This is a genomic window from Alcaligenes sp. PF14, from assembly GCF_037150615.1.
Classification (GTDB): Bacteria; Pseudomonadota; Gammaproteobacteria; order Burkholderiales; family Burkholderiaceae_B; genus Alcaligenes; species Alcaligenes phenolicus.
Genome location: NZ_JBAGRS010000007.1, coordinates 230,687 through 287,399 on the forward strand (window position 1 = coordinate 230,687; position 56,713 = coordinate 287,399).

51 protein-coding genes and 1 tRNA gene (2 of these 52 cut by a window edge) are annotated in these 56,713 nt (G+C 56.5%); 24 read left to right on the top strand and 28 right to left on the bottom strand.

Annotated elements, in window-relative coordinates; all coding sequences use genetic code 11:
- The 7 genes from WFM49_RS15980 to WFM49_RS16010 all read right to left on the bottom strand — a co-directional run.
- Window positions 1–98, bottom strand: partial view of an alpha/beta hydrolase gene (locus WFM49_RS15980; protein WP_250756092.1) — the 5' end (the start) only. 637 nt of this gene lie to the left of the window's left edge; only the first 98 of its 735 coding nucleotides appear in the window; the start codon lies at window positions 96–98; its stop codon lies off the left edge, out of view.
- Between the two features lie 12 nt (window positions 99–110).
- Entirely contained in the window at window positions 111–851 is a 741-nt protein-coding gene (locus WFM49_RS15985; RefSeq protein WP_009460732.1) for an ABC transporter ATP-binding protein, read from the bottom strand.
- Window positions 835–1,596, bottom strand: coding sequence for an ABC transporter ATP-binding protein (locus tag WFM49_RS15990; RefSeq protein WP_009460734.1), 762 nt, complete (start codon window positions 1,594–1,596; stop codon window positions 835–837). The genes WFM49_RS15985 and WFM49_RS15990 overlap by 17 nt, the downstream gene beginning before the upstream one ends.
- Complete coding sequence (locus WFM49_RS15995) at window positions 1,593–2,453, bottom strand: branched-chain amino acid ABC transporter permease (protein WP_009460736.1); 861 nt, start codon at window positions 2,451–2,453, stop codon at window positions 1,593–1,595. Before WFM49_RS15995 ends, WFM49_RS15990 begins: the two co-directional genes overlap by 4 nt.
- Window positions 2,454–2,609: 156 nt before the next feature.
- Window positions 2,610–3,491, bottom strand: a complete 882-nt coding sequence (locus WFM49_RS16000) for a branched-chain amino acid ABC transporter permease (protein WP_336974265.1) — start codon at window positions 3,489–3,491, stop codon at window positions 2,610–2,612.
- Between the two features lie 10 nt (window positions 3,492–3,501).
- Window positions 3,502–4,743, bottom strand: a complete 1,242-nt coding sequence (locus WFM49_RS16005) for an ABC transporter substrate-binding protein (RefSeq protein WP_031233034.1) — start codon at window positions 4,741–4,743, stop codon at window positions 3,502–3,504.
- 40 nt (window positions 4,744–4,783) lie between these two features.
- A complete protein-coding gene (locus WFM49_RS16010) occupies window positions 4,784–5,362 on the bottom strand; it encodes a cupin 2 protein (RefSeq protein ID WP_009460742.1) in 579 nt (192 codons plus the stop codon).
- A 142-nt stretch (window positions 5,363–5,504) separates the two neighbouring features.
- Between WFM49_RS16010 and WFM49_RS16015 the strand changes: the two genes are divergently transcribed.
- Window positions 5,505–6,110, top strand: a complete 606-nt coding sequence (locus tag WFM49_RS16015) for a TetR/AcrR family transcriptional regulator (protein ID WP_022983581.1) — start codon at window positions 5,505–5,507, stop codon at window positions 6,108–6,110.
- A gap of 41 nt (window positions 6,111–6,151) precedes the next feature.
- Here WFM49_RS16015 and WFM49_RS16020 read toward each other — a convergent pair whose 3' ends face one another.
- Window positions 6,152–7,066, bottom strand: coding sequence for a LysR family transcriptional regulator (locus WFM49_RS16020; RefSeq protein WP_336974269.1), 915 nt, complete (start codon window positions 7,064–7,066; stop codon window positions 6,152–6,154).
- Window positions 7,067–7,241: 175 nt separating this feature from the next.
- Between WFM49_RS16020 and WFM49_RS16025 the strand changes: the two genes are divergently transcribed.
- The 3 genes from WFM49_RS16025 (at window position 7,242) to WFM49_RS16035 (ending at window position 12,865) form a co-directional block, all read left to right on the top strand.
- Window positions 7,242–8,342 (top strand): alkene reductase, encoded by a 1,101-nt coding sequence (locus tag WFM49_RS16025; RefSeq protein ID WP_250756090.1) that lies wholly within the window; start codon window positions 7,242–7,244, stop codon window positions 8,340–8,342.
- A 31-nt stretch (window positions 8,343–8,373) separates the two neighbouring features.
- Window positions 8,374–9,396 (top strand): zinc-binding alcohol dehydrogenase family protein, encoded by a 1,023-nt coding sequence (locus tag WFM49_RS16030; protein ID WP_250756089.1) that lies wholly within the window; start codon window positions 8,374–8,376, stop codon window positions 9,394–9,396.
- Window positions 9,397–9,577: 181 nt separating this feature from the next.
- On the top strand, window positions 9,578–12,865 hold the full coding sequence (locus tag WFM49_RS16035; protein ID WP_336974273.1) for an autotransporter outer membrane beta-barrel domain-containing protein: 3,288 nt from the start codon (window positions 9,578–9,580) through the stop codon (window positions 12,863–12,865).
- A gap of 117 nt (window positions 12,866–12,982) precedes the next feature.
- Here the strand turns inward: WFM49_RS16035 and WFM49_RS16040 are convergent, their stop codons facing one another.
- Entirely contained in the window at window positions 12,983–13,510 is a 528-nt protein-coding gene (locus tag WFM49_RS16040) for a DUF2478 domain-containing protein (protein ID WP_336974275.1), read from the bottom strand.
- Window positions 13,511–13,795: 285 nt separating this feature from the next.
- On the opposite strand from WFM49_RS16040, the gene WFM49_RS16045 reads away from it, so the two are divergent.
- Entirely contained in the window at window positions 13,796–14,545 is a 750-nt protein-coding gene (locus WFM49_RS16045; RefSeq protein WP_250756086.1) for an IclR family transcriptional regulator, read from the top strand.
- Window positions 14,546–14,662: 117 nt separating this feature from the next.
- Here the strand turns inward: WFM49_RS16045 and WFM49_RS16050 are convergent, their stop codons facing one another.
- From WFM49_RS16050 to acuI, 3 genes are read right to left on the bottom strand one after another with little or no spacing between them, the layout of a single operon-like run.
- Window positions 14,663–15,415, bottom strand: a complete 753-nt coding sequence (locus WFM49_RS16050) for an enoyl-CoA hydratase/isomerase family protein (RefSeq protein WP_336974278.1) — start codon at window positions 15,413–15,415, stop codon at window positions 14,663–14,665.
- Complete coding sequence (locus WFM49_RS16055; protein WP_336974280.1) at window positions 15,412–16,563, bottom strand: CaiB/BaiF CoA transferase family protein; 1,152 nt, start codon at window positions 16,561–16,563, stop codon at window positions 15,412–15,414. Before WFM49_RS16055 ends, WFM49_RS16050 begins: the two co-directional genes overlap by 4 nt.
- Window positions 16,564–16,608: 45 nt before the next feature.
- Window positions 16,609–17,595, bottom strand: coding sequence for an acrylyl-CoA reductase (NADPH) (acuI, locus tag WFM49_RS16060; protein ID WP_336974283.1), 987 nt, complete (start codon window positions 17,593–17,595; stop codon window positions 16,609–16,611).
- A 341-nt stretch (window positions 17,596–17,936) separates the two neighbouring features.
- Here acuI and WFM49_RS16065 point away from each other — a divergent pair, with 341 nt between their 5' ends.
- Genes WFM49_RS16065 through WFM49_RS16080 form a run of 4 tightly spaced genes read left to right on the top strand, consistent with a single transcriptional unit; the run spans window position 17,937 to window position 22,490 of the window.
- Complete coding sequence (locus tag WFM49_RS16065) at window positions 17,937–18,935, top strand: Bug family tripartite tricarboxylate transporter substrate binding protein (protein WP_137430679.1); 999 nt, start codon at window positions 17,937–17,939, stop codon at window positions 18,933–18,935.
- A gap of 34 nt (window positions 18,936–18,969) precedes the next feature.
- Entirely contained in the window at window positions 18,970–21,072 is a 2,103-nt protein-coding gene (locus WFM49_RS16070; RefSeq protein ID WP_336974286.1) for an acetate--CoA ligase family protein, read from the top strand.
- A gap of 43 nt (window positions 21,073–21,115) precedes the next feature.
- A complete protein-coding gene (locus WFM49_RS16075) occupies window positions 21,116–21,868 on the top strand; it encodes an enoyl-CoA hydratase/isomerase family protein (protein ID WP_009460771.1) in 753 nt (250 codons plus the stop codon).
- 55 nt (window positions 21,869–21,923) lie between these two features.
- A complete protein-coding gene (locus WFM49_RS16080; RefSeq protein ID WP_060186695.1) occupies window positions 21,924–22,490 on the top strand; it encodes a cysteine dioxygenase in 567 nt (188 codons plus the stop codon).
- A 1-nt stretch (window position 22,491) separates the two neighbouring features.
- Here the strand turns inward: WFM49_RS16080 and WFM49_RS16085 are convergent, their stop codons facing one another.
- The 5 genes from WFM49_RS16085 to WFM49_RS16105 all read right to left on the bottom strand — a co-directional run bounded on the left by WFM49_RS16085 (window position 22,492) and on the right by WFM49_RS16105 (window position 26,695).
- The gene (locus WFM49_RS16085; RefSeq protein ID WP_083054568.1) at window positions 22,492–23,253 is read right to left on the bottom strand and encodes an alpha/beta hydrolase family protein; all 762 of its coding nucleotides are present in this window, start codon (window positions 23,251–23,253) and stop codon (window positions 22,492–22,494) included.
- Entirely contained in the window at window positions 23,250–24,374 is a 1,125-nt protein-coding gene (locus WFM49_RS16090; RefSeq protein ID WP_009460777.1) for a DUF3182 family protein, read from the bottom strand. Before WFM49_RS16090 ends, WFM49_RS16085 begins: the two co-directional genes overlap by 4 nt.
- Window positions 24,375–24,419: 45 nt before the next feature.
- Window positions 24,420–25,214 carry a trehalose-phosphatase gene (otsB, locus tag WFM49_RS16095; protein ID WP_060186696.1) on the bottom strand — a complete coding sequence of 265 codons (795 nt, stop codon included), beginning with the start codon at window positions 25,212–25,214 and terminating at the stop codon, window positions 24,420–24,422.
- A gap of 1 nt (window position 25,215) precedes the next feature.
- Window positions 25,216–26,187, bottom strand: a complete 972-nt coding sequence (locus WFM49_RS16100; RefSeq protein WP_022983321.1) for an SDR family oxidoreductase — start codon at window positions 26,185–26,187, stop codon at window positions 25,216–25,218.
- A gap of 85 nt (window positions 26,188–26,272) precedes the next feature.
- On the bottom strand, window positions 26,273–26,695 hold the full coding sequence (locus WFM49_RS16105; RefSeq protein ID WP_035273453.1) for a KGG domain-containing protein: 423 nt from the start codon (window positions 26,693–26,695) through the stop codon (window positions 26,273–26,275).
- A gap of 137 nt (window positions 26,696–26,832) precedes the next feature.
- Between WFM49_RS16105 and WFM49_RS16110 the strand changes: the two genes are divergently transcribed.
- The gene (locus WFM49_RS16110; RefSeq protein ID WP_250756082.1) at window positions 26,833–27,894 is read left to right on the top strand and encodes a mechanosensitive ion channel family protein; all 1,062 of its coding nucleotides are present in this window, start codon (window positions 26,833–26,835) and stop codon (window positions 27,892–27,894) included.
- Here the strand turns inward: WFM49_RS16110 and WFM49_RS16115 are convergent.
- Both WFM49_RS16115 and rpoN read right to left on the bottom strand, forming a co-directional pair.
- A complete protein-coding gene (locus WFM49_RS16115; RefSeq protein ID WP_336974294.1) occupies window positions 27,839–29,239 on the bottom strand; it encodes an alpha,alpha-trehalose-phosphate synthase (UDP-forming) in 1,401 nt (466 codons plus the stop codon). The genes WFM49_RS16110 and WFM49_RS16115 overlap by 56 nt on opposite strands.
- Before the next feature lie 63 nt (window positions 29,240–29,302).
- Window positions 29,303–30,673 carry an RNA polymerase factor sigma-54 gene (gene rpoN / locus WFM49_RS16120; RefSeq protein ID WP_022983319.1) on the bottom strand — a complete coding sequence of 457 codons (1,371 nt, stop codon included), beginning with the start codon at window positions 30,671–30,673 and terminating at the stop codon, window positions 29,303–29,305.
- Between the two features lie 235 nt (window positions 30,674–30,908).
- Between rpoN and WFM49_RS16125 the strand changes: the two genes are divergently transcribed.
- On the top strand, window positions 30,909–31,445 hold the full coding sequence (locus tag WFM49_RS16125) for a DUF4142 domain-containing protein (RefSeq protein ID WP_336974296.1): 537 nt from the start codon (window positions 30,909–30,911) through the stop codon (window positions 31,443–31,445).
- 40 nt (window positions 31,446–31,485) lie between these two features.
- Here the strand turns inward: WFM49_RS16125 and WFM49_RS16130 are convergent, their stop codons facing one another.
- Window positions 31,486–32,514 carry a sigma-54 interaction domain-containing protein gene (locus WFM49_RS16130; protein ID WP_250756079.1) on the bottom strand — a complete coding sequence of 343 codons (1,029 nt, stop codon included), beginning with the start codon at window positions 32,512–32,514 and terminating at the stop codon, window positions 31,486–31,488.
- Window positions 32,515–32,867: 353 nt separating this feature from the next.
- Window positions 32,868–33,344, bottom strand: coding sequence for a YbaK/EbsC family protein (locus WFM49_RS16135; protein WP_009460799.1), 477 nt, complete (start codon window positions 33,342–33,344; stop codon window positions 32,868–32,870).
- A gap of 117 nt (window positions 33,345–33,461) precedes the next feature.
- On the opposite strand from WFM49_RS16135, the gene WFM49_RS16140 reads away from it, so the two are divergent.
- Complete coding sequence (locus tag WFM49_RS16140) at window positions 33,462–33,881, top strand: DUF411 domain-containing protein (RefSeq protein ID WP_009460801.1); 420 nt, start codon at window positions 33,462–33,464, stop codon at window positions 33,879–33,881.
- Window positions 33,882–34,048: 167 nt separating this feature from the next.
- Window positions 34,049–34,381: a DUF4168 domain-containing protein gene (locus WFM49_RS16145; protein WP_324588106.1), complete on the top strand. Its 333-nt coding sequence runs from the start codon at window positions 34,049–34,051 to the stop codon at window positions 34,379–34,381.
- Between the two features lie 300 nt (window positions 34,382–34,681).
- On the opposite strand, the gene WFM49_RS16150 is transcribed toward WFM49_RS16145, so the two are convergent.
- Entirely contained in the window at window positions 34,682–35,635 is a 954-nt protein-coding gene (locus WFM49_RS16150; protein ID WP_336974300.1) for a DUF3829 domain-containing protein, read from the bottom strand.
- A gap of 212 nt (window positions 35,636–35,847) precedes the next feature.
- Window positions 35,848–36,951 (bottom strand): metal-dependent hydrolase, encoded by a 1,104-nt coding sequence (locus WFM49_RS16155; protein WP_250756078.1) that lies wholly within the window; start codon window positions 36,949–36,951, stop codon window positions 35,848–35,850.
- 212 nt (window positions 36,952–37,163) lie between these two features.
- On the opposite strand from WFM49_RS16155, the gene trhO reads away from it, so the two are divergent.
- Both trhO and WFM49_RS16165 read left to right on the top strand, forming a co-directional pair.
- Entirely contained in the window at window positions 37,164–38,171 is a 1,008-nt protein-coding gene (trhO, locus tag WFM49_RS16160; RefSeq protein ID WP_022983316.1) for an oxygen-dependent tRNA uridine(34) hydroxylase TrhO, read from the top strand.
- A gap of 148 nt (window positions 38,172–38,319) precedes the next feature.
- The gene (locus WFM49_RS16165; protein WP_009460811.1) at window positions 38,320–39,003 is read left to right on the top strand and encodes a glutathione S-transferase; all 684 of its coding nucleotides are present in this window, start codon (window positions 38,320–38,322) and stop codon (window positions 39,001–39,003) included.
- A 119-nt stretch (window positions 39,004–39,122) separates the two neighbouring features.
- Here WFM49_RS16165 and WFM49_RS16170 read toward each other — a convergent pair whose 3' ends face one another.
- On the bottom strand, window positions 39,123–40,514 hold the full coding sequence (locus tag WFM49_RS16170) for a dicarboxylate/amino acid:cation symporter (RefSeq protein WP_009460813.1): 1,392 nt from the start codon (window positions 40,512–40,514) through the stop codon (window positions 39,123–39,125).
- A gap of 268 nt (window positions 40,515–40,782) precedes the next feature.
- Here WFM49_RS16170 and WFM49_RS16175 point away from each other — a divergent pair, with 268 nt between their 5' ends.
- Window positions 40,783–42,639, top strand: a complete 1,857-nt coding sequence (locus WFM49_RS16175) for a sensor histidine kinase (protein WP_336974304.1) — start codon at window positions 40,783–40,785, stop codon at window positions 42,637–42,639.
- Window positions 42,640–42,641: 2 nt separating this feature from the next.
- The gene (locus WFM49_RS16180; protein WP_336974306.1) at window positions 42,642–43,982 is read left to right on the top strand and encodes a sigma-54-dependent transcriptional regulator; all 1,341 of its coding nucleotides are present in this window, start codon (window positions 42,642–42,644) and stop codon (window positions 43,980–43,982) included.
- Between the two features lie 166 nt (window positions 43,983–44,148).
- Here WFM49_RS16180 and fabI read toward each other — a convergent pair whose 3' ends face one another.
- Genes fabI through gloB form a run of 3 tightly spaced genes read right to left on the bottom strand, consistent with a single transcriptional unit; the run spans window position 44,149 to window position 47,197 of the window.
- Entirely contained in the window at window positions 44,149–44,934 is a 786-nt protein-coding gene (gene fabI, locus WFM49_RS16185; RefSeq protein WP_009460819.1) for an enoyl-ACP reductase FabI, read from the bottom strand.
- Window positions 44,935–44,967: 33 nt separating this feature from the next.
- The gene (locus WFM49_RS16190; protein ID WP_031232537.1) at window positions 44,968–46,377 is read right to left on the bottom strand and encodes a transglycosylase SLT domain-containing protein; all 1,410 of its coding nucleotides are present in this window, start codon (window positions 46,375–46,377) and stop codon (window positions 44,968–44,970) included.
- A 10-nt stretch (window positions 46,378–46,387) separates the two neighbouring features.
- The gene (gene gloB / locus WFM49_RS16195; RefSeq protein WP_031232534.1) at window positions 46,388–47,197 is read right to left on the bottom strand and encodes a hydroxyacylglutathione hydrolase; all 810 of its coding nucleotides are present in this window, start codon (window positions 47,195–47,197) and stop codon (window positions 46,388–46,390) included.
- 23 nt (window positions 47,198–47,220) lie between these two features.
- Here gloB and WFM49_RS16200 point away from each other — a divergent pair, with 23 nt between their 5' ends.
- The 6 genes from WFM49_RS16200 (at window position 47,221) to WFM49_RS16225 (ending at window position 53,636) form a co-directional block, all read left to right on the top strand.
- The gene (locus WFM49_RS16200; protein WP_009460825.1) at window positions 47,221–47,982 is read left to right on the top strand and encodes a class I SAM-dependent methyltransferase; all 762 of its coding nucleotides are present in this window, start codon (window positions 47,221–47,223) and stop codon (window positions 47,980–47,982) included.
- Window positions 47,979–48,422 (top strand): ribonuclease HI, encoded by a 444-nt coding sequence (gene rnhA / locus WFM49_RS16205; RefSeq protein WP_022983314.1) that lies wholly within the window; start codon window positions 47,979–47,981, stop codon window positions 48,420–48,422. Before WFM49_RS16200 ends, rnhA begins: the two co-directional genes overlap by 4 nt.
- A gap of 99 nt (window positions 48,423–48,521) precedes the next feature.
- Entirely contained in the window at window positions 48,522–49,568 is a 1,047-nt protein-coding gene (locus tag WFM49_RS16210) for an efflux RND transporter periplasmic adaptor subunit (RefSeq protein WP_009460829.1), read from the top strand.
- Window positions 49,569–49,577: 9 nt separating this feature from the next.
- Window positions 49,578–52,655 carry an efflux RND transporter permease subunit gene (locus WFM49_RS16215; RefSeq protein WP_336974310.1) on the top strand — a complete coding sequence of 1,026 codons (3,078 nt, stop codon included), beginning with the start codon at window positions 49,578–49,580 and terminating at the stop codon, window positions 52,653–52,655.
- An 86-nt stretch (window positions 52,656–52,741) separates the two neighbouring features.
- Window positions 52,742–53,467 carry a DNA polymerase III subunit epsilon gene (gene dnaQ / locus WFM49_RS16220; protein ID WP_009460833.1) on the top strand — a complete coding sequence of 242 codons (726 nt, stop codon included), beginning with the start codon at window positions 52,742–52,744 and terminating at the stop codon, window positions 53,465–53,467.
- A gap of 94 nt (window positions 53,468–53,561) precedes the next feature.
- A tRNA-Val gene (locus WFM49_RS16225) sits at window positions 53,562–53,636 on the top strand.
- Between the two features lie 183 nt (window positions 53,637–53,819).
- Here the strand turns inward: WFM49_RS16225 and WFM49_RS16230 are convergent.
- Window positions 53,820–55,133, bottom strand: coding sequence for a short-chain fatty acid transporter (locus WFM49_RS16230; protein ID WP_009460835.1), 1,314 nt, complete (start codon window positions 55,131–55,133; stop codon window positions 53,820–53,822).
- A gap of 363 nt (window positions 55,134–55,496) precedes the next feature.
- On the opposite strand from WFM49_RS16230, the gene WFM49_RS16235 reads away from it, so the two are divergent.
- Window positions 55,497–56,713, top strand: partial view of a TonB-dependent receptor plug domain-containing protein gene (locus WFM49_RS16235; protein WP_336974312.1) — the 5' portion only. Its footprint extends 829 nt past the window's final position; 1,217 of the gene's 2,046 nt are visible here — the first part of the coding sequence; its start codon is at window positions 55,497–55,499; its stop codon lies off the right edge, out of view.

The following is a 56,713-nucleotide window of genomic DNA, read 5'->3' on the forward strand; positions in this document are numbered from 1 at the left end:
GTGAAAACCCGGTGGCCATGTTGCTCTAGCAAGGTCTGTAGGCCGCCCCAGCTCCAGCCTCCGTGCCAAGCTCCATGTAGTAAAACAATATTGGACATGACAGACTCTTTTTAAACTGCGCAGTAGCGGTCCTGCATTTCTTGATCGATTAGTAGTTCGGCAGCACTGGCACGGTGCACAACAGTGCCATTGTCGATAATCACCGCACGGTCTGCGATCTCCAGAGCGAGAGCCACATTTTGTTCGACTAAAACCAACGTTTTTCCTTGCTGGCGCAGCTCGGTAAATAGCGCAAACATTTCATCGACCAGTTTGGGCATAATCCCTTCAGAGGGCTCATCAAGCAAAATGAGCTTCGGATTGCTCATCAGGGCACGTGCAATCGCTAGCATTTGCTGTTCCCCACCAGACATGGTGCTGGCTGCTTGCTTGAAGCGTTCTTTCAGGCGGGGGAAGGTTTGTGCAATTTCCTCAATACGCTCTGTCAGCTTGTACTGGCCGGGTGTCGCTGCCAGACCTAACTGCAGGTTTTCCAGGACCGTAAGTCCCGGGACGATCCTGCGTTCCTCAGGGACGTAGCCCAGACCGTAGCGGAAGCGTTGATGGGCGGGCCGGGCAAGTATTTCTTGTCCTCCGTACAAGACTGATCCTTGGACTTTCGGTACCAGGCCCATTATTGCCTTCAAGGTAGTGGTTTTGCCGGCGCCATTTCGACCAAGAATAGCTAACAGTTCACCTTCTTTAACGGAGAGGTCGATACCTTGAAGAATATGGCTGGGCCCATACCAGGCTTGGAGGCCGGTAATGTGCAGCAGCGTGTCTTGCGGTGGGCTACTAGTGGTGGGCGGCATGTTTTTCCCCTAAATAAACACGTTTGACCTCGGCATTGTTCATGATGTCGGTGGGAGGGCCCTCGGCCAGTAGGGCACCATGATGGAGGACAAGAATCCGATCACTTATATCCATGACCATCTTCATTTTGTGCTCGACTAGTGCAATGGTGCGTTGTTGGCGCAATGCCTGGATCAATTCGATAATTTGTACTGTCTCTTGTGGTCCCATGCCGGCCGTTGGTTCGTCCATTAAAAGCAGCTCTGGATCGCTGGCCAGAGCCATGGCAATCTCTAGTGCACGCTGCTCTCCATGAGATAGGGAACTAGCCAGTAAACCGGCCTTATGATCCAGTCTGACCATGGCTAGCAGTTCTGTGATGCGCTCTTGGGCCTGGGGGCGCTCATCACGTACGGTCCAGAAATTCAGGGTGGTTTTAGGAGTTTCCAAGGCTAGAAAAATATTTTCCGCCAAAGTGCTTTCCAGAAAGAGGCTCGTGATTTGATGAGACTTGGCAATACCTATATTGACAAACCGGTGCCGGGGGGTAGACCGGGTGTCTTGGCCCTTAAACAAAAGTTGACCAGTATCGGGTTTGATGGTGCCGCTCAACATGTTGAATAATGTGCTTTTCCCGGCCCCGTTGGGGCCGATAATTGAAAGCAGCTCTCCGCGTCGGATGTTAAAGCTGATGTCTCTATTGGCGACATAGCCACTGTAAGTTTTGCTCAAACCTTGGGCGGAAAGAATAATGTCGTGTGTCATGGCTTTGGCTCCGCAGGACGGCTCTGTCGTATTGCTTGAACGCCACCCCAAATACCTTTTGAGAAAAACAGTACCAGCAGCATGAACAAAATACCGCTGATCATTTGCCAGTAGTCAGTCAAGTCAGAAAGAAGGTTTTCAGCGCCTAGAAAGACAACCGCTCCTACCACCGGGCCGACAAAAGTGGCCATGCCCCCTAGTAGCACCATCATCACTACTTGCCCGGACAGGTGGACCGAGAGCGTCTCCAGGGGGACTGTTCCTATGTGATAGGCATATAGAGCTCCTGCTAAACCGGACAGCAAGCCGGAGATTGCAAAGGTGATCTGCCGAACACGTAGAACAGGCACACCGCAAGCTGCTGCACGCTGCTCATTTTGACGGATCATGGACAAGGAGCGACCCAGGGGGGTGTAGAGCAAGGCACGCAGCAGACTCAAAGCGCCCGCTACAATTGCAAAAATCAGGTAGTACTTGCTGAGTGGGTCGGAACTGGACAGTTGTAAGAATCCCCAGTCTATTTCCAAGGGGGGCACGCCTCGCAAGCCGTTGTCCCCTCCGGTCCAGTTTGGATTGCGGTAAGCGAAGAAGTACGCACATTGCGCCAATGCCAATGTGATCATGGCAAAGTAGATTCCACGCACCCGTAAGGATAAAAAAGCAAAGAGCAGGCCGATCCCCAAACCCACCAAGGCGCCAGACAGCAAAGATAGTTCCCAAGGGAGTTGGCCGTGGACAGCCGCGATGCCAGCCGCATAAGCTCCACCTCCAAACAAGGCTGCGTGTCCTAGCGATAGCATGCCGCCATAACCGAAGACTAAATTGTATGCACTGGCAAAGAGTGCAAAAATCAGCATGGAGGTAGCCAGGGATTGATGGGGAACCAGCCAGGGAAGCAGGCCCAGGAACGCCAGTGTTCCAAGCAGGTCCAGCCAGCGTCCGGATCGGTGGATGCGAGCAGCCGGTCTTGTGTCGCGGTGTGCTCTTGTAAGAATTGATGTTTGCATAATTTTTTAGCCTAAAGCCCCACGGCGCCCCAGAAGGCCTTGGGGACGCGCCAGTAACATGAGAGTCATCAGCACATAGATGGAGAGTTCTTGGAACTCGGGGGCGAACAGGGTCACAAAACTGACAACCATGCCGATCAGCAGGCCGGCCAGTACAGCGCCAGATAAGGACCCCATCCCCCCTACGACCGTTACAACGAAGGCATCAACCAGAATGGCCGAACCCATATCCGGATGGACGCCCCGCATGGGTGCAGCCAGAATTCCTGATAGGGCGGCCAGTCCTGACCCCAGGGCAAAGGCCATAAGCCAGACTCGCGAAATGTCGATGCCCAGAATGCGGATTATGGTCCCGTCTTGGGCTCCAGCGCGGATAATCAGTCCCCAACGTGTGCGCTCCAGCAGCAGCCACAACAGCAATACGAGTCCCAGACAGAGCGCGATTAGAAAGAGCCGATACCCCGGCAAGAGGCCAAACCCAAGATCAACCACCTCGCTTAGGGCCTCAGGAGTAGCAATATGGACACCCTCTCGGCCAAAAATCATGCGCACCGCATCGACGATGACGTATGCTGCCCCAAAAGTAAGCAGGAGGGGATAATCGATACCTTTGCCGTACAAGCGCCGAATCAGAAAGCGCTCAAAAAGTCCTCCAATGGCAGCCCCACCCAGAGCGGCTACAAGGAGGGCTGCAGTAAAGCTTTGCGTGTACTCCAGCGTGACAAAGCCCAGGTAGGCGCCCAGCATGTAAAAGGCTCCATGTGAGAAGTTCACCACGTTAAGCAGGCCGAAAATCAGTGTTAGTCCTACCGCTAGCAGAACATAGATGGAGCCGAGCGCCAGTCCAGCTGCAGCTTGTTGGAAAATCAGGTCTATTGTCCATTCCATAGCGCTGCCCCTATGCGGTAAAGCCCAGGCTTTCACAAGACATCAAACGATTTTCCGCCGCCTCTTCGGTTGCCAGAATCTCAAATAAATCATCGTCAGTCTTGGCTTGTTCGGGAGCTTTGGACTGCACGATAAAAACAGATTGCACTGATTGATGGTCGCAACGACGGTAAAACTGGGGACCTTTGTAGTAGTCGTACTGCATTGAGCTGAGCGTGTGAACAAGTGCGTCAGGTTCAATCGACTGAGCCTGGATTGCGGCTTTCAAGGGAGACAGGACGCTGGCATAACCCAAGGCCGCGTAATCAGATGGATTGGCACCATCCGAAATTGCACGAAATCCAGCGTTAAATTTGGCCGCGCTAGGCACCGAGTCTTCAATTCCCCAGTAGTAGCCGATGCAGCCTAAAACGTCTTCATAGACCTTATGTCCGTCCACTTGCCTGGCGGTATGCACCATAAGGGGAACAGCCAGTTTCATTTTGCGTTTCAGGCCAAACTCCCGGGCTTGCTTTAAAGCGACTTGTTGGTCTCTACCGAAATTATTGATGACCAGCAGGTCCGGTTTGAGCGCCAGAATGCGCGGGAACAATGTGGAGTAATCATTGACGCCTAAAGGGTGACGAATATCGTCGATGATTTCTGCCCCTTGCTGTTCTGCTGCGAGCCTGAAACCTGCGGCCATTTCTTGCCCATAGATATATTCGGCAGTCAGCATGACGATACGCTTGGCACCTTGTGGCACCACGTAGCGAGCCAGTGCGCCTGCAGTGGCCGTTGGTGTTAGCCCTTCATGAAACAGGTACTTGCTCCATTCAGTCGCCTGGTTTATCGAATCGGAATTGGCTATAGGGGTGTACGGTACACCTTTGGCCTTGATGACACTGTTGACCGAGAAGGCAGCTGGGCCAAAAGGACCTGCAATGAAATTAACCTTTTCCGTTTCGATCAGTTCCAGTGCGCGTGTTGCACCCTCGCCGGCATTCAGCCTGCAATCGCGTACCAGCAGTTCAGCCATGCGCCCCCCCAGGCCGCCAGCTTCATTGAATTGCTGGATAGCTAATTGGGCACCCAGCACTTCCAGGCGAGCGTCGGCGCCATAAGGGCCTGTAAGTGGAGCGATGAAACCGACCTTTATAGGTGAGTTGGCTTGTGCCCGTGCCCAGCTAGGCACGGATAAAGCCGTGAGTGAGGCCGCCGAAAACTGGAGTAATCGACGACGCTTTGGGGAGCAGAGAGCGTTCTTATCCATGAGAGGGATCCTTGAGAGCATGGGCCAGGCAACTGGAGGACTACTGAGTATTGGGTTGGTAGGGGGCAAACCGCTGTACCGCGTTTTCGGTGTACTCGACCTTAGGCTGTGTTCCGGCAATGACGTAAAGCAGCAGGGACTCTGCCTCGGGGTCGCCCTCGGTGATATTTTCAAATCCGCGGGCAATGCCGGCTGGCATGGAAATCACGTCGTAGGGGCCCAGATCTACATGCTCTTGCTCAGAGCCCTCGTTAAAGAAAAATCGCCAACGGCCTGTTAAAGGCATAAAAGTCTCGTTGGTGTCATGCACATGGGCAAAGGCACCGCAACCTGGCTTGGCACTGGCAAAGCCCAGATTAAATCCCTCATTGATTGCAATGGCTGCAGCCGCAGAGGCGGCGGAGCCGACAGGAGAAAGCCCACCCTCTTCAGGTGGAGCAAAGCCTATGACGTTCATCAGGGTTCGGACCCCCAATGGGTGATTCATATCGGGCAGTCCTGTGCTGGCACCACGCAGATCTGCGAATCTAGCGACACGGGTCAGCATCTCCTGGCGAGAGGCAACTCTGCAGGGGATGATGCGGTTGGAATTAGTGGGGTTTTGATTGTGCTCAATCATTGTCTCTTTCCTTAAAGTTTATCAAACGATAAAAAAGATTATCGTGCGATAATTTAAGTTCCGCAATTTAATTTAAATGAGGGGTTTCCCTAGCATGGCTGAGCACTTACCGCCTTCAGATACACCCAGAAAAGAGGCTGATATGCCACGGAAGCATTTGTCTGGGGTAGACCGACGAGATCAAATGGTGGAGCAGGCCATCGAGCTTTTTGCTCAAAAGGGATTTGCCTTGACGACCAGAGAGTTGGCTCGTGAGCTGCACATCACGCAACCACTGTTGTATCGATACTTTCCTAGCAAGCAGGAGCTGATTGAGCAAGTGTATGAGCGGGTGTTCTTAAGTCGCTGGAATCCGCTTTGGGAGGTCTGGCTGGCTGATCGAAGTCGTCCATTCCGGGATCGTTTGGTGCAGTACTTTGTGGACTACACCCAGGCAATATTAACTAGCGAATGGGTACGGATTTTTCTGTATGCGGGCTTGCAGGATCCGTCTTTGAACCAACGTTATCTGCAAATGCTTCATGAACGGATTTTCAGAATTCTGAGCCAGGAGTTGCATTACGACTTGGGGCGGGAGCAGGCCTTGACATCAGATCAGGCGATGCTGGAGAACGAGGCTTGGTGGGGGCTACACAGTAGTTTCTTTTATATGGGGGTACGCAAATGGGTGTATCAGCTTGAGGTGCCTGATGAACTGGATGCCGTGATTGCGTACCGTGTGGATGCTTTTTTGGACGGACTAAGGTAAAGATTTATGCGGCTAAGCCCAGTCTGTTTCAATAACCACCCTCAATAAGAGGGTGCCTGCCCCCATGCCTTGATTCGCTGGACTATAAATTGGTGCAGCTCGCGCAATAGCGGTGTGATCTGCTGGCGGCCAGCAGCCAGCAGGTAAAGGGGCGAGGCTTCAAAGCCCCAGTCTTGGCAAAGTGGAAGCAAGTGCCCTTTGGCAAGATCGTTCGCTACGTCGAAGTAGGCTTTATAGGCAATGCCTTTGCCCAATAAAGCCCAGCGCCTGACAACATCCCCATCGTTAGACACATTTACGGCTCTTACAGCTACAGTCATTGTCGGCTCACCGCCTCGTTCAAAACGCCAACGATCGTGTACGTCCTCACCTAGCATAAAACACAGGCAGTCATGGTTTTTGAGCTCATCAGGGGTCTTGGGGGTACCGTGACGACTTAGGTAAGAGGGGGCTGCACACAGCACGCGCCGATGCTGGGGGGCGATAGGCAGAGCCACCAAATTGGAGTCTGCCGGATGACCATAGCGAAAGGCTGCATCAATGGGTTCGCTGTATACATTAGCCAGCCGATCGGACAGATGCAGGCGTATGTCCACGCCCGGATTGGCATCCTGAAATTCATTTAACCAAGGCAACAGCACATTGCGCCCCAGATCGGACGGGGCGGCCAGCTTCAATTGGCCCCGGGAGCCTGGGCGGCCACTGGACAATTGCAGGCTGGCTTGCTGCAAGGCGGACAGGGCGGGACGACATTGAGCCAGAAACACTTCGCCTTCAGAGGTCAGCCGCAAATGGCGCGTGGAGCGCAGAAAAAGCTGTACACCCACTTCTGATTCGAGGCGTTTGATTGCCGCACTGGCGGCTGCCGGTGTTATGCCCAAACCTCGTGCCGTGGCGGACAGACTGGCGTTGTCAGCGGTGCGAACAAAAATTTCCAGATCTTGCAGTGCTTTCATAACGTGCCTCGCTGGGCTGGGTTTTTATGCTGAAAAGCTAATTAATGGAATTAATTATGACGCTATTTTCAACGTATTTTTGAATATCGTTTCAAGCAAAAGCCTGTTTTTCTAAAGATCCTGAAAAGGCACACTGTGATCCACATTTTCATTTTCTTGATGAGGCATACAAATCATGGGTCTAGCAACATCTACTTTGTTTTCGGCATTGAAAGTGGGCAGCTTGCAGTTGCCTAACCGTATCGTGATGGCTCCCATGACACGTAGCCGCACTGATCAGCCAGGAGATATTCCGAATGCGCTGATGGCCCAGTATTACGCTCAGCGTGCCAGTGCAGGCTTGTTAATTAGCGAAGCGACGCAGATTTCGCGACAAGGGCAAGGCTACAGCTTTACTCCCGGCATCTACACCCAGCAGCAGGTGCAGGGCTGGCGCTTGGTAACAGATGCTGTGCACCAAGCAGGTGGCCGGATTGTCTTGCAACTGTGGCATGTGGGTCGGATGTCTCATGCCAGCTTTCATGCAGATGGTCAGACTGTGGCCCCTTCCGCCTTGTCTCCCCAGGCTCAGGTTTGGGTAGTGGGGGAGGACGGGGTGGGGCGGATGCTGGATTGCCCCGTACCGCGCGCCCTGAGCGAGCAAGAGATTGCAGCTGTGATTAAGGACTACCGCCAGGCGGCCGCCAAGGCCATGCAAGCGGGATTTGATGGCGTGGAAATCCATGGTGCCAATGGCTACCTGATTGATCAGTTCCTGCGCACCACATCCAATCACCGTGAAGATGCGTATGGGGGCAGTGTGGAGAACCGTATTCGTTTTGCCACAGAGGTGGTCGAAGCAGTAGCGGCAGAGATAGGAGCAGAGCGCACGGGTATCCGTCTGGCCCCCTTTATTACGCAGCGAGCCATGAACTGCCCCGAAATCATTCCAACGATCTTGCAGTTGGCCAAGGGATTGGACGGCAAGGGTCTGGCCTACATTCACTTGTCAGAGGCTGATTGGGATGATGCCCCTGAGATTCCTGATGATTTTCGCCATGCCTTGCGTGCCCACTTTTCGGGTCGAATTATGGTTGCGGGCAAATATGACGCACACAGAGCCGAGAAGATTGTAAAGAGTGGCCTGGCTGATCTGGTGGCGTTTGGTCGCCCCTTTATCGCCAATCCGGATTTGCCTGCACGCTTGCGTGATCAGCTTCCCTTGGCAAGCTTCGATCCACAAACCTTGTTTGGGGGTGGCGCACACGGGTATACCGATTATCCGAGCATGGCCTAAGACAGGTCATTGATTTTTATAAGGAAAAAAGATGAAAGCGATTGCGTATAAAGCGCCCCAAGCGATAGAGCTGCCTGAGTCCCTGATGGATATTGAGTTGCCCGACCCGGTGGCCACAGGCCGCGACTTGCTGGTCCAGGTAAAAGCGGTGTCCGTCAACCCGGTCGATACCAAGGTGCGACAGCGTGGTGGGCCGGATGCCGGGCAGCAGTACAAGGTGTTGGGCTGGGATGCCAGTGGCATTGTGAAGGCGGTTGGCCCTGAGGTCCGCTTGTTCAAACCGGGTGATCGCGTCTGGTATGCCGGTTCGATTGCGCGTCCGGGCACGAACAGCCAACTGCATCTGGTCGATGAGCGCATCGTGGCGCATGCACCCAAATCGCTGGATTTTGCCGCAGCAGCCGCTTTGCCCCTGACCACCATCACTGCCTGGGAAATGCTGTTTGACCGTCTGGGGATCGCACCTGGCAAGGCTCCCAGCGGCAAGAGCCTGCTGATTGTAGGGGCGTCCGGTGGAGTGGGCTCCATCATGACGCAACTGGCATCCCGCCTGACTTCCTTGACCGTGATTGGCACCGCTTCCCGCCCCGAAACCCAGGCCTGGGTGCGTGAACTGGGTGCCCACCATGTGATTGATCACAGCAAGCCCTTGACTGACGAGCTGGAGCGTATCGGCTACCCGCAAGTGGACTATGTCGTCAGTCTGACGCATACCGATCAGCACTTTGAGCAGATTGTTCAGGCCATCGCCCCGCAAGGAAAGTTTGGCCTGATTGATGATCCCGCCAGTCTGGATGTCAGCCAGCTCAAGCGCAAATCTGTGTCCTTGCATTGGGAGTTCATGTTTACCCGCTCCTTGTTTGGCACGGACGACATGCTGGCCCAGCATCGCTTGTTGAGCGAAGTCGCTGACCTGATTGATGCCGGTCTGATCCGCACAACCTTGACCGAGCGTTTTGGCAGTATCAATGCCAGCAATCTGAAAAAAGCCCATGCCTTGCTGGAGTCGGGTAAAGCACGTGGCAAGCTGGTGCTGGAGGGGTGGGACGCGTAAACCGCTTATTGTGTTTTGAGCCACCAACCCGCGTTGCCATATGGCCACAGCGGGTTTTTGGTGGTTTGAATTAAACGGTTTCCAGGCTTTATTTGCATTAATGTGCTTGCTCGGAGGTTGTCCCTGGGGCGTTTACTACATGGGACGTCTTGTGTATTGCCCACGCCTGGAGCCCAAGCTCATGTCCGCGATTTTGAAAACCCTGTTCAGTGCTGGTGTCTTGCTAGCGGCTTCGGCCAGCGCCCACGCCTACCAGACTGAAATTATCTACAACAAGAAAGGGGAAGCGGCCTTTGAACTGCGGGTCTTTGGCCCTCAGGATGGTCCTTATGGCAATATTGGGCCGTCGGCCTTTGATGTGGACGAAAACGGCCGCCGCAAGATTCGTGCGGCGCTGGAGCGCTGGGCTGAAATCCTGATTCTGCCGCCGAATTACCGTCCCGGCGTTGTCCATCTGGGCACCTTCGCGGCGCCCGGTGCCTCTGCCAGCAGCGATCCCTGGTTGATGGCGGGTGATCCGGTGGCGGTTTCCATGCTGCAGGCCGCTCTGTTCAATGCCTTGTCGCCAGAGGACTACGACAGCCCCCATGGGATTATCAATATCGGGCTGATGCCCTTTGATACGGCCCCGGTCAATCCCAGCCAATTACCCTTGACGGGTCAGGCGGACTATAACGGGGTCATTTTTCACGAGTTGGCGCATGCCCTGGGTTTGGGGAATGTGGTTGCCGACAGGAATGGGCCTGGCACAGGTACACCGCAGTTTGCTCCTTTCCTGAATCGGTGGGCGGCGGGTTTGCGGGATGACAATGGCAATCCGGCCCGCCCTGAGCAGAACATTCTGTGTACGCCTTGCAGTCATCCCTATGATGCGCAGGCCTTCGATCTGCGCAAGGATCAGGGCTACTTTACCGGCCAGCATGTGCAGGAGGTGTTGGGTGATGCCATGCCCGGCGTCCCGGTCAGCATTCTGACTTTTCATGACAATCCTGCTGCCGGTATAGACACGGATTACATGAGTCACAGCGAGTTGCGCAACAGCCTGATGAGCCATCAACGTTACCGCAATTACACCAACTTCATGGAAGCTGAAATCGCGGTGATGCAGGATCTGGGCTTGCAGATCGACCGGCGTAATTTCTATGGTTATTCGGTTTACGGGGATGACGTCACTCTGGTCAATCAGAATGGTTTCTTTGCGCGTAATGCCGAGGGTACAGCGTATCTGCCGGGGCAGTACAACACCGCGACTCAGGGCCTGGGCCTGCACATTTATGGCCAGCGCAATACGATTACCCAAGCGGCGGATTTGCTTGGCGCCGGCCCTGGCGGTATAGGCGTGCGGGTGGACGGTAGTGAAAACACACTGATTATTCCGGCCTCCACACGTATCCATGCCCAGGGCTGGGTTGGTCGTGGTCTGCAGTTCAGCTATGGTCGTAATCACACGATCGTGCAGCAGGGCGAAGTGCGTGCGCAGGGTGAGGACGGGGTGGCGGCCTTGTTTGATTTTGGCAATAACGCCAGGGGCAATCAGGATGGTTATCATGGTTCATGGCAATGGTTCTCGCCGTTGGAGAACAAGCCGCTTGGCTATGTGCCCCAGATTTTGCAGGGCGCCCTTATCAAGGATTACCATTTAGCCGGTCTCTTGTCGGGCAAGAAAGCCGCTATCCAGATTTCCAGCAATGCACAGGTTGAGAATATCAACATCATGCAAGGTGCCCGGATTCAGGGCGATATCCTGTCTGACTATTCCACTCGTCAAAGCAACGGCGAGCTGTTTGTCACCCATTTGAATTTTGGGCAGAAGGCAGATGAGCAAGGGCGTGCCACGCTAGAGGCCGATCCTGATTTCCGCCTGCGTTATGACGGCAATATTCAGGGCGCGGACAACTTGGCCGTGGTGATTGCAGGGGGCGAAAGCTCGCTCAATGGCCAGCATCAACTGCATGGTCTGCGTGTGGATGCAGGCGCTACGCTGAGCGGCAATAGCAGCTACGCCATCAATCCGGAAGGTAATTTCAGTAACCACGGCACCTTGAGCCCGGGTAACTCCTTTGGTCAGATGACGATTCAAGGCGATTTCGTTCAGGCTCCTGAAGGCCGGGTATTGATCGAAGCCGACACGCGTCAGCATGACCGGATTGAAGTGCAAGGTCTGGCTCAACTGGCTGGTGAATTGAAGCTGCAATTGCAGCCTGACTGGTATGCCGATGGCTGGTCCTTGAGCCAGAACACGGTCTTTCAGGCCACACAGACCCAGGGTGGTTTTGATCTGCTGACTGCCAGCCTGAATTCGCCCAGCCTGAGCGTGCACGTGAATAACGCTGGCTGGTCGGTCAGCCGTCAGGCAACGGCTTATTCGCCCTACGCAGGCAATCCGAATGCGGGTGCCGTGGGCCGCAGTCTGGAGCAGGCTTCCACTGACAATCAGCGTCCCTTGGCCTCTGTCTACCAGGCTTTGGACTTCTCCGCAGCGGATGGCAGCGAGATTGGTGACGCACTCAATCAGTTAAGTGCTGGTGCTTATGGGGCTCAATTGGCGGCCAGCTTGCGTCGCGAGCAGTTGGTGTCCGAGCAACTGCGTCAGCGCCCTGGCCTGGGCAAGGATGGCTGGCAGACTTTCATCCAGCCTTTTGGTGGCCGTTATCACTGGCAGTTAAGCAGCAATGATGTAGACCACCGCAGCCAGACTTATGGTGTCGTGTTCGGTGCGGAACATCGCGCTGCAGGCAGCGATTGGAGTTGGGGTGCCCATGCGACTGCCAATGAGCAAAGCTTGAATATAGATGCCCCTTATCAGGCCAAGAGCACGCTGACGGGGTTGGGTGCCGGTGTGCATGCCTTGTACCGTGCGGATGCTCGTGAGGGCTGGAAAGGCTTGGCGCAAGTCCGTATGGGCCTGGAGCAGGGTAAATTGAACCGACGCATTGCGTTTTCTGATTATCAGGCCAATCCCAAATCTGACTGGACGGGCCATACCTTCGCTGCAGGCGTGCAGACGGCCTATCACTGGCCCTTGGGTGAAGCAGGCAGCATAGGTCCAGTGCTGGCCCTGGATTACCTGCGTTACAGTCGCCCCGGTTTAGGTGAAGAGGGTGATGCAGGTAGCCGCTTGCAGCTGGATTCGACCCGCGCCCAGTCCTTGCAAGCGTCGCTGGGCTTGGCTGTTAGCCAGGCTTGGGAATTGAAACAGGGCCGTCGTTTGAAGGCTGAGGTTTCGGCTTCGTGGGAGCAGGCTTTGCTGGGCCGCAAGCAGACGCAGTACGCACAGTTTGAGGCCTCGCCACAGACGGGCTTTGATGGTCGCTATGCACGGGTAGACAATCATGCGTTGGCCTTGCGCGCAGGATTGACGCTGCAAAGCTCCGAGCGCTTGCGTCTGGGGGTATCGGCGGGGACCCGTTTGCTGGGCAATAGCCGGGCAGATATTTCGGGGAGTGTGTCGCTGAACTGGGCGTTCTAGGCTGGATTAGCCGGGGTTTTGAAGGGCTATCTGTTAGCCATGACTATTTGCTAGGGAACTGCCGGATTGATTCTGGCAGCTCCGTAAATTGGATCACGCTAGCCCCGTTGAAGGCCTTCAGGCGGCCTGGCGGCTGTTCTCGAACCAGTCCCACAGTGCCTGACGCTCCGGCTCCAGTTCCACCGCCAGGCCACCTGTAAACTCACGCCATGCAGGCAGGTAGGTGTGGGCCACAACAGTCAGCACCGGGTAGCCCTGGTCGATCAAGGCCAGGATCTCGTTGTTGAAGCCCTGGCCGTCCGCTTCCATGATTCCAAAGCGATTCACAATCACCAGATCAGCCGGGCTTTCCAGCGCCTGCCGCAGTACTTCGCTGGCTTCCAGCAAGGCACCAATGTCCAGGCAACAGGCGGTGGATTCCGACCCCAGGTTCTGGGTAATGGGATACAGCGTGCCCTTGTCCAGATCCTGTACCGTGCGCAGGCTATGGTCTTCCTTCTGAATTTCCGGACCTTGCACCAGACCACAGACGCGATAGTTCTTCGCGCGCAATTCCTGCACGAATTCCAGTAGCAAGGCGTCGGCACTGCCTTTGCCTGCGTGCACGATGGCCGCAAGGGCAAGAGGCGGGGAATTGGTGTCCATCGGGATGTGGCTCCGGGCAGTAGAAAGAGAAGGCAAGGCTCTTTGTACACGCATTTGGCCTGGGCTGGAAAGCGGAAAAACCTCTGTGCTGCTGGCCGGTGTTTGGCCTTGGTGGGTAGCAGGCTTGTTGTTTAAGGTTCAAGTCTCGAAGCCTTTCTGCTTGAACAGCGGATGGAACTGTTGCGAAAGCCGCTTGCTGCTTTGCTATACGGGCTTGTCTGGCTATGGCGTGGTTCTGTTCCATGAGACAATTCATGCACTTTTAGTGACTGATGGGATATTCGATTGGACAAGACTTTTGTTAAGGGCCTGGTGCTCCTGGAAGCCCTGGCCAAGCACGAACGCGGTTCGGGTGTCACCGAACTGGCCAATCAATTGATGCTCAATAAAAGCAATGTGCATCGCCTGTTGCAGGCCCTGGTTCACCAGGGCTTTGCACGCAAGAATGAAGATACGGGTCGCTACGAGCTGACCATGAAGCTCTGGGAGCTGGGCTCGGGCCTGGCCAACCGTCTGGATGTGCGGGTGGAAGCCTTGTCTTTCATGAAAGAGCTGGCCGAGCAAACCCAGGAGACGGTGCATTTGTCGTTGCTGGACGGAGTCGAGGTGCTGTATATCGAAAAGATAGACAGCCCGCAGCCCGTGCGCGCCTACACCACGGTGGGTGGTCGCTCGCCTGCGCAATGTGTGGCTACCGGCAAGGCCATGCTGGCATGGGCCAGTGAAGACACCTTGAATCTGGTCAAGAACCGCCTCAAGCCTTATACGCCTCGCAGTCTGGTCAAGTTTGGTGATTTGCGCCGAGAGTTGGAGCAGGTGCGTGAACAGGGCTATGCCATTAACCGTGGCGAATGGCGTGAGCAGGTCGTGGGGGCGGCTGCGCCTATTTACGATAGTCGTGGAATGGTGGTGGCGGCTTTGGGTATTTCCGGGCCTGCGGAACGTCTGGAGGAAGCCCGGCTGGTTCAGGCCGGTAAAACCTTGATGACGGCAGCGGCACAGATCTCGCGCCGTTTGGGCTATAGCGGCCGTTAAGCTGCTACAGCCCCCGTCAGCTTGTCCGGGCTGCAAGAAGCCGCCCGGATGCCAATTGCCCCCAAAATCTGGATGCGTCTCCAGTTTTTGGGGGCAGTTCCATTCAGGAATGAAAGTTCAAGATTTTGCGGCTTGCCGGAAGGCCGCAATTCTTTGTTTGAGGCCGGGTGCGGAAGCAGAGCGTACCAAGGCTGTCATATCCCGATCAGCTTGTTGTGGGCAGCCCGTTAACTGATGCAGATAGGTGCGACTGGTGGCGTCCAGCAAGCCCGCAGTCTGTTGAGCCTGCTCGATGACAGCAGGCCATGCATCGGGCTCTTGTATGCCGTTAATAAAACCCAGCTGCTCCGCTTTGGCAGCATCAAAAACCTGGCTTCCTGCCAGAAGTTGATGAGCCTGCTGGCCGCCGATCAGGGCAGCCAGCCTGCCTGTTCCCAGTGCCAGACCAAACTGCAATCCGGGCATGCGAAAGCGGGCATCGGCACTGGCGATACGTTGACGACAAACAGCAATCAAATCCACCCCGGCGCCGAAGTTCTGCCCATGCGCCAGGGCCAGGGTGGCGCAAGGCGTATGGGCCAGCATTTGCAGCAGGGTTTCGATGCGGATAAAGCGCAGTACCAGGTCCCCTTCGCTTTGTTGCTCGTAGTCGCTGAAGTCAAAACCGGCACTGAAATTGCGGCCTTCACCGCGCAATATCAGCAGATCCGCCTGGGCCTTTTCTGCGGCCTGCACGGCCGCGATCAAGGCTTCGACCAGATCGGCCGACAAGGCATTGCGCTTGTCAGGCCGGTTCAGCGTCAGTGTCCAGACTTTGCCCGCGCAGTCCACGTTCAGGTCGGGACTGCTGCTGCAATACGGCTCTGTCATGGGGTAACTCCGTGCAAGATGCTGTCGTTATGTTCGCCCAATGCCGGGGGGGCCATACGGACGGGCAAGCCCACTCCATTGATACGCAGGGGCGAGACAAAGGTGCGCGTCTCGGTGTCTGTGCCCGGCAGGCGAATGTTTTGCACCCACTCCATGTGCTCGACCTGCGGGTCTCGCAGCACGTCGGAATAGCGGTTGATGGGACTGCAGGGTACGCCTTGGGCACGGAATTGCGTCAGCCAATGTTCGGAGTCGTGCTGCGCAAAAATAGCTTCCAGCAGTTCACGCAAGGCGTCTTGATGTTTGGCGCGCAGGGTGGTGCTGGTGAAACGCTCGTCCTCGGTCAGGTCCGGGCGTTCTACAACCTGACAGACGGAGCGCCACAGCGCATCGTTGCCCGCTGCCATGGCGAAGTAACCGCCTTTGCACTGGAACGCCTGGTAGGGGGCATTACGGGGGTGGGCGGAACCCAGCTTGTCCGGGTCGCGACCACTGCCGAAATACTCTGAGGTTTGCAGTGCGGCGATGGCCAAGGTGGTCCCCAACATGGGCACATCGATATGTGCGCCCTGACCGGTGGCGCGGGCTTGAGGCAAGGCGGCACTGATGGCAAACGCCGCATACAAACCGGCCGCAAAGTCCGCCAGTGGAACTCCGCATTTAACGGGGGCGCCACCTGCTTCGCCCGTCACGCTCATCACGCCGCTCATGGCCTGAATCGTCAGGTCAAAACCGCCTTCTTGCGAGCGGGGGCCGCTTTGTCCATAGGCGGAAATTGAGCAATACAGCAGTCTGGGATTAATAGCTTTCAGACTTTCGTAGTCCAGTCCCAAACGCTGCATGACGCCGGGCCGGTTGTTCTCCAGCAAGACGTCGGCATCCAGCACCAGTTGGCGTGCCTTGGCTACATCTTCAGGGTTCTTCAAGTCCAGCGTGACCGAGCGCTTATTGCGGTTCAGCGAAGCGAAGTTCTCGCTATACCCTTGGTTGATGGGCGGCCAGCTTCGCAAGGTGTCACCGCCTTTGGGGTGTTCGATCTTGATGACGTCAGCCCCCATATCGGCCAACAACATACCGCAGTACGGGCCAGCGGCCACATTGCAAAATTCCAGTATCCGAACCCCGTTCAGGGGCAATGTCGTATCCATGAATCAGCTCCAGAGCATGATAGGTAGATGGGGGCCGACAGGGCCTTATGCGTTCACATCAACCACGATGCGGCCGCGTACCTTGCCTTCCAGTAACTGGCCGGCCTGATCAATGGCTTGGGAAAGTGTGATGGTGCTGGCGCCGATGCGCTCCAGGGCTTCGATAGACAAATGCTTGGCCAGCAAGTCCCAGGCCGCCAGTCGCTCGGGTTTGGGGCAATGGACGCTGTCCACCCCAATCAATTGCACACCACGCAGAATGAAGGGGGCCACGGAAGCGGGGAAATCCATGCCTTGGGCCAGACCGCAAGCGGCGACTGCACCCAGGTATTGTGTGCCTGCGCAGACATTGGCCAGGGTATGGCTGCCTACGCTGTCGATGGCTCCGGCCCAGCGCTCCTTGCCCAGTGGTTTGCCCGGTTCGCTCAAGGTGTTGCGGTCCACAATCTCGCTGGCGCCCAGCGCCTTCAGATAGCTTTCTTCCTGAGGTCGGCCTGTGCTGGCCATGACGGTGTAGCCCAGGGCATGCAGCAGGGCCACGCTGACACTGCCCACGCCACCCGCGGCACCTGTCACCAGAATCGGGCCCTTGTCAGGCGTGACGCCTTGGCGCTGCAAGGCACGCACGCTCAGTGCAGCGGTATAGCCGGCGGTGCCTATCATCATGGCTTGCTTGGTGGAGAAAGCGTCGGGCAGGGGAATCAGCCAATCGCCTTTCACGCGTGCTTGCTGTGCCAGACCGCCCCAATGGACCTCACCCAAGCCCCAGCCGTTAAGCACCACTTTCTGGCCGGACTTGAAATTCGGGTCGCTGCTGTCGGTCACTGTGCCAGCAAAGTCGATGCCGGGCACCATGGGGAACTGGCGCACTACGGGGGATTTACCCGTCATGGCCAGGCCGTCTTTGAAATTCAGGGTGGAGTAGTCGATGCGGACGGTAACCTGGCCTTCGGGCAGGGCGGACTCGTCCAGGGATTGCAGGCTGGCTTTGTATTGGCCGTCGGTTTTGTCGATGACGATGGCAGAGAACATGAGTGAATTCCTTCGATCAGTTAAGGGTTTGTGTTCTGATATTTGGAACAGCGTTCTTCAAATTGACATGGAAAAGCAGTGTTTTCATTTTATCCAGAAGCTCGTTGCGGTCAAGCCCAATGCGACCAGATGATCGAACTGGGGAAATCCCGAAGGGGTTTAATAGTTGACACCTGAAATCAAATATCCCACTATTTGAACCGTTGTCCTAAGTTGCTTGTGTTGTTGCTGTCTGTTGTATTCAAGCCGTTCTCACGGCATTTTTAATATCAAAAACAAGAACAGCGTTCTATATATTGGAACAAAAAGAGAGGAAAACTCTCACACAGGAGGCAAGGATCATGTTCAGTTCTTTTTTTTCGCGCACAGGGTTTCTACGCACAGTGCTGGTCTCGGGACTGGCGGCAGTCAGCAGCTTTTCTGCTCCGGCTGCCATCGCGGCCGATACCTATCCCAGCCGTGAAGTGACCTTTGTGGTTCCCTATCCCCCAGGTGGTAACAGCGACAATCTGGCGCGTCTGTTTGCCGACCGTCTGCGCGTCAAGCTTGGTGTTCCCATCGTGATTGAAAACCGGCCCGGCGGCACCACCTCGCTGGGCACGTCTATTGTGGGTCGCGCCAAACCCGATGGCTACACCTTGTTGCTGGCCACCAGCACCGCCTTTACCGTGCTGCCCTATATACGAGACGTGCCTTATGACCCGATCAAGGGCTTTGATTTTGTAGGCAGTCTGGCCGGTTACCTTCCCATCATGACGGTGCGCAATGATTTGCCCGTCTCCAATTTGAAAGAGTTTGTCGAGCTGGCCCGCAAGGAGCCCGGCACCTTGACCTATGGTTCGGCAGGTATAGCGTCTGGCGGTCATTTGGCGGGAGAGATTCTGGAAAAAGCCGAGAAACTGGACTTGCTGCATGTGCCGTTCAAAGGCTCGGCAGACACCATGACGGCCTTGATGGGCAATCACATCGATTTCTTTATTGATGGAGTCGGGCTGGAGCTGGTGAAGAGCGGCAAGGCCAAAGCCCTGGTGACCTATGCCAGCGTGCGTCATCCCGAATTGCCGGATGTGCCCACACCGAAAGAAGCCGGTTTTGATCTGGCCCTGCCTTTTGAAGGGTTCTGGGGGCTGGCGGTGCCGGCTGGCACCCCTGACGATGTCATGAAGAAGCTGGCCAAGGCTACCGAAGAAATTCTGGCCGAGCCGCAGACTCAAGAGCGTTTCCACCGCATCAGTGTCAGTGCCAGCTGGAAAGACGGCGATGCGTATGCCAAGGATCTGGAGCAGAGTCGGGCTTATTACAGCGAGCTGCTCAAGACCATCAAGATGAGCGATGACTAAACGCTCACAGAACCACCAACAGGAGACAAACGTGATGGAAACCGTCACTTGCGCCAGCACGCTGGACGCTTTGCTGGACCCGGCATCCATAGCTTTGGTCGGCGCCTCGGAAGATCAGTCCAAGTTTGGCGGCCGACTGTTCCGTATGCTGCTCAAGCACGGTTATGGCGGCAAGGTCCTGCCTATCAATCCCAGCCGCAGCAGTTTGTTTGGTTTGCCCGCTGTGCCCGGTCTGGCTGCACTGGATAGCGCTCCGGATCTGGCCGTGTTTACGGTGGGGGCCGATACCGTTCTGGAACAGGCGCAGATTGCGGCCCAAATGGGGGTACGCGGTTTGCTGGTGATCTCCGCAGGCTTTGCTGATGCAGGCGAGCGCGGGCTGGAGCGCGAGCAGGCCTTGCTGCGTATCTGTCGTGACTCGGGCATGCGACTGATCGGCCCCAATTGCCTGGGCATGATCAGCCCCAGCCGCAGTCTGGTGCTGTGCTCTTCGCCGGTGCTGGACAGAGACAGCCTGCCGGAACGGCCTATTGGTTTTGTCAGCCAAAGCGGTGCCTTGATGACTACCTATTTTGATCGGGCCTGGGCGATGGGCGGTGGCTTTACCTACGGTTTTTCGGTGGGTAATCAGGCTGACCTGGATCTGTGCGACTTTGTGGATTTCCTGATTGATGATCCCAAGACGCAAGTGATCTGTACTTATATAGAGGGCATTAAAGATACCCAGGCTTTGCGTCGCACAGCTCGTCGGGCGCAGGCGGCGGGCAAGCCCTGGCTGGCCGTCAAGGCAGGGCGCTCCAGTGCGGGCAAGGCGGCCGCCTTTTCGCATACCGCCAGCGTAGCGGGCGACCATGATGTGTTTGCCAGTGTCTGTCGCGATGAAGGCATCAGCCTGATGGACGATATGGGGGCCATGCTCTTGCTGGCAAACAGCATGGTGCGCTTTACCTGCAACAAGATCTCCAAAGTCGCGATTGTGACGCCTTCGGGTGGCGGTGGGGCCTTGGCTGCAGATGCTTTGGCAGAGCATGGCGTGGAACTGTCCAGTTTTTCCGCTACTACCAAGCAGGCTCTGGCTGCCCACTACCCGGCAGGGCAGGCGGATAACCCGGTTGATCTGGGAGCGCGTCTGACGCAGGACTCCACCGAAGTGGCCCGCGCTACTTTGGATGCCTTGATGCAGGATCAGCAAAGTGACGCGGTATTGATCACGGCTTCCATGTGTCCGCAGGAGTGGATGGCGGCCCTGATTGAAAAAATCATCCATCCCGAACCGCACTGGGCCAAGCCCGTCATGGTGGCGTTTGATGCGGGCGTAACGTCCGAGCCTTTGCGGCAGAAGCTGGCCCAGCATGGCCATGCGTATGCCAGCTCCAGCCTGGAAGCAGCGCTGGCCTTGTCCGCCTGGAAACGTCACGGTCAGTTTGTGCCGCGCCAGCAAGCCTTGCGTCCCAGTGCCTGCCAAGCGCCCACGGTCATGCCGCGCGGTGTTTTGAATGAAGATCAGTCCAAACGTCTGCTGGCGCATTACGGCCTGCCCGTGAATCTGGGCCAGGTGTGCGAGGACGTGGAACAGGCCGTGGTGCAGGCCGAGCAGATTGGCTATCCGGTGGTGATGAAGATTGTTTCCCCCGATATCGTCCATAAAACCGAGGCGGGTGGGGTGGCGCTGGATGTGGCCGACGACGCCAGCTTGCGACGCGATTTTGCCCGGCTCTACGCCAATGCCAAAGCCTATAAAGCAGATGCCCGTCTGGAAGGCGTGCTGGTACAGGCCATGGCCAAGGGGGATGTGGAGCTGCTGATCGGCGCCCGTCAGGATGCGCAGTTTGGCCCGGTCGTGGTGTTTGGTGCAGGCGGCATTCTGGTGGAAATGCTGTCGGACCGGGTGATTGCCGCGGCCCCTTTAACCCTGGCTGATGCAGATCGACTTTTATCTACCTTGATGATCGACAAGCTGCTGAAGGGGTACCGGGGACGCATGCTGGATCGTGACGGTGTGCTCGATGCGATTATGCGTGTCAGCTTCCTGGCCCACGACTTGCGCGACACCAACTTTGAATTGGACATCAACCCCTTGATCGTGGCGGCTACCCGCTGTCACGCCGTCGATGCCCGCCTGTCCATAGGCGAATAAAACCAAAACCTATTCTTTGAAAAATACCCAGGAGGAGTAAACCATGTCGGATTATCAGTGCATTCTTGTAGAAAACCATGATGACGGTGTTTCCATCTTCACGATCAACCGTTCTGATCGCCGCAATGCCTTGAGCGCTACCGTGGTCAAGGAACTGCAGCAGGCATTTCTGGCCTTTGACGAAGACCCCACACGCCGCGTAGCCGTGCTGACCGGGGCAGGCAATGATGCTTTTTCTGCCGGGGCGGATATTAATGAGTGGCCCGAGTTGTGGCGCGCCATTCCCACGGTAGGCTTTGAAACCGACAAGCCCATTATTGCGGCCGTCAGCGGTTGGTGCGTGGGGGGAGCCCTGGTGATGGCCATGATGACGGACTTGCTGGTAGCGTCCGAGAGTGCCAAGTTTTCTTACCCCGAAGCCAAGCTGGGCTTTACCGGCGGCATCATCTCGGGCCTGGCCTCGCGCATTCCGCATCATGCCGCCATGGAAGTGATCTTGTTGTGCCGCACGCTGGAAGCCCGCCGTGCTTACGATCTGGGTTTTGCCAATGAAGTAGTGCCGGTAGGCGAGCAAGTCCAGGCTGCTGTGCGTATGGCGCAGGACTTGGCCAAGATGTCGCCGCGTGTTTTGCAAACCTTGAAGCGCTTTATCAATAATGAAGTGCTGACGCGCGGCCCGTCCGAGCAGATGGCGCGCACCATGCGGCAACTGAAAGCGATCGAGGATAGTTATGATGCCAAGGAAGGGATGAACGCCTTCAAAGAAAAGCGTGCCCCGGTGTATCTGAATAAATAAGAACTGATTCACGAATTGGGCCGCAAGGCCCAGTCAACTATGGAGACATCCCCTTATGCACCCCCGTTTTGAGCGTTTTATTCAAGGGATGAATGAATTGACCGGCCGCCCGGCTGTCGCCGAGGCGGATATCCTGCGTGATGGCCGTGTCCTGCTGGGCGAACTGGTGGCCCAGGACGATTGGCTGGCCCCGGAGTACACCCAGCCCCATCCCCAGTTTTATCAGCAGTACTTGCTGTATTGCTGTCCGCAGGAACGCTTTTCCGTGGTCAGCTTTGTGTGGGGTCCCGGCCAGAAAACCCCTATCCACGACCATACCGTGTGGGGCTTGATTGGTATGTTGCGTGGCGCGGAACGCTCCCGGCCTTTTGACCGTGATCCCGATACCGGCCATATGACAGAACAAGACACACAGACTCTGGAACCAGGCGTGGTGGAAGTGGTGTCACCCACGGTGGGTGATATACACGAGGTTTCCAATATGTATGACGACCAGGTATCCATCAGCATTCACGTTTATGGTGCGGATATCGGCAAGGTACGCCGTCACGTCTTTGACCCGCAGACTGGGCAGGCCAAGGAGTTTGTCTCCGGCTATGCCAACCGTCCGGCTGTCGCGTGAGTCAAGTGGTGTTGTTGGGCAGGTGCCCAATACGGGCGCCAATAATCATTTCCTGAATCCAGCGGTAAAGCAGCACGGAGTAATCACGCTGGGCGACTTTCTCGTCCAGTGCGTGGTTGCTGCCTTCCAGCACTCGATGTGTCAGGGAATGAGCCTGACTGAAGGCTTGGCGATACGTTAGCAAGGTCTGGCGGGGAATCAGCTCATCGTATTCCGCTTCAAACAGCAAAACATCTCCCGTGAATTTGGAGCAGGCCTGCAAGGCGCGGTTCTCTTGCGGAGAATGAGTATGCAGACGGTAGTCCTGCAGCAACTCTCGATTGAGCTGATCCTTTGGAGACAGCCAGTCGTCGTCCGGGTACAAGGCAGGAGCCAGCAAGCTGAGCCAGCGTACCGATCGAAATTCACTTAACAGGCAGGCCAGATAGGCGCCATAACTGTGCCCCACAATGGCGATGGAGCTGGAGTCCACCATAGGGTGGCTGCTCAAGGTGTCAAAGGCCGCGCAGATGTCCTGAAAGTTCTGTTCTCGGGTGACGTTCTCGCGCTCGTGCTGATTGGCATTGTGCCCGGCAAGATCAAAGGTCAGACAAATACAGCCCATACCGGCAATGGTGTGGGCGCGTTTCAGGTCAAAGTGCTGGCTGCCGCCCCAACCGTGCACGAACAAAATGCCAGGGACAGGGGATTGGGGGACTAGCAGGCGTGCATCCAGGTGCTGATGGGGCACTTTGATGGTGGTGTTGAAAATTTCCGTACTCATGATGGCAGTGGGCCGCCGAAGCGGGCAAGATAAGCCTCGTCTTCTTGGTCGAGGCTGTAAAGATGAGGGGAGTTTTTCACCAGGCTGGCATCGTCCAGATAGCGCTCGCGTGTCCATGCGTGGGTATGTTGGAGCTCAGGGTGGCGTTGCAGGGTGCGGATGGCCAGAATCTCTGCAATGGACGCTCCGCCGAAACGCCAGGAATGTTCCAGTACGGCTGCCTTGTAGTGGCCACGCGCATTTTTACCGACGATGAGGTCATAGTTGCGACGTGAGGCATACAGTTCAGGAAAGGCCTGCCTGATGTTTTTTTCGTAGCTTATGGTCAGCTCAAGCAGATGCTCAATGCGCTTCATGCCCGAGAGCTGCAGCAACTGCTGAAACCCGCCGCGAACCAGTAGCAAGCTGGAGCCGCCATATACGGACTCGTGCTGCAGGTTGGTGGTCTGGTGTTGCTGGCCGATATAGGAAAAAAGATGCTCGCCCACCTGGGTCTGGCCGATGCTGAAGGTCTCGCCATCGAGCAGGTTCTCCTCCAGTACCAGACCCTGTTCCAGTTGACTCTGCCACGGCGGCAGGTTCAAGAGCTCTTCCAGCTCTTGACGGCTGTAGATCACCTTCTGGCCTTTGCCTGCATTAGCACTGGCCAGTTTGGCCCGTATGCCGGTCTGGCCTGCTTCATCCAGAAGGCTCATTGTGCGTAGCGCGTCGTTTCTTGAAAAGACGCTGTAGCCTGGCAAGACCGTGTGCCGTAACGCCAGGCCCAGCTCATTGTTCCAGCCTTCCGGGCGGTCCATATCGTCCTGGGGAAGGGGATGGGCGACGGTTTTATGGGCCAGAAAGTCATATGGCACTACACCCCCATACAGTTGGGAGGCCTGTTCGATACCCAGTTGTCGCGCCTGCTCCAGGCTCAAGGTCTGCAGGGGGAGGTAGTAAGTGTTTCCGGAGCTGGGCTTTAGCTGGTCTTCATAGTCAATATGGACTCGAGGCAGATCCAGGAATTGCGCCAGTTCCCTGGCCATGAATTCCAGACTTTGGAGCGCGCCCTTGTTGCAGCCCTTGCTGGGCAGGCTGATTTGCAAGGAGGTCTTGGGCGTAGAGGTAAGTATCTTGCTCATGGGGCCATCCTTTTAAGTAAAGAGAGTGCGGCCAGTGTCAGCGAGTCATGGCGCAACCGTTTTGGCGCCTGAGGGCGTTCGCTGTGCCAGCTCGGAGAAAAAGCGCGTCTCCAGCAGACTGGTTTGCAAAAGTGTCAGCAGGTCAGAGGGGTGTGGCAAGGAAAGCTGGGCCGCGCTGGCTGGCTCCTGAGGACCGATGCGTATGCTCAGCCCGCCTTTCTGGTTCACAAACTCAAAGGCGGCCTCATCGGTCAAGTCGTCGCCAATCATGACGGGCTTGCGGTCGGCGAACGCGGGCAGGCGTTGGGCCCGGGCCAGGGCTTGGCCTTTGTCAAAGCCGCTCATGCGCAGTTCGATGACACAATGTCCACGGATCAGATCAAAGCCGGGATATTCCGAGCACAGCACGTGCAGTTCGGTGGCCAAGGCCTCGCCAACTTCAGGGCGTTGCCGAAAGTGCACAGCCACACCGTGCGATTTGCGCTCCATCCAAACCAGTGAGTAGGGGTGGATCAGGGCGGCGACAGAGCGGGACAGGCTGTGGTGCTCAGCCGGGTTGATCGGGATGTTCCAGCATTCCTGACCCTCGGCGTCATACATGGCTGCGCCGTGGCTGCTGATCATGGCAAGCGGAAGCTTGGTGCAGGCGATATGCAGGCTGTCATAGTCGCGGCCTGAAACCAGTGCCACCGCGCCGTCGCAGGCAGCGTGCAGATTCAGCAGCAGACCGGCGGTGGACGGGGGAAGAAATACCTGGTCAGGCCGCGCAGCCAAGGGGACCAGGGTACCGTCCAGATCCAGAAACAAGGCGGTCTGATCCAAATGCAGAGCGTTATTCATATCAGCTTCCTGGGTAACCCGTGATGGGGAGCACGGTGCCGGTGATGTAGCTGGCGGTGATTGGGCTGGCCAGGTAGACATAGGCAGGCGCCAGTTCTTCCGGCTGGGCGGGGCGGCCAAAGACCGTATCGGCACCAAACTCGGGGATTTTTTCGGCCGGGGAGTCGGCGGGGTTCAAGGGGGTCCAGACGGGTCCGGGAGCGACCGCGTTTACACGTATACCTTTGGGCGCCAGGTTGGCCGCCAGGGAGTACGTGAAGGCAATAATGGCGCCCTTGGTGCTGGAGTAGTCCAGCAGATGAGCGGCCCCGCGCAAGGCTGTGACCGAGCTGGTATTGACGATGGCATCGCCCGCGTGAAGGTGCGGCAGGCAGGCCTGGGCCATGTAGATATAGCCATAGATATTGGTGTGGAAGGTTTCATTGAGTCGCTCCGGGGTCAGGTCCAGCAAGGATTGGGCATGTTCCTGAAAGCCGGCATTGTTGACCAGAATATTCAGGTGACCGAAGCGGTCCAGTACCTGCTCAATCGCTTGTCGGCAAAATTCAGGGTCTTTCACATCGCCGCGCAGTGTCAGGCATTGGCGGCCTTCGGCCTCGACGGCCAGACGAGTGCGTCCGGCATCTTCATCCTCGTGCAAATACACAATCGCCACATCGGCACCTTCTCGGGCATAGAGCACGGCAACGGCCCGGCCTATGCCCGAGTCCCCACCGGTAATCACGGCTACTTTTCCTTCCAGCTTGCCGCTGCCCTTGTAGCTGGAGGCTTCGTAGCGGGGGGCCGGGTCCAGATCACTTTCACACCCAGGCTTTTCCAGGTGTTGTTGCGGCAGGGGGGGAGTGGGGTAATCGCTGCCTGGGTGGCTCTTATCGTGCGTAACGGGCTCGTTCTGGCCGACCCCGTTCTTGTCCTTCTGGTCCTGCTGTTCTTGCAGGTGACGTTGCTCTTTCACTGTTTGACGCGTTGTCATGACGGCTCCTGAAATAGACAAGGAATGGGACAGGGCGCGGCGGCCCTGGTGGGTGCGCCGCGTCCAACTGGGGCTTGGTTAAGGCTTAGCGTCGCTGGTCCTGGGTGGCCTTGCCACCTTTGGCGCCGGCCTTGCGGGCCTCCTCGGAGTCGAACTCATGGGCCGTGCCCTTTTCATGGGCTGCCCGGCCACCCTTGGCACCGGCTTCGCGGGCTTCTTCGGAAGTGAACTCGTGAGCTGTGCCCTTTTCATGAGCGGCGCGACCGCCCTTGGCACCGGCTTCGCGAGCTTCTTCAGAGTTGAACTCGTGCGCCGTACCGCGTTCATGGGCTACACGGCCGCCTTTAGCGCCAGCCTCACGGGCCTCTTCCGGGGTGAACTCGTGCGCGGTGCCTTTTTCGTGCGAGGCACGCCCACCTTCAGCAGCAATCTCGCGCTGCTTTTTGTCGTCCATGGAGGCAAAGCCACGTTGATCTTTATGATCCTGTTTGTTGGTGTGCTGGGTCATATAACTCTCCTTGAGAAAGAACACCAATCACGTGATTGGTTATGACTGACCCAGCACAAAGCGTGCCTGACTGCCTGGGGGCGGGGCGCGGCACACAAGTTGCTGTATCTGGAGACATGGTTTTCAGGAGAGCAATCATGATGTCAATGACGTGGTGGATGTGGCTGCTGTTATTGCTGGGCGGCTGGGCGATACTGCTGCTGGTGCATTTTCTGGGTGGCAAGATTATTGAAAGACTGGCCTCGCCAGAGCACTTTCTGCGGTTTTTCAGCGAACGGATACGCTGGCCGTCGCGGCTGTTTTTTCTGGCCGTATTTTTGCGGATATGTATTCCGCTGGCCCCCATTTCGGCCAAGTGGCAGTCCTATCTGATCGTTGGGGACATGCTGGTGCTGATTATCTGCACGACCTGGATGCTGATGAGTGCAGTCGAATCTCTGTTCCAGCTTGTGGTGGTGCGTCACCCCTTGAATGTGTCCGACAATCTGCGTTCGCGTCAGATCTACACCCAGGCGCGTGTGCTGGCACGCAGTGTGCATTTCTTGCTGGTCTTGCTGGGCTTGTCCTTTGCTTTGATGGTTCTACCCGGCGCACGGCAACTGGGCACCAGCCTGCTGGCATCGGCCGGGGTAGCGGGGCTGGTAGCCGGTATTGCTGCCCGGCCGGTGCTGGGTAACTTTATTGCCGGTTTGCAGATCGCATTCACCCAGCCCATACGCATTGACGATGTGGTGATTGTGGAAGGGGAGTGGGGCCGGATAGAGGAAATCACGGCCACTTATGTGGTGGTACGTGTGTGGGACGAGCGCCGTCTGATCGTTCCCTTGCAATGGTTTGTAGAAACTGTCTTCCAGAACTGGACCCGTCGCAGCGCCTCTTTGCTGGGCACGGTATTTCTATGGGTGGACTACAAGGTTGAAATGCAGGGCTTGAACACGGCATTCAAGGACTTGTGCGAGTCCTCTGAATTGTGGGATGGGCGCGTTCAGGTGTTGCAGGTGACCGATACCAATGAGTGGGGGATGCAGTTGCGCTTTCTGGTCAGTGCTGCCGACTCGGGCCGTTTGTTCGACTTGCGCTGTTTGTTGCGCGAGCGCTTGGTGGCCTATCTGGGTCAGCACCAACCGGATGCATTTGTACGCGTCAGGATGCTGGAAGCTCAGCCAGAGGGTCATGGGCCTGATTCAAGCCCGAGCTGATGCCAAGATCATGCAGGAACTGTTCGCACCACTGCCTCAGGTCCTGCTGTCGCAGTTGCATCATTAAATGCTGGTGGCGTCGGCGTCGTTCCTCTAGCGGCATGTTCAAGGCCTGATACAGGCTGCGTGCGGTGGCGTCCGCATCAAATGGGTTGACGGGCAGGTAGCCGCCTTGCAGGGATTGTGCCGCGCCCGTAAAGGTGGACAGAACCAGGACACCGGGGTCGGCGGGGTCCTGGGCAGCGATATATTCTTTGGCCACCAGATTCATTCCGTCACGCAAGGGTGCGATAAAACCGACGCGGGCGCGGCGCAACATGCGCATCAGCTGGCCGGCCGGAAAGGCGCGGTTCATGTACACCACCGGACTCCAGCCTGGCGTGGCAAATTGACCGTTAATCTGTCCGGCCAGACTTTCCAGCTCTTCACGCATGACTTGATAATCGTGAATATCGCCGCGGGTAGAGGGGGCGATTTGGACATACGTTGTTTGCCCGTGCAGCGTCGGGTAACTACGCAGCAGCGTATCCAGGGTGCGCAGCCGATAGGCCAGACCCTTGGTGTAATCCAGCCTGTCCACACTGATAATGGTGTCAGGCCCGTTGACTGGCTCGATTGGTGTGGCGCTGTCGGTCCATGAGGGGGCCTTGGCCAGAGCCTGAACCAGATCCACGTCGATACTGATGGGATAGATGTCTGTGCTGACGGTACGGACGCCTGACTCGCTCGTACGCGGTGGCACTAAGGTCTGGAGTGCGGCTGTCAGCGCATGATGGTCGCCACGGCTTTGGACGCCAATCTGGTCGTAATGGTGCAGCATGGGCAGCCATTGTTCATAGCGGGGAATGGAGCGCAGAATCTCCGGGCACGGAAAGGGGGTGTGAAAGAACAGCCCAATAGCCTGCTGCATTCCTTGCTCTCGGCAAAAATGGGCTAATGGCATCAGGTGGTAGTCATGGACCCAGATCAAGTCGTCCTCTTCGGCAATCTGGCGCAAATAAGCGGCAATTTGCCGGTTGATCTCCAGGTATTGCTGGAAGTGGTGGGTCTGGAAGTCCATCAGGTCCAGGCGGTAGTGAAAGGCGGGCCAAAGGCAGGTGTTCGCGTAACCGCAGTAAAACTGTTCGTATTGCTCCTGGGTGAAGGAGAAGGTGACGGCTTGGTAGCTGCCCCGATCTTCGGTACGCAGCGAACCCGGCTGTGAATCACATTGACCATTCCACCCCAGCCAGATGCCCTGGGTCTGCGGGTGCTTTAACAATTGATCTACTGCGACGGCCAGCCCGCCTGTGCAAGGTTGATCGGAACTGGCCACGCGTACGGACACCACAATGATTTTGCTCATGCTGATTCTCGCTTTGTTTTATTAAGGGATCTTCGTTGGAGAATCAGCAAATTGCGTACCCGTTCAATTCAAGGGGTGCACATCCTGCCCGCTGACAGCACGCAGGCGTGCCCGTTGCAAACGTTCGCGGGCATTGGGAATACCCAGTTGCAGGCGGTACTTGGTGACGGTTCGTTTGGATAGCTCCACACTGTTCTGACGCAGCGCCTGATGCAAGTCGACATCGCTTAAAGGCTGACGTTCTGGTTCGCTGGCAATCAGCCGGCGTATCTGCTCCTTGACCAGGGCGGTGGAGCAACTGCCACCGAAATCAGTCTCCAGCTCGCCGGAGAAAAAATGCCTGAAGCTCAAGGTGCCAAAGGGAGTGCTCATGTACTTGTTGGCAGTCGCTCTGGAGATGGTGGATTGATGCAGATCCAGCTCCTTGGCCAGATCGCTGATGCGCAGGGGTTGCAAGCCTTGCTCACCTAGCTCGAAAAAAAGGATCTGGTGCCGGACGATGAATTCAGCGACACGGCACACCGTGCTGCGTCGCATCGCCAGACTCTCGGCCAGCCAGCGAGCCTGAGTCAGGGCGCTGTGCAAAGGGCGGTTCTGTTGCGTGCGTGCCTGTTGCTCCAGGGTGGCGGCATATTCTTGATGCACCTGAACGCGTGGCAGGCTGCGAGGGTCCGCGAGCACACGCCAATGCTTGCCATCGCGGTAGACGTGGACGTCTGGCGTAATGGCCTGGCGTAACGGTTCCAGATAAGCCAGACCGGGCTTGGGGTCCAGGCTTTGCAGTTCGCGCAGCGCCTGATGAAAGTCTGCATCGGACAGATTCAGGCGGCTCTGCACTTGTGACCACTCGCCTTGCGCCAGCGCGGGCAGCTCGGTAGCCACTAACTTGAGCAGTCTCTGTTTCAGAACCGGGTCTAGAGACTGACGCGCCTGGATCTGCAAGCGCAACGCGTCGGACAGGCAGTGGGCACCTGTACCGGGAACAGAAAGGGACTGGACCAGCGCCAGCGCGGTTTGCCATTCGGCAAGGGGGATGTGTTCGTAGCCGGTGGGGAGCAGGTCTTCAAAGTGATCGCGCAAGTATCCGTTGTCATCCAGGGCGTTCACGATCAGGGCACATAAGGCCTTGCAGCGCTCACTGGCGTGACTCAAACGTACATGCTCCAGGATCTGTTCGTCACGGCTGCGCGGAGCCGGGCTTATGTCGTGCTTATCGATCAGGTGAGCGCTTTGGCTGGACCCAGGATGGGACAGGCCCTCTCGTACGGGGGCGGCGGGTTCTGGAGCGGGTTCCAGTAGGGGATTGTCTTGCAGGCTGTCTTGTACCAGCGTTTGCAGCTCCTGCGCCGAGAGCTGCAGGATTTGTGCGGACTGTTGCAGTCGCTGCGAGAGGGTTTGCTGCATGTGCAGCTGCGGAACCATTTCCAGCTTCATGGTGGCGTCTCCTTGTGCTTGGTGATGCGAACCGACAGTTCTTCGGACACAGTTGCCGGGATGATCCGGGCCCTGTGCTATCTACATAGCAAGTTCCGTTCCTGCCCCAAGGTTGAAGGCGCGGGTACGGCCCTTGCTAGGACACCGTCAAGGCTTTGCTGGCCATGCGGATTGGCCTCAGGTCAGCAAAGATGTTCTGGTTTCAGGCAATGACTGACGTTTTTGGAGGTGTGCGATGCGAGTAAGACATCTGATGTGTTTGGCGGTGGCGGCGGGTCTGGTATTGGGTTTGAGTGTTCGCAGTGCTTCTGCCATTGAGCTGTTTTCTCCGGATAAAGGGTTTTTGAGAGATGCGGCACAATCGGGACATTTTGAAGTGACGGCTGCCAAGCTGGCTCTGGAGCGCAGCAACAACGATAGAGTGGTCGAATTTGCACAAATGATGATCGACGACCACGAGCAGCTGGCCAAGGAATTGCAGACGCTGGCACAGGCCCGCAAGGTGGAACTGCCCACCGAGCCCAGCCTGATGCAGCGCGGCAAGATCTCCATGCTAGAGGGCGCGGAGGGTGAACAGTTCGATGCGGACTATGCCAACGAAGCGGCAGTCAAAGCGCATGAGGACACCATCAAGCTCTTTGAGGACTACATCAAGGATGGCAAAGACAAGGAAGTCATGGGTTTTGCTCAGGACGCTTTGCCCATGCTGCAGCAACACTTGCGGCATGCTCATGCGCTGGCAGGCTCCATGAAGCCTGCCGTGGCCCAGTAAGCTTTTGCCAAGCTTGCTCAGTTCCACACTGGGCAAGCATTTATTCCATGGGGTCGGCCTCCATATTGATTTCCACTTGATCGCTGTTGCTCATTACATAGCTGCGCAATACTGCATTGCGTAGCTGGCGTATATTGCCCGGCCAGTGATAGCGCTCGATCTCCTTCATGCTGGCCAGGCTCAGTGAGCGGTTCTGCTGATGCTCCTGGTTCAGCTGTTCTACCAAGTGCTTGGCGATCAGGACGGCATCGTCGCCGCGTTCACGCAGGGGGGGAATTTGAATCGGAAAGACCCCCAGGCGGTAATACAGATCTTCGCGCAGTTTCTTGTCCTCAATAGCGCGCATGGGCGGGCGATTGGTCGCAGCGATGATGCGGGCATCATGTTTGATCAACTTGTCGCCACCTACCTTCATGTATTCGCCATTTTCCAATGCGCGCAGCAGCTTGGTTTGGGCGTCTATGGGCATTTCGGTTATTTCGTCCAGGAACAGCGTGCCCTGGTCCGCCAGTTCAAAGTAGCCCTGCCGATTACGTTCGGCTCCGGTAAAGCTGCCTTTTTCGTGGCCGAACAGCTCGCTTTCGATCAGTTGTTCTGAAATGGCTGAACAGTTGATGGGTACATACGCCTGTTCCTTGCGAGCGCTGCAGCGGTGAATGGCCCGGGCCGCCAGTTCCTTGCCGGTGCCACTCTCGCCAATCAGCAGCACAGGCAGGTCGGTGCTGGCCACTTTGCTGATCTTTTCATAGAGTTTTTTCATGGGGGCGGAACAGCCTACAAACTCGCCAAAGTCATGATGCTGCTCGGCTTGAAAAGCACAGGCACCGTTTTGATACTTGGCTTTTAATTGCTCCAGCAAGGTGCGCAATTGCGCCTGGTCTTGCCGGGTCGAGCCACTGTAGGCGTGCAAGGTATAGCTTTCCACCGCATCCAGTCCGATGCGACGGCTCAACTCCTGAGCCTGCAGGGCGCTGACACTGGGGCCAAACAGCAGGGCATCAGGAGTTTTCTGGTGATAACGGATCAGAACATCTTCTGGCGTATTTGCAGCGATGGCGGAAAAGTTCATCTGCCGCGCCAATGCCAAAAAAAGGCTTATAAAAGCTGAATCTGTCTCCAGCAATAATAGGTGGGGCATTTTTTCCTCTGGGATAGACAAAGTTAATTTGAGATCCGATGTCTTATCCTAATCAGGATAGAAAGGGCATTCGTTACCAGATATGGCGAGGACGAACCCGCTTATTTTCTGAAAATACCTTATGGCCGCGTCCCCATGCCTTGAGCTCTTATGGCGTTTTTTGTCGCCTGGTCATGTACGTATTCAACTTACACATCTGTTTACCTGTCAGCGACGGGCAGGTTTGCCTGCGCCTGGGGGGCACAAGGCAGCAGGTCAACCTCTGACCCAATCGCAGGTGGGGGTCAGGACTGAGCTGGAGGCGGCTGAGTCACATCAATCCATTGCGCGCGGGTCAGCTCGGCCAGGCGCTGCGGGGTGATGCGTACCGCAGAATTAATAGAGCCTGCTGCGGGCAAGACCGTGTCGTAGTCCTGCAAGGACAGATCGCAGTAAATCTCCAGCGGGGTAGCCAGACCAAAGGGGCAGACCCCGCCAACCGGGTGACCCGTCAAGGCTTCAGTGCTTTCCAGGTCCAGCATTTTTACGCGCGTACCGAAGGCGGTACGCAGCTTCTTGTTGTCCAGACGGGCATCACCTCGAGCGACCAGCAGCACTACTTTATCGCCCACTTTCAAGCTAAGCGTCTTGGCAATTTGTCCCGGCTCGACTTGGTGCACTTGCGCAGCCAGCACGACGGTGGCTGTGCTTTCGGTGGTTTCAATTACCTGAATATCGGCAGCGTGTTCGTTAAAAAACTGTTTGACGGAATCAAGACTCATGGCGGATCAGGACGGATTAGTGTGTTTTGTTAAACTTTTTTGCGAGTGCCTAGTCTTAGTCAAGTGCATGAGAGTGTCAACCAGAGCGCTGTGGCGCTGCAAAACAGGAATGTAATTGTGATTAAACCTTTATTGTTGACGGCCAGCCTGATGGCCTTCAGTTCCATGGCGTTGGCAGAGGGTCCCGCTATTACGATGTACCAGGATCCTAACTGTGGTTGTTGTGGGGGCTGGGCACAGCACATGCGCGATGAAGGCTTTGAGGTCAAAGAGGTCAAGGTCGTGAAGATTCAAGACGTGAAGCGGCTTTTGAGAGTGCCGGAGAACCTGGCGTCCTGCCACACCGCGATGATTGAAGAGACGGGGCAATTGATTGAAGGCCATGTGCCTGCCAAGGTCGTCAAACGCATGATGAATGATGGCAGTGTGCGTGGGGTGGCCGCGCCAGGCATGCCCGCCAATTCACCCGGCATGGGCCAGATGGACGGCAATTTGGTAACCGTGGACTTTAACGGACGTCCTTACTCGCGCGACTGAAGTCTGTAAGGGGAAGGGTGGCATGCAGATACACGAAACTACATTGAGAAACTTGTAAGCTGCTGCCGCTCTTGTCATGATGATCGTTCATTGACTCTGTTTAGGAGGTTCTATCCATGCAGCCCTCAGTTAAAGCTTTTCTTGCTGCTACCGCAGTCGCATTTGGCATGTACAGCCCTTTTGCGATGGCCCAGGGCAATGCGGCTCCGGCCAACTCGGCAGCCCCTGCTGCCACCCAGATCGTTAAACCTACGGATTCTCAGCTGGAGCAATATGCGCGCACCTACAAGAAGGTCGCCCAAACTGCTTCGGAATATCAGCCGCGTCTGGATGCGGCCAAAAGTGATGCAGAGCGTCAGGCTATTGTTCAGGAAGCCGACCAGCGCCTGGTAGGCGTGGTCAGTGCCAATGGCATGGATCTGGCGGACTACAACGGCATCAGTCTGGCGATTCAGCAGGACCCGGCCTTGCGCCAGCGTGTTGAAGGGATGCTGAAATAAGGCTTGTTTGTGATCCTCGGGTTTGACAGAGCGCCGGGTGTCATTTTGTAGTGACCGTAGTGGGTAAATTTAAACCCTGGACGTAATCGTCCAGGGTTTTTTTTGGCGCCGTGCTGCCCTAAAGCTCGGCGCCCCCGGTAAAAAGCCCCTCGGAGGCACTAAGCCAAAGGCGCAGCGTGGGGGCTTATTGTGTGGATCGCTTCAAGACGAAGCGTGCCCGCCAGAGCCGGCATGACTGCCTGCATTGAGACTGGAGCCTGACGCCAGGTTTACGGCTTCAAGCTCAGTCTCTGGGTGCCATTAGCAACGGGGATAGTTAAGCGCCCCGATCATTGCATTGAATTTCAATTGCAAGCTGCTGGCGTCATTTTTTATCGGGTTATTGATCTGCCAGCTGATCGAGCCTTCCTGAGGTACGTAATTGCCTTCAGAGGCATGCTGGATGACGCTTCTGCCCTGGGCCAGGAATTCATTCATTTTCGACATGATTCGTGGGCATCCTTGCGGCGTTTCTTCCTTGAATTTTTTATCCCAGTTGCTGATCATCGCGGCTGCCTGGTCAAGACTTTCCTGGAAGGGGGGAATGCTCTCTTTGGCTCCCTGCTGCTCGAAAATAGCATCGACCTTGTTCATGGCCTGCTTGCTGAACAGCACGGCACCCAAACGGTAATGCTCCATGGAGTCCTTGGGAGCTTTATCGAAAGAGGTCTGGATGTTTATTTCGTCCTGTTTTTGAATGCCTTGGAGAAATGCAGCCTCTGCCTGTACGACTTCTGTCAGGGCGCTGACGAACGCCTCGTTATTGTCGGCTGCCTTTTTGCCGCCATCCGTCAGAAACTCTTTTGATTCGGCATAGTTGTTCAACTCGGAATTGAGAGGTGCCAGCTTGGTCAAGGAGTCGTCAAACTGCTTTGCTGATCCATCTATTTCCGGCATGTTGGCTTCCAGTGCCAAGGCGGACTTCAGTTTTTCCTGGGTGTTCTTGATGCTTACCAGTGAAACAACGGAATAGTTATCCAGCTTCTTGCCCGAGCGCACGGCAGGCTCGTAGACGGTTTGATAATCGGAAAGCGCACGGTAGAAAGGCGTATGCAAGCTATTGGCAACTTCAACATAGGCATTGTATTTCTGGATAAAGCCTTGCTCGGATGAGACCGCTTGAGATGGTGCTTCTGTCGCTTCTTCGCTGTTGCAGCCCGCAATAGCGATGCAAAGGCCCAGCGTGGCGAAAACAGATATTTTTTTTAAATTCATGATGAAAGTGATTGATGCTTTTGATGCGTTGGCAATACGTTAAAACCCCTATCGGGCAGGACGCAATTTTATAGCTTCACCACTTCGTATTTTGTATCAAGCTAGGACCTTATGTTTCAGGAGCGCGTGCTACACGCGGCCGGGCGGGCTAGCAAGAGTTTGCTATGCCCACCTTGCACAGGCCCGTCTCCATCTCTGGTTTTTGGCCTTGCTTAATCCATGTCCTGGAAGTCTGGGCTTGCCCTGGGAATAGGTACACCGGCATCAATGCGTTTGGCCCATTCTTGTAGCGGTAGCGGTGGAGTCGGCTCCCAAATACGACGCAGAACGGGCTTTAGCAAAGCAATATTGTGGCCACTGGCCCAACGATACGGAATCACCGGCAACCAGGTGTCGTCTGCAATGCGTTCGGCTACGACAAAGCGGAAACTGTACTGGCCGGGGCCCAGGCTCATGCGTATATCACTGACCACCAGCAGGTCATCGATGATGTCGTAGCGCAGCCAATCGTCCGAAAACCAGCGCAGTTGCTCCAGCTGTTTCAAGGGGGGGAACAACTGGGTGTAGTCGCTATGAACGGGCAGGCACAGGGATTCGTATTGATGCCCCTTGGGTGCACGCAGCCGGTCCAGCAGGCCCACCATGACTTCGCATTCCCGGTCCTGTGTGTCGCGCACCAGTACACGCCAGAGCAGGATGTTCATGGGTTGGGCGGCGGAGTATACCCGCGTGATTTCCACCTGCTCTTGTTTGAGCTGTGCGGTCGCCTGTTGCTCGGCCCAGAACTTGGCACCTACCGAGGCTGCCAGATACAGGCTGCTCAAGAGCAAGGCCCAGTTGCAGGCCCGTATCGTTGCGGGTGCCGGTCCACGTATCAAGCCTATGATCGTGGCGATCAGTAAGGGCACGGTATAGAGCGGGTCAATAATGAAGATGCTGGACCAGGTTGCCGGGGTAGCGGCCAAAGGCCACAGCAATTGCGTTCCGTAACTGGTGAAGGCATCCAGAAGAGGGTGGGTAATCAGCGCTAGCCAGACCGCCAGCCCCAGCCTCCCCGCAGAGGCACGTGCTTGTGGAAACAGCAGTCGCCATAAAAGGGTGATCAGGATGCCTGCCGCGCTCAACACAAATAAAGAGTGCGAGAAACCGCGATGACTGACCATGGAGGTAATCGGGTCCCCATATTGAATGAAGACATCCAGATCGGGCAGGGTGGCGATGATGGCACCGGACAGGATCGCCTTGCGGCCATACTGCCGCCCGAGGAGGGAGCCGCAGATGCTGGCACCGAGGACTGCTTGTGTTACGGAATCCATAGCTCTCGTGCAAAGTGAAACAGGGACCGGGGCCAGATGCGGCCTGACGGCTTTAGCGTTATGATTTTAAAGTTGAATCCCCGGCCCGCCCTATTTTTTTGACGGGCGTCAAAGGCCCAAGGGGTATCAGTCGCGTATAGTGTACGACGGCCTACGCTGTCCTACCGCCTGCGGGCTGCGCCACCGCTTCTATCCAGAGAATTCGTTTACCTATGTCTACCTACCTGATCGCGGCTTTATATAAGTTCGTGGAATTGCCCGATTTCGCACAAATGCGCGACCCCTTGTTTGCTTTTTGCGAGCAGCATGAAGTCAAAGGCACGCTGTTGCTGGCGCGCGAAGGGATTAACGGCACGATTGCCGGCCCTCAGGAGGGTATTCGTGCCGTCTTGGCATATCTGAACTCCGATCCACGTATTTCTGGCCTGGTGCATAAAGAATCCTATGCCGACAAGGCTCCGTTTTACCGCCTCAAGGTGAAGCTGAAAAAAGAGATCGTTACCCTGGGTGTACCGGATCTGAAAACCGCCGAAATGGTGGGCGAGTATGTTGCTCCCGAAGACTGGAATGCCCTGATCAGCGATCCGGACGTGGTGGTGGTGGATACCCGCAACGATTACGAAGTGGGTATTGGCACTTTTAACCGTGCCATCAACCCCAAGACCCAAAGCTTTACCGAGTTTCCTCAGTGGGTGGCCGAGCAGTCCAAGGAAGGCGGTGTCTTGCATGGCAAGCCCCGTGTGGCCATGTTCTGCACTGGCGGTATCCGCTGTGAAAAATCCACGGCCTTCATGCGCTCGCAGGGTTTTGATCAGGTTTACCACCTGCAAGGCGGCATTCTGAAATATCTGGAAGAGATTCCAGCAGCAGAAAGCCTGTGGGATGGTGACTGCTTTGTGTTCGACGAGCGCGTATCGGTGCGTCACGGTCTGGAACCCGGCGATTATGATTTCTGCCGTGCCTGTCGCATGCCTATCAGCGAAGAGGAAAAAGCCTCGCCCCAGTTCGAAGAAGGCGTCAGCTGTCCCTACTGCCACGGCCACAGTTCCCCCGAGCAGATCGAGCGTTTCCGTGAGCGTCAAAAGCAAGTGGCCTTGGCGCGCGAGCGTGAAGAGCGTCACATTGGCGTCAGCATGGACGAGTTGACCGAGCGCCGTGAGGCCGCCCGCCGCAAGGCGGAAGAGCAACGCCTGCTGGCTCAGCAAGGCAAGGACGCCTAGCCCTGATCGGGCCACTGTGTTACCTCTACTAGCTTGATTCTGGCGCTGCGTCGTTTATAGTCCGCCCTTCTGCTACAGAAGGGCGCTTTGCATAAACGCCAGCGCTTTAAGTCCGTGCCTGTGGCGCGGCTTTTTAACGGGATTGAGCATGTCCTTATCTGATCTGCCCATTTTGTATTCCTTTCGCCGTTGCCCCTATGCCATGCGGGCACGGCTGGCTATTGCGGCCAGCGGCGTAACTTGTCAGTTGCGTGAAGTCGTACTGCGCGACAAACCCGAGGCCCTGCGCCTGGCCTCTCCCAAAGCCACCGTCCCGGTGCTGGTCTTGCCCGATGGCAAGGTTATTGATGAAAGCCTGGACATCATGCGTTGGGCTTTGGCGATTCAAGATCCCAAGCAGTATTTGCAGCCTGAGCAGGGCGATGTCGAGCAAATGCTGGCCCTGATTGCGGCCAATGACGGGCCTTTCAAGCGGCATCTGGATTGCTATAAATACCCGGATCGCCATACCGAGGATGAACAATTCACGGATGCCGCCAGTTTTTCGGCCCTGCATAGAGCCCAAGCCAGTGAATTATTGATGGGCCTGAATGCCCGCATCGAACAGCAGGGCTACCTGATGGGACAGCGTCCTTGTCTGGCAGATTTGGCGATTGCCCCCTTTGTGCGGCAATTCGCACAAGTGAACAGGGACTGGTTTGATGCGCAGCCTTGGACGGACTTGTCGACCTGGTTGCTGAACTTTCAGTCCAGCCCTTTGTTCCTGAGCATCATGGATAAATACCCTGCCTGGACGCCAGACAGCGAGATTGTGCGGTTTCCTTCTGTCTGACTGAGTCGCTAACGACCTGCCCAAAGCAATACGAGCGGGAGCAGCTTGGCAAGAACAAGCAGACAAGCAAAAGGCCGGTTCTCAATTGAAAACCGGCCTTTCTTTTTCATGTGCCCGAATCAGGCTGCAACAGTCGCGCGCGGCTCGCTGGCCTCTTGTGCGGGAATCTCCATGTCACCGCGCTGATGCAAGGTGACGCTGGTATCCAGCGGTGGCAGCTCGCCATTCATGGCGCTGTTGAGTTGATCGGTATCCAGTTCGCCTTCCCAGCGGGCAACCACAATGGTGGCAACCGCATTGCCCACCAGATTGGTCAGCGCACGGCATTCGGACATGAAGCGGTCAATCCCCAGGATCAGAGTCATGCCAGCGATAGGTACCGAAGGCACCACGGACAGGGTAGCCGCCAGGGTAATGAAACCGGCCCCCGTCACACCCGCCGCGCCTTTGGAGCTGAGCATGGCAACCAGCAATAGCAGAACCTGCTGCTGCAAGGTCAGTGGAATATCACAAGCCTGGGCGATGAACAGGGCCGCCATGGTCATGTAGATATTGGTGCCGTCCAGGTTGAAGGAGTAGCCGGTAGGTACAACCAGGCCCACAACCGACTTGGCACACCCGGCGCGTTCCATCTTCTGCATCAAGGTAGGCAAAGCCGCTTCCGAGGAGCTGGTACCCAGCACCAGCAGCAGTTCTTCACGGATGTAGCGGATCAGCTTGGTGATGGAAAAGCCGTTGTAGCGGGCCACGGCACCCAGAATGATCAGCACAAAAAGCACGGAGGTGACGTAGAAAGTCACCACCAGCAGCGCCAGGCTGGACACGGATTCAATCCCGTATTTACCGATGGTGAAAGAGATGGCACCGAAGGCCCCGATGGGAGCGGCTTTCATCAGGATGGCAACCAGCTTGAAAACAGGCGTCATCAAGGCTTGCAGCAGTTTCAGCACGGGCTTGCCGTGATCGCCCACAGCGGCCAGGGCAATACCAAACAGCACGGCCACAAACAGCACCTGCAGGATGTCGCCGCCGGTAAAGGGGCTGATCAGGGTGGCAGGGATGATGTTCATCAAAAAGCCCGTCAGCGTGCTGTCATGGGCTTGCTGCACGTAGCCCTGGATAGAGCTGGGGTCCAGGGTGCTGGGGTCAATGTTCATGCCATGGCCGGGCTGCACGATATTGCTGACCACCAAGCCTACAATCAGGGCCAGCGTGGAGAAAGTCAGAAAGTAAATCATGGCCTTGCCCACCACACGGCCCACTTTTTGCAGGTCTGTCATGGCGGCAATGCCGGTGGCTACCGTCAGGAAAATGACGGGCGCAATAATCATTTTGACCAGCTTGATGAAGGCATCGCCCAAAGGTTTCATGCTCTCGCCCAGCGAGGGGTAAAAATGGCCCAGCAAAATCCCGATAGTGATGGCGATGATGACCTGTACGTACAAAATTCGATACCACTTGATTTTGACGATCTGCGGTACCGAACGGTCTCCTGTGCTTATATCCATCATGATGTCGTCTCCGTGACTTGATGTAGCCGACCTGGCAGTCAGCTGGTGGCCTGCTTGGAATTGTGTGTGGGCAGGCGGTTTAAGCTCGCCGGGATCCTTGTCCCGGCCCATAAGCTCATGACTAAAGCAACATCCGTGCCAATCTGTTCGCCGGCAGAAAACCAGTAAATAAGCGGCTTGCGGACAGGAGACTTCCCCGCTATCTGCTTATGTGTGCGAAAATCCGCACAGCTATTACTAATTTTTGGCGATATTTCGCACAGGTTTCATGAACTCCATTCCGGTTTCTTCGAGCATGCGGCGGCGCTTCAGGCTCGAATGGTTGCTGCTGCTGAGCTTGGCCGTCGTGCTGGGGCTGTTTGCCTTCTGGCGTTCGGCCGATTTGGGCACGGCTCGTTTGCTGACACAAAGCGAACAGCGGCTTGATTCCTTGATGCGCGGTAATGCCGGCTGGATCAGGACTATCCGAGACAAATTCCGCACCTTGTCCTTTGCTCTTGCACAGGACGAGGCTCTGCGCCAATACCTGATGGGCAATCCTGCCTATGGTGATGCCGAGGCTTTGAATCGCAAGTTCCAGCAATTGGCCGAAGATACGGGCGCTCCTGTTCTGTACCTGCTGGATATTCATTCGCAGACGCTGGTGTCCAGTAACTGGCAGGAGCCCGACAGCTTCGTGGGCAATCACTACGGTTTCCGCCCTTACTTCACCAAAGCCCTGGCGCAGGGGCATGCGGAATACTTTGCCTTGGGGACTGCCAGCGGCAAGGCGGGTTTGTACATTTCACGCATGGTGCAAGATCAGGACGGCAAGGCGGTTGGTGTGGTCGTCATCAAGCTGGTATTCGATCTGCTGGAAAAAGAATGGGAAGGTTATGGCGATCGCATGTTTGTAAGCGATCCCAATGGCGTGATTCTGCTAAGCGGTGAACCGGACTGGCGTTTGCATAGTCTGGATCAAGCCGCGCCCGAGCAACTGGTCAAGCTGCGGGCCAGTCAGCAGTTTGGTAGTGAGCCCTTGGAGTCAGTGGGCTTGAATATGTCGGATTCCGGCGAACGGGCCTCCTTCTGGACACTGGGGCAGGAGCGCTTTTTGCATGTGCAGCAGCCTGTCGCGGGCAGTGATTGGACTTTGCACGCGATGGCTCCTATGGATGCTGCGTTGCAGACCCAGGCCTTTCAATCCCGTCTGACGGTGATGGGGCTGTTGTTTGCGGCGCTGGTACTGACGGCCTTGGCGCTGCAACGCAATCAACAGCGACGAGAAGCCCAGGCGCGGCAGGAGTTGCTGCGTGATGCCCTTGAAGAAGCGGTGGAGTCCCGCACCGCCCAGTTGCAGGTGGCGCGTCGCCGCCTGGAGCAGGAGATGCAGGCCCTGCAGGAGGCCCGTTCGCGTGCGCGTGATCTGCGTGAACAGTTGGAGCAGGCCGAGAAGCTGTCCTTTCTGGGGCAGGTGACGGCGGGGGTGGCTCACGAGATCAACCAGCCTGTCGCGGCGATTGAAGTCTATGCGGACAACACTTTGCGCTTGCTGGATCAGGGCCAGACGGAAACGGCACGGCAGAACCTGTCCCGCATCCAGACGCTGACCCAACGCATTGGCAGTATTACCTCCCAACTGTGTCATTACGCCCGCAAGCCCCAGGAACAGGAAGGCCCGGTACGGGTTCGTTCGGCTGTGGATAGCGCCTGGCAATTGCTGGAGCACAGGGCGCGGGCCCAAGGTGTGGGCCTGGAACTGGAGGGCGTGAACGAGTCTGTGCGTGTATGGGCCTTGCCGGTACGTCTGGAGCAGGTTCTGGTGAATTTACTGCGTAATGCGCTCGATGCTCTGGATGGGAGCCGTCAAGGGCGTATCCGTATAGAAGTCATGAGCGAGCAGCAGCATGTGCGCATTGTTGTTTCCGACAACGGCCCCGGCCTGAGCCCGGAAATCCGCCAGCGTCTGTTTACGCCCTTTAGCTCCAGCCGCCGTCAAGGTGTGGGCTTGGGGCTGGTGATCTCGCACGATATTGTGGCGGCCTTGGGTGGCCGTTTGGAAGAAGGGCCTTCGCGCCTGGGTGGCGCCACGTTCCATATCGTGCTGCGCAATGCCGATAGCGAGCTGGGCCAGGGAGAGAGATAAGAATGGAAGTCGCGTTTGTTGATGATGATGCGGACTTGCGTGCCGCCGTGGTGCAAAGTCTGGAACTGGCGGGCCTGAAGGTGGTGGCCTGTGCCAGCGGGCAGGAGGCCCTGAGTCGCTTGCCCAAGGATTATCCGGGGGTGGTGGTGACGGACATTCGCATGCCGGGCATGGATGGTCTGGCGCTGATGCAAGCCTTGCATGCTCGCGATCCCGAGCAGCCCGTCGTGCTGATTACCGGCCACGGTGATATTGATATGGCCGTGCAGGCCATGCACGATGGCGCTTTTGATTTTCTGACCAAACCCTATCAGGCCGAACGCTTGCTGACGGTGATACGCCATGCCGCCATGCAGCGCAGTCTGGTTCTGCAAAACCGTGCCTTGCGCGAAGAACTGGACGAGGATGGCCAAGGCCCGGCGCTCCTGGGTAATTCCGAGGTCATGGTCAATTTACGCACTACCTTGCGGCATCTGGCACAGTCCGATGTGGATGTGCTGGTGGAAGGGGAAACCGGCACAGGCAAGGAAGTGGTGGCCATGTTGCTGCACCGCTGGAGCGCTCGAGCACAGCATCGTTTTGTGGCGCTGAATTGTGGTGCCTTGCCTGAAACCATTATTGAAAGCGAGCTGTTCGGTCACGAAGCCGGGGCATTCACGGGCGCGCAGCGCAGACGTGTAGGCAGTGTTGAACATGCACACCGTGGCACGCTGTTTCTGGATGAAATCGAAAGCATGCCCATGATTGCGCAGGTGCGCTTGCTGCGTGTGCTGGAAACCCGTTGCGTAACTCCTTTGGGTTCCAACGAAGAGCACCCGGTAGATATCCGCGTCGTTGCCGCCAGCAAGGTGGATTTGTCCGACCCCGCCCAGCGTACGAACTTCCGCGCCGATTTGTATTACCGACTCAACGTGGTCACCTTGCGCCTGCCGCCTTTGCGGGAGCGCAAGGAGGATATCCCCATGCTGTTCGCTCACTTTGCGGCGCTGGCTGCCAAGAAGTACGGCATGCCGCAAAAGATGCCCGATGCGCGCAGTCTGGCCTATATGCAGTCACATCACTGGCCGGGCAATGTGCGCGAGCTGGCACACTTTGCGCAACGTGAAGTGCTGGGTGTGCAGCACCCGGAGATCAAGGAGCTGGAAAACGAGGACTTGAGCCTGCCCGCCCGCATGGAGCAGTTCGAGTCGCAGCAGATACGTCAGGCGCTGGCACGCCATCGTGGTGATATCAAGGCGACCTTGCAGGATCTGCGTATCCCGCGCAAAACCTTTTACGACAAGTTGCAGCGGCATGGCATTTTGCGTAGCGACTTTGTGGAAGAGGGGGCGCAGGGTGATTGATTCGCTAGACCCTTACAGGTTTTTCTACCCTGTCTGATTTGGGCAGGCTCTGTTCGGGTTGTACTCCTGGAGGCAAACGGCAGCTTGCCTATGCCTTGTCTAGACGTCCCTGAGCAATAAAAATAGCGGCCTTGGCCGCTATTTTTTTACATCAAGGCGTGGGGCCTTACTCCTGCATACCCGGAACGATGCAGTTAAAACCGGCGTCAACATGCGTGATCTCGCCTGTGATACCGCTGGCCAATTCGGACATCAGGAAGGAGGCCACATTGCCCACTTCTTCAATGGTGACGTTGCGCTGCAAGGGAGCGTGCGTCTCTACGAATTTCAGAATGGTGGAGAAGTCCTTGATGCCGCTGGCAGCCAGGGTCTTGATAGGACCGGCCGAGATGGCGTTGGCACGAATGCCGTACTCGCCCAGCGCCACCGCCAGGTAACGCACGGAGGCTTCCAACGCAGCTTTGGCCACGCCCATAGTGTTGTAGTTGGGAATGGCTTTTTCAGCGCCCAGGTAGGTCAGGGTCAGCACCGAGCTCTTGCGGCCTTTGAGCAAGGGCAGGGCAGCCTTGGCCAGTGCGGGAAAGCTGTAGGCGGAAATGTCATGAGCGACGCGGAACGATTCGCGCGACAGGCCGTCCAGGAAGTTGCCGGCAATGGCTTCACGGGGTGCAAAACCGATGGAGTGCACCAAACCGTCCAGACCGTCCCAGCGCTCGCCCAGCGAGGCCATGGCCTGTTCGATCTGATCGTCTTCAGACACATCACAGGGCAGCACGATATCCGTGCCCAGTTCTTTGGCAAAGCCTTCAACACGTTCTTTAAAACGCTCGCCCACATAGGTCAGGGCAATATCAGCACCTTGTTGGCGACATGCTTGCGCAATCCCGTAAGCAATAGAGCGATTCGAGAGGACGCCTGTGACCAGGATGCGTTTTCCTTGCAGGAAACCCATGCTGAAAATCCTTTATGTAATTAGTGGGTGGACTTAGCCACGAATATTGGAACCGGGAACACGCAAACGTGTCCCCCTGGAAAGAGAGCTGCCTTTGATATTGTTCAGGCGTCGCAGTTCTGCCACCGAAGTGTCGTACCGTTTGGCCAAGGCGTAAAGTGTATCGCCCTGTCGAACCGTATGGGTGCGCACATTGGCGCCGCGACGCAAAACAACAGTGTCATTCTTGCGGTTGACGCTGGCCGTTTGCGTACGAGCACGGCGTGTGCTTTGCGCTACCGGGGCGGCAGGTGTATTGGTCAGAGAAGCCAGTTGCAGGCTGCCTTCACCCAAGGTGGTGCTGGGCACCAATAGTGTCTGGGCCACGGCCTTGGTGCTCTTGCTACCCAAACCGTTGATGGAGCGCAGCTGCGACAAGGTAATGCCGTGACGCTGGGCAATGGACAGATAGCTTTCGCCGCGCTTGGATTGGTAGGCCTTCCAGTTGCTGAGCTTGCCTTGATAGGCCGCCAGATTGGCATTGAAAATATCCACCTTGTTGGCGGGCAGCAGCAAGGTGCCGCGATCGGCAGGGATCGTGGGGCGATTGTGGGCAGCGTTCAAGGCCTTGAACTCGTCCACGGAGATTTCAGCCAGCTCAGCAGCAAGGGCTACGTCAATGTCCTTGTTCTTGCGCACGGCCGTGAAATACGGTGTGTTGCTGATTGGGGGCAGGGTAATGCCATAACGCTCCGGGTTAGCCACAATGTTTTTGATCGCTTGCAGTTTGGGGACGTAATTACGTGTTTCGTCCGGCATCTTCAGCGATAAGTAGTCAACATCCAGGTTGGCCTGTTCATTACGCTCCATGGCGCGGCGTACCGAACCTTCACCCCAGTTGTAGGAGGCCAGGGCCAAATACCAGTCGCCCTGGAACTCGTACAAGTAAGACAGGTAGTCCAAAGCAGCGCGAGTGGACTCGACCGGGTCACGGCGCTGGTCTACCCACCAGTTCTGCTCCAGCTTGTATTGTGTGCCGGTGCTGGGGATGAACTGCCACAGACCGGACGCATGGGAGCGCGAATAGGCGACGGGGTTATAGGCACTTTCCACAAAAGGCAGCAAGGCCAGTTCGGAAGGCAGGCCACGGGCATCGAGCTCGTCCATGATGTGGTACAGATAGCGCGAGGCGCGCTGGCTCATGGTACGGATGGATTCGGGGTGCGAAGCGTAGTAGTTGGTCCAGTAATCAACCAGATCGGTATGCAGGTTGGGGATGGAGAAACCCCGGCGCATCCGGTCCCACGCGTCTTTGGGTGGGTGGGTCAGATCAATGGTGCGAGACGTATCGGCGGCAATGCTGGTGGAGGTCTTGGCGGCTTTTTGAGGGCTGACCTTGGGGCCTGTGGCGCAGCCTGCCAGCACGAAAGCGCATAGCAGCGCAAAAAGTCTCATTAGGTTCATTGCGGAATCTTCAGAAATTGTTTTTCCAGTCGCGCAGGCTGGCAAATACCTCGACAGGATTATTAAGGGACTGGGCAGCATGGTGCTCGGCAGCCTTGATAACAGCAGTCGTCTCGCAACGCAGAAATGGATTGGTAGCCAATTCTGTTTTCAAGGTGGAGGGCACCGTAGGCAAGTTTTGCTGACGCTTGAGATTATCCTGTTCCCAACGTTCATGCAGCTGGGGATTGTCCGGCTCTACCTGTAGAGCCCAGCGTAAATTGGATAAAGTGTATTCGTGCGCACAGCAGATCAGGGTGTCCGATGGCAGTTTTGCCAACTTGCCCAGGGAATCCGTCATTTGTGCCGGGGTGCCTTCAAACAGGCGTCCGCAACCAGCAGCAAACAAGGTATCACCACAGAAAACAAAGGGCTGTTTTACCTCATTTTGACCAAAGTACGCAACGTGTCCGGCGGTATGGCCGGGGATGTCCAGCACGTCCAGCGTCAGTTCCAGAGTAGGTAACTCGACCTTATCGGACTGGCCGACAGGCACGTCACAGGCAGGCAGACGCTCGTTGGCGGGGCCCCAGACGCGAGCCGGGTGCCTGGCCAGGATATCCATGACACCTCCAACGTGGTCTCCGTGGTGGTGTGTCAGTAAAATGGCATCCAGTTGTAAGGACTCGCGCTCCAGCCAATCCAGAACCGGGGCGGCCTGGCCGGGGTCCACAACCAGGGCATGACCGTTTCGACTTAAAGCCCATATATAGTTGTCGTTCAGGGCTGGTAGTGGAATCAGGCGAACATCGCTTGGCACAGGCCAGGTAAATGCATTCATCATGGTAGAGGGAGAGAGCGCCAGTGGAGCAGACTTTGAATGATCAATTTGCCCAGTGGTTGGAAACCGTACCGGGGCGATATGTGCGGGCTTGGGAACAAGCCGGAATCGATGCGGAGGTGGTCAACACCTTCGGGTATCATGCCATACAAATTGGATTGCCGCATTGGGACCTCCTGGCGCATAGTCGCATCTCCTGCAAGGTATGTACGGCTCAGGCCGGCGTCCTGCCCGCCCAGCAGAAGAACCTGGTTTATGCCGAACCCGAGCATCTGCCTTTTGATACGCAAAGCATTGATCTTTTAATCCTGCCCCATACATTGGAAAGCGCCCGCGACCCGCACCAGGTGTTGCGAGAGGCCGAGCGCGTTCTGGTGCCAGAAGGGCGCATTCTCCTGACGGGTTTCAACCCCTTGAGTTTGTGGGGTGCCCACGACTGGATTCCGGGTCTGGAGCGGGGCACGCCTACCTTGCCGGGAGATGTGATGTCACCCTCGCGCTTGCGCGACTGGTTAAAGCTTTTGTCCTTTGATGTGCAAAGTACGCAGATGGGCTGTTATGCACCGTTGTGCCGTCAGCAGTCCTGGCTGGACCGCTGGTCCTGGATGGAGCAAAGCGGTGCGCGCTGGTGGAGCTTTGCGGGGGCCGTCTACATGATTAGTGCGGTCAAACGCACGCCGGCCTTGCGTATGGTCGGGCCCAAGTGGAAGAAAAACCGTCGGCGTGTGCGTCGGCCTATGGTGGTTGCTGGACGCGCTGCCGATGAAGGAATTAGCAAGACATGACTGATGTTGTCGATATTTGGACCGATGGTGCCTGCAAGGGCAACCCCGGTTTGGGGGGCTGGGGCGCCTTGTTGCGTCATGGCGGACGTGAAAAAGCCATTTGCGGTGGCGAGGCCAATACTACCAATAACCGCATGGAACTGATGGCCGTGATCGAGGCACTCAAAGCCTTGAAACGCCCTTGCCAGGTGCGGGTACACACCGATTCGCAGTACGTACAGAAAGGCATGAACGAATGGTTGCCCGGCTGGAAAGCCCGCGGCTGGCGTACTGCCGATAAAAAGCCCGTCAAGAATGCCGACCTGTGGCAGGAGTTGGAGCAGCAGGCCGCAAAACATGAACTGACCTGGTTATGGGTGCGTGGCCATGCGGGTGATCCCGGTAACGAGCGTGCGGATCAACTGGCCAATGAAGGGGTGGAAATCGCCAGGCAGTTATAAGATCTTGGGCAGAGTTGTAGCCCGCTGATAGTACTATTAGCCACCCGTCATATTTTGTCAGACAGCTTCACCGGCCTGGCCGGTCAGGATAAGCCGCCCATGATTTCCACGCTGCGTCCCACGATTTTTTCTCTGTTTCTTGTACTGTTTGCCAGTAGCAGCCCCAGTTGGGCGCAGTCTGATGCCACGCGGGTGGAAGTGCTGCCCGTGCGGCAAAGTGAGTTGATTCGTGATGTGGCGGCGGTGGGAACCCTGGTGGCCAGAGAGTCCGTCGTGCTGCGGCCCGAGATCAGTGGCCGTATTTCAGCGATCAGCTTTGAAGAAGGTCAGCCCGTCAAAAAAGGCCAGCTCCTGATTCAATTGGACCCGGCCATGGCGCAGGCACAATTGAACCAGGCACAGGCAAATTTGAATCTGGCCAATAGTCAGCACAAGCGTTCTTCGGAATTGAGCCGCCAGGGCTTTATCAGCCAGCAGGCCAAAGACGAGTCCGGTAGCCGTTTGGCTGTTCAGCAAGCCGAAGTGCAATTGGCGCGTGTGCAGCTGGACAAGACCCGTATCCGTGCCCCCTTTGATGGTGTGACCGGCTTGCGTAATGTCTCGGTGGGTGACTATGTTGGGCCGGGCACGGACCTGGTGCAGCTGGAAGCGGTTTCGACCTTGAACGTGGACTTCCGTATTCCCGAACAATATCTGGCCGATGTGAAGGCCGGCATGCCGGTCGAACTGCGCTTTGATGCCTTCCTGGGCGAAACCCGCCATGGCTCGGTGCTGGCTGTCAGCCCGGCGGTGGATACGGCTGGCCGTTCCATTTTGCTGCGGGCCCAGGTACCGAATGAAGATGGCGCTCTGCGCCCCGGTTTGTTCAGCCGTGTACGCCTTGAGCTATCGCGTTATCAGGCCTTGATGGTGCCTGAAACCGCCTTGGCTCCTTCGGGGCAGGATCAGTACATCTATATTGTGAAAGACGGCCGGGCAGAGCGCCGTCAGGTGCAGGTTGGTGTACGCGAGCAGGGCTGGGTACAAGTCACAGGCGATCTGAAAGCGGGCGACAATGTGCTGGTGGCTGGGCTGCAAAAGGTTCGTGATGGAGTGCCGGTCGATATTCAGGAAGTGATCGACGTCCAAACACAGCCGCAGCAATAGGACGGAATCATGGTTCTTTCTGACTTATGTATCCGTCGCCCGGTATTTGCCACGGTTCTGTCTTTGGTGATTGTGCTGGTCGGTTTTATTTCCTATGAACGCCTGACCGTACGCGAATACCCCGCTATTGACGAGCCGGTAGTCTCCGTCATCACCAATTATAAAGGGGCCTCACCGGAGGTGATCGAGTCCCAGGTGACCAAGCCTCTTGAAGATCAGTTGTCCGGGATCGAGGGCGTGAACGTGATGACTTCACGCAGCCGTTCCGAGCGCAGCCTGATCAACATTAAATTCAATTTGGACCGGGCCCCCGATGCCGCTGCCGCCGATGTGCGCGACAAGGTGTCGCGTGCCCGACGTTTCCTGCCCGATGAGGTGGACGAGCCCATCATCAATAAGGTGGAAGCAGACTCCACCCCGATTATTTATGTAGGTGTGGATACCGGCGACTACAGCATGCTGGAGGCCTCGGACTACATCAACCGCTACATTAAAACGCGCCTGTCCGTCTTGCCTGGTGCCGCTGAAGTGCGCGTGTTTGGCGAGCGCTTGCCCGCCATGCGTATCGACCTGGATCGCACCCGCCTGGGAGCCTACCAGCTGACCGTGCAGGATGTGGAAGATGCTCTGCATAAACAAAACGTGCTGATTCCGGCGGGCCGTATCGAGTCCGATGCCCGCGAGTTTTCCGTGGTTTCCTCCACCGACCTGGAAACGCCCGAGGAATTTCGCAACATCATCATCAGTCAGGCAGCCGGTTATCCGGTGCGCATTTCCGACATTGCCGACGTGCGTATCGGGCCTGCCGAAGAGCGGGTACTGGCCCGATTCAATGGTCAAAACAGTTTGAACATTGGCGTGACCAAACAGTCCACCGCCAACCCGCTGGATCTGTCCAAATCCGTGCGGGCAGAAGTGGAGCGCATCAACGAAAGCCTGCCGGGCAATATGAAGTTGTCCGTGTCTTACGACAGCTCCATCTTCATTCAGAAATCCATTGATTCGGTGTACACCACCATTGCCGAGGCCATCTTGCTGGTGGTGCTGGTGATTGTGTTTTTCCTGCGCAGTTTCCGCGCCAGTGTGATTCCCATTGTGACGATTCCGATCTCCCTGATCGGGGCCTTCGCCATCATGTACATGCTGGGCTTTTCCATCAACACGCTGACCTTGCTGGCCATGGTGCTGGCGATTGGCCTGGTGGTGGACGATGCGATTGTGGTGCTGGAGAACGTGTACCGCCATACCGAAGAGGGCAAGACGGCCATGCAGGCTGCCTTTTTGGGTGTGCGTGAAATTGCCTTTGCCGTGATTGCCATGACGCTAACCCTGGTGGCGGTGTATGCCCCACTGGCTTTTGCCACAGGCCGTACCGGGCGATTATTCATTGAGTTTGCCCTGACCTTGGCGGCTGCCGTGCTGGTATCCGGTTTCGTGGCCCTGACCCTGACGCCCATGATGTGCTCGCGCATGCTGCGTCCACATGGTGCGAAAGTGGGCCGCGTCAGTCAGGGTATCGAAAACTTCCTGGTCTGGCTGACTCGAGGCTACCGCCGTATCCTGATTCGCGCCTTGCGCTGGCGTTTTCTGGTCCTGTTCATTGGTGTGGCCGTTGCCGCGACCAGTGGGCTGCTGTTTACGGTCATCAAAAGCGAACTGGCTCCGATTGAAGACCGAGGTGTGATTTTCGGGATTGTGAATTCGCCCGAAGGCGCTACGCTGGATTACACCTTGCGCAATGTGGAGCGGGTGGAAGAGCTATATCGCGGCATACCGGAGACAGAGGGGTATCAGTCCATTATTGGTTTCCCTACCGTCACCGATTCCTTTGCAATTTTGCGCTTGAAGCCGTGGGAGGAGCGTACACGTAACCAGCAATCCATTGCGCGTGAACTGCAACCGCATTTCTCCGCCATTCCCGGTGCGCGTGCTTTCCCCACTAACCCGCCGTCGTTGGGACAGCGGGCTACGTCCAAGCCGGTGGAGTTTGTGATCATGAGCCAGGCACCGTATCCGGAGCTGGCCAAGATCGTGGACGGTTTTCTGGCTGAGCTGCGAGACTATCCAGGGCTGTTGAACGTGGACACGGACTTGCGCTTGAACACGCCGGAAATCCGTATTGATGTGGACCGCGACAAGCTGGCCGATACCGGCGTATCGGTGGAAGCGGTAGGCCGCACTCTGGAATCCATGCTGGGTGGGCGTCAGGTCACGCGCTACAAGAGTGATGGCGAGCAGTACGACGTGATTGTGCAGGTGGACAAGCAGGCTCGTTCCAGCCCGCAAAACATTCTGGATATTTACGTGCGCACTAAAGATGGTGGCATGGTGCAGGCCTCCAACTTCCTGAATGTGCGCGAGAGCGTATCGCCGCAATCGCTGAACCACTTCAACCGCTTGCGGGCGGTCATTGTGGAAGCATCGGTGGCCCCTGGCTATGCCTTGGGTGAGGTGCTCGAACACATGAATGAGGTGGCTCGCAAGACCTTGCCGGAAACGGTGCAGACTGACCTGGATGGCCAGTCGCGCGAGTTCCGGGATTCCTCGGGCAGTATCTATCTGGTCTTCCTGATGGCACTGGCCTTTATTTATCTGGTGCTGGCCGCGCAGTTTGAAAGCTGGCGCAACCCGCTCATCATCATGCTGTCCGTGCCCTTGTCCATGACAGGGGCCTTGCTGGCCCTATGGCTGTCGGGCGGGACCTTGTCCATTTACAGTCAGATCGGTTTGATTACCCTGGTGGGGCTCATTACCAAGCACGGTATCTTGATTGTGGAATTTGCCACTCAACAACGCGAAGCGGGGGCCAGTTTGTACAATGCCGTGGTGCGCGCTTGCGAGATGCGCCTGCGCCCCATCTTGATGACAACCGGCGCCATGGTGCTGGGGGTCTTGCCGCTGGCCTATGCCTCCGGGGCGGGTGCCGAATCCCGTCAGCAGATTGGTTGGGTGCTGGTGGGCGGCTTGTCCCTGGGAACCTTGTTGACCTTGTTTGTGGTGCCGGTGGCCTATACGCTGATTGCGGGCAAGAAAGAAGGGCAGGACAAGCAACTGGAATTGATTGATAAGCCCGAGGCCTCTGTCTGAACCTGTGGTGCTGGTCTGCGGGGAAGCTGTTTGTATAGCCTCCTTGTCGAGTGCCATTACTGTGATTGAATTTGTAGGGAAAGTGAATGCGTCAAATTATTCTGGATACTGAAACCACCGGTCTGGAGCCTCGTGAAGGGCACCGCATTGTTGAAGTGGGTGGGGTAGAGCTGTTCAATCGTAAATTGACGGGCCGCCATCTGCACTTGTATCTAAACCCGGACCGGGACTCTGATCCTGAAGCTTTGGCAATTCACGGCTTGACCACGGAATTTCTGTCCGGCCACCCACGTTTCAAGGATGTGGTGGATCAGGTGCTGGATTTTGTGCAGGGTGCGGAAGTCATTATTCATAACGCCTCTTTTGATACACGCTTTCTGGATGCCGAGCTGCAAAAGGTAGGTAAAGGCCCGTTCTCCCAGTACTGCGACAGCATCACCGACTCCTTGTTGGTGGCGCGGGAAATGCACCCCGGCAAACGGAACTCCCTGGATGCCTTGTGCGAACGCTACGGCATTTCCAACTCCCACCGTACCTTGCACGGCGCTTTGCTGGACTCGGAGTTGCTGGCTGATGTCTGGCTGGCCATGACCCGTGGCCAGGACGCCTTGCTGATGGACTTTGACGAGTCTGATGGGCAAGGTGGGGATGGCAGCAATCTGAGCCTGGGCAAGTTTGACGCCAGCGTGCTGAAAGTGCTGCGCGCGTCCGAAGCCGATCAGGCCGAGCATGAGAAATACATGGACGTGCTGGAAAAGCAGAACAAGAAGCCGCCCATGTGGCGTGAGATGCTCAACCCGGCAACGGAGTAATTATTTAAGAAAAGAGCTGGCCCTGAACTTGTAAATCAATCAGGGCCATGCTATAGTTTTTTTCTTCGCAGCTTTTGTAGTTCTTTAAAGCTCCGGGCGGTTAACTCAGTGGTAGAGTGCCACCTTCACACGGTGGAAGTCACAAGTTCGAACCTTGTACCGCCCACCATCTCTACCTTCATTTAATTCCCCCTCATAGTGTCATTGCCCTTTTTTGTGGCGGCTTGTTTGCGTCCTGCTTATGCTTGGGCTAATTGCTGCCTGCTCAATGCAAAACGCCCCATGGATATTCACGGGGCGTTTTTTATTGCCAGTCAGGATACGGTGCCTGATAAAGGCATCCCGGCCTGTCTTACAACCAGGTCAAACCAATCGAGATAACAATACCCGAGACAATCAGCTGAATCAGGCAAAAGCCCATGATGTCCTTGGCTTTCAGACCGGCAATCGCCAATACCGGCAAGGCCCAGAAAGGCTGGAGCATATTGGTCCAGGAGTCGCCCCAGGCAACGGCCATGGCGGTGCGCGCCATGTCAGCATCCAGAGCCTGTGTGGCAGCAATCACGACCGGGCTTTGTACCGCCCACTGGCCACCGCCCGAGGGCACAAAGATATTGACCAGACCGGCGCTCATGAAGGTCCAGAAGGGCAGGGTGGTAGCAGTGGCAAAGGACACCAACCACTCGGACAGGCTGGCAGCCAGACCGGAGTCAATCATGATGGCCATGATGCCTGCGTAGAAGGGGAACTGAATCACAATCCCGGCACCGCCGCGAATGGCTTCATCCAGGCTTTTCAGCAGACGACGTGGAGTCCCGTGCAGCAAGATGGCCAGAATCAGGAAGGTGAAGTTGATCACGTTCAGGTTCAGGGTTGCACCACGCAGCACGTAGTAGTCAAACAGGTAGGCCAGGCCAGCGACACCAATCACGATGGAGATCAGACGGCTGTTTTCCAGACGGTCTGCTGGGCGATCGGTGGTCTGGTTGACGTCGTTTGGCGTGTCTTCCAGCAGCTTGGGGTCGACGTAAATGCTTTCCTTGTCGCTGGGCAGCATCAAGCGGTTGATCAGCGGCACCAGAATGAACAGGGCGATCACAATGGCCAGGTTAAAGAAGGCGAAGATGGTGTCAGATGTGCTGATGATGCCGATCTTGTCTTCAGAGAAGTGGCCCGAGGTGGCAATGGTCAGTGGTACAGAACCGGCCAGGCCACCGTGCCAGACCAGAAAGCCCGAGTAGGCACTGGCAACCAGCAAGCGGTAGTCCACGCGGACCTGACGAGCCAGTTCTTTGGCGAACAGGGCACCGACCACCAGGCCGAAACCCCAGTTGATCCAGCTGGCCGCCAGCGACACCAGGGTCACCAGAATGATGGCGGATCCAGCCGAACGGGCCAGCGAGGCCAGGCCACGCAACCAGCTTTTTACCAGTGGCGTGCTGGCCAGCATGTGACCGGTCAGCAAGACCAGCAACATTTGCATGGCAAAGGTCAGTAGACCCCAAAAGCCGTTACCCCAATATTGGATGATCTCCATGGGAGAGCGTTGCTCAAACGCCATTGCCGCAATACCGGCAATCAGTGTGAGCAGGATGACGAAAATATACGGATCGGGTAGATAGCGTTCAACCAGGCGGACCGAACCGCGCGTCATGGCTTTAAACATAAATTGTGCTCCTGTGGATTTGCGCCAGTATTTGCGCGGGTCCAGATGTCTTGGGATCGTTTTGATGCCTGTTTGTGCAGGCACTTTGCTGGCAGCATTTTGATAGGAATGCTCAGTACAGCCGTATTGTTGGCGAGAAGCCGCAAATTGGGAAGACGGGAAAACCTGAACCTTAAAGTTTCTGGCTAGTTGTAGTTCTTCGCTATATGCTCTACTATATAGCGGTGTTTTCGAAAGAACCATCACTCATCGCTCGATGATGGGTTCTATTTACGGGCCCCTTGGGGTCCGTTTTTTTTTGTGCCGCATCTTTGCGTGGCGTCAGTTCATAAATCAATTAGAAAGATCGAATAGGGAAGGGGAATGAGACATCAGTCCAAACGTGCCACAGCAGCGCGTCATCAGTCCGTCTGCTTTGTGCCGCGCGCATTGGTCTTGAGCATGATGGGGGCCTTGGCAGTTAGCCAGGCTCAGGCTCAGGAAAACAATGACCGTGTGTTTCAGCTGGGCAAAGTGGTTGTTCAGTCCAGCCTGGATCGCGAGGCTCCTTTGGGGGAGAGCGCAGTCAGCCAGAAAGAAATGCAGGCTTTTGATTTGCGCGATGTGGGTGCCGCCGTTAGTGTGCAACCCGGCGTGACCGTTTCGGCGGGCGGTGCTCGTAACGAACAGATGGTCTATGTGCGTGGCTTCGATTCGCGTCAGGTGCCCTTGTTTCTTGACGGTATTCCACAGTACGTGCCGTACGACGGCTATGTGGACTTTACCCGTTTCACCACCATGGACCTGAGCGAAATTCGCGTGGCCAAGGGAGCAGCTTCCTTACTGTATGGCCCCAATATCATGGGCGGTGCCATCAACCTGGTGACCCGTAAACCCGTCAAAGAGTTTGAAGGCGAGTTCCGCGCCGGTTACGCTACGGGCGATCAACGCTACAGTGCCTTGAACGTGGGCACCAATCAGGGTTCCTGGTACATGCAGGCAGGCTTGTCCTGGTCAGGCGAACGCAGCTTCCCCTTGGGTCGTGGGTTTGAAGATCAAAAAGCACGTCCTACCGACACGGGTGGCATGCGCAGCAATGCTTCTCAAATGGACAAGAAAGCGTCCTTCAAACTGGGTATCACTCCCAATGCGACGGATGAATACGTTATTGGCTACGTGAACCAGAAAGGTCAGAAAGACAATCCGGTCTACACCGGCGTGAACGATGCCAAGCTGGGTCAACGCTACTGGCGCTGGCCATACTGGGACAAGGAAAGCCTGTACTTCCTGAGCTCCACACAGATTGGCGAGAGCAACACGATCAAGACCCGCGTGTACGAAGACAAGTACAAGAACGGTCTGGATATGTATAGCAATGATCAATACGCGACCCTGACTGGCCCGACCAGCGAGTACACGGACCGTACCCGTGGCGCTGCCCTGGAATGGGTCAACACCAGCCTGGACAATCACGAGCTGCATTTTGCCTTGCACTACAAGGAAGATCAGCACCGTGATCCCAAGCCATCGGGCACTGAGCACTACAAGGACGTGACCACGTCTCTGGCGTTTGAAGACCGTATTGCTGTGGGTGAGCTGTG

Excerpts from the sequence above, each read along its gene's own strand:
- WFM49_RS15985 (WP_009460732.1), bottom strand. The coding sequence starts at position 851 with ATGCCGCCCACCACTAGTAGCCCACCGCAAGACACGCTGCTGCACATT.
- WFM49_RS15990 (WP_009460734.1), bottom strand. The coding sequence starts at position 1,596 with ATGACACACGACATTATTCTTTCCGCCCAAGGTTTGAGCAAAACTTAC.
- WFM49_RS15995 (WP_009460736.1), bottom strand. The coding sequence starts at position 2,453 with ATGCTGATTTTTGCACTCTTTGCCAGTGCATACAATTTAGTCTTCGGT.
- WFM49_RS16000 (WP_336974265.1), bottom strand. The coding sequence starts at position 3,491 with ATGGAATGGACAATAGACCTGATTTTCCAACAAGCTGCAGCTGGACTG.
- WFM49_RS16005 (WP_031233034.1), bottom strand. The coding sequence starts at position 4,743 with ATGGATAAGAACGCTCTCTGCTCCCCAAAGCGTCGTCGATTACTCCAG.
- WFM49_RS16010 (WP_009460742.1), bottom strand. The coding sequence starts at position 5,362 with ATGATTGAGCACAATCAAAACCCCACTAATTCCAACCGCATCATCCCC.
- WFM49_RS16015 (WP_022983581.1), top strand. The coding sequence starts at position 5,505 with ATGCCACGGAAGCATTTGTCTGGGGTAGACCGACGAGATCAAATGGTG.
- WFM49_RS16020 (WP_336974269.1), bottom strand. The coding sequence starts at position 7,066 with ATGAAAGCACTGCAAGATCTGGAAATTTTTGTTCGCACCGCTGACAAC.
- WFM49_RS16025 (WP_250756090.1), top strand. The coding sequence starts at position 7,242 with ATGGGTCTAGCAACATCTACTTTGTTTTCGGCATTGAAAGTGGGCAGC.
- WFM49_RS16030 (WP_250756089.1), top strand. The coding sequence starts at position 8,374 with ATGAAAGCGATTGCGTATAAAGCGCCCCAAGCGATAGAGCTGCCTGAG.
- WFM49_RS16035 (WP_336974273.1), top strand. The coding sequence starts at position 9,578 with ATGTCCGCGATTTTGAAAACCCTGTTCAGTGCTGGTGTCTTGCTAGCG.
- WFM49_RS16040 (WP_336974275.1), bottom strand. The coding sequence starts at position 13,510 with ATGGACACCAATTCCCCGCCTCTTGCCCTTGCGGCCATCGTGCACGCA.
- WFM49_RS16050 (WP_336974278.1), bottom strand. The coding sequence starts at position 15,415 with ATGACAGAGCCGTATTGCAGCAGCAGTCCCGACCTGAACGTGGACTGC.
- WFM49_RS16055 (WP_336974280.1), bottom strand. The coding sequence starts at position 16,563 with ATGGATACGACATTGCCCCTGAACGGGGTTCGGATACTGGAATTTTGC.
- acuI (WP_336974283.1), bottom strand. The coding sequence starts at position 17,595 with ATGTTCTCTGCCATCGTCATCGACAAAACCGACGGCCAATACAAAGCC.
- WFM49_RS16065 (WP_137430679.1), top strand. The coding sequence starts at position 17,937 with ATGTTCAGTTCTTTTTTTTCGCGCACAGGGTTTCTACGCACAGTGCTG.
- WFM49_RS16070 (WP_336974286.1), top strand. The coding sequence starts at position 18,970 with ATGGAAACCGTCACTTGCGCCAGCACGCTGGACGCTTTGCTGGACCCG.
- WFM49_RS16075 (WP_009460771.1), top strand. The coding sequence starts at position 21,116 with ATGTCGGATTATCAGTGCATTCTTGTAGAAAACCATGATGACGGTGTT.
- WFM49_RS16080 (WP_060186695.1), top strand. The coding sequence starts at position 21,924 with ATGCACCCCCGTTTTGAGCGTTTTATTCAAGGGATGAATGAATTGACC.
- WFM49_RS16085 (WP_083054568.1), bottom strand. The coding sequence starts at position 23,253 with ATGAGTACGGAAATTTTCAACACCACCATCAAAGTGCCCCATCAGCAC.
- WFM49_RS16090 (WP_009460777.1), bottom strand. The coding sequence starts at position 24,374 with ATGAGCAAGATACTTACCTCTACGCCCAAGACCTCCTTGCAAATCAGC.
- otsB (WP_060186696.1), bottom strand. The coding sequence starts at position 25,214 with ATGAATAACGCTCTGCATTTGGATCAGACCGCCTTGTTTCTGGATCTG.
- WFM49_RS16100 (WP_022983321.1), bottom strand. The coding sequence starts at position 26,187 with ATGACAACGCGTCAAACAGTGAAAGAGCAACGTCACCTGCAAGAACAG.
- WFM49_RS16105 (WP_035273453.1), bottom strand. The coding sequence starts at position 26,695 with ATGACCCAGCACACCAACAAACAGGATCATAAAGATCAACGTGGCTTT.
- WFM49_RS16110 (WP_250756082.1), top strand. The coding sequence starts at position 26,833 with ATGATGTCAATGACGTGGTGGATGTGGCTGCTGTTATTGCTGGGCGGC.
- WFM49_RS16115 (WP_336974294.1), bottom strand. The coding sequence starts at position 29,239 with ATGAGCAAAATCATTGTGGTGTCCGTACGCGTGGCCAGTTCCGATCAA.
- rpoN (WP_022983319.1), bottom strand. The coding sequence starts at position 30,673 with ATGAAGCTGGAAATGGTTCCGCAGCTGCACATGCAGCAAACCCTCTCG.
- WFM49_RS16125 (WP_336974296.1), top strand. The coding sequence starts at position 30,909 with ATGCGAGTAAGACATCTGATGTGTTTGGCGGTGGCGGCGGGTCTGGTA.
- WFM49_RS16130 (WP_250756079.1), bottom strand. The coding sequence starts at position 32,514 with ATGAACTTTTCCGCCATCGCTGCAAATACGCCAGAAGATGTTCTGATC.
- WFM49_RS16135 (WP_009460799.1), bottom strand. The coding sequence starts at position 33,344 with ATGAGTCTTGATTCCGTCAAACAGTTTTTTAACGAACACGCTGCCGAT.
- WFM49_RS16145 (WP_324588106.1), top strand. The coding sequence starts at position 34,049 with ATGTACAGCCCTTTTGCGATGGCCCAGGGCAATGCGGCTCCGGCCAAC.
- WFM49_RS16150 (WP_336974300.1), bottom strand. The coding sequence starts at position 35,635 with ATGAATTTAAAAAAAATATCTGTTTTCGCCACGCTGGGCCTTTGCATC.
- WFM49_RS16155 (WP_250756078.1), bottom strand. The coding sequence starts at position 36,951 with ATGGATTCCGTAACACAAGCAGTCCTCGGTGCCAGCATCTGCGGCTCC.
- trhO (WP_022983316.1), top strand. The coding sequence starts at position 37,164 with ATGTCTACCTACCTGATCGCGGCTTTATATAAGTTCGTGGAATTGCCC.
- WFM49_RS16165 (WP_009460811.1), top strand. The coding sequence starts at position 38,320 with ATGTCCTTATCTGATCTGCCCATTTTGTATTCCTTTCGCCGTTGCCCC.
- WFM49_RS16170 (WP_009460813.1), bottom strand. The coding sequence starts at position 40,514 with ATGATGGATATAAGCACAGGAGACCGTTCGGTACCGCAGATCGTCAAA.
- WFM49_RS16175 (WP_336974304.1), top strand. The coding sequence starts at position 40,783 with ATGAACTCCATTCCGGTTTCTTCGAGCATGCGGCGGCGCTTCAGGCTC.
- WFM49_RS16180 (WP_336974306.1), top strand. The coding sequence starts at position 42,642 with ATGGAAGTCGCGTTTGTTGATGATGATGCGGACTTGCGTGCCGCCGTG.
- fabI (WP_009460819.1), bottom strand. The coding sequence starts at position 44,934 with ATGGGTTTCCTGCAAGGAAAACGCATCCTGGTCACAGGCGTCCTCTCG.
- WFM49_RS16190 (WP_031232537.1), bottom strand. The coding sequence starts at position 46,377 with ATGAACCTAATGAGACTTTTTGCGCTGCTATGCGCTTTCGTGCTGGCA.
- gloB (WP_031232534.1), bottom strand. The coding sequence starts at position 47,197 with ATGAATGCATTTACCTGGCCTGTGCCAAGCGATGTTCGCCTGATTCCA.
- rnhA (WP_022983314.1), top strand. The coding sequence starts at position 47,979 with ATGACTGATGTTGTCGATATTTGGACCGATGGTGCCTGCAAGGGCAAC.
- WFM49_RS16210 (WP_009460829.1), top strand. The coding sequence starts at position 48,522 with ATGATTTCCACGCTGCGTCCCACGATTTTTTCTCTGTTTCTTGTACTG.
- WFM49_RS16215 (WP_336974310.1), top strand. The coding sequence starts at position 49,578 with ATGGTTCTTTCTGACTTATGTATCCGTCGCCCGGTATTTGCCACGGTT.
- dnaQ (WP_009460833.1), top strand. The coding sequence starts at position 52,742 with ATGCGTCAAATTATTCTGGATACTGAAACCACCGGTCTGGAGCCTCGT.
- WFM49_RS16230 (WP_009460835.1), bottom strand. The coding sequence starts at position 55,133 with ATGTTTAAAGCCATGACGCGCGGTTCGGTCCGCCTGGTTGAACGCTAT.